Below are 54309 nucleotides of genomic sequence, written 5' to 3'. Positions count from 1 at the left end.
CTCCGGCGCCGACCACGGACGCGCCCCCACCCCCGCCGCCCACCGAACCAACCGCGTCGGAGCCTGCCGTCCCCGTCACCACTGAGCCGGCGGCCTAGGATGGCTGGCCATAACATGCGCGCAGAGGACCATGGCTTCCTGCCGCAGGAGTTGAACCACGGTCAATCGCCCCACGCCGCCGAGCAGATGGCCCGGCAGCTCAAGGGCGAAAACGCGGCAGTCCGCGAACTACTGTTGGCCCTGTCCGTTGGTTTTGTGCTGCCCGGTCCGTTGCCTGCCGATCTGCAGCGGAAGATCGACGGCGGTGATGTGGAAAGCCTGGACGTGCTGGTTGAGCGGGCCGAAACAGCCGGGTTGCTGGCCCAGGATGGAACCGTGGTGGGACCTGCCCAGCATGCGTTGCTGACGGTAGCCCCCACCACCCGGGTGCACGCCCTCCAGCGCGAACTGGTGTCCGCCTATGCCGCAGATCGCCAGCCACTGGGGGACCTTGCGCGCACTCTGGCCCGTGGCGGACTAGCGGACCCCCGCGTTGCGTTCGAGCTGGAACACGCAGGCGACAAGGCGCTGGAACATGATCCGGGGCTGGCCGCCCAGCTCTACGATGAGGCCCTGCTGGCAGGCGCCGACGAAATTGCAACCGCTGCACGCCGGGCGCAGGCGGCTGCCGCGGACGGGGACCTGGACACGGCCACCCTCATCATCGACACCCTCCTGGTGTCCGCCGACCCACCCGATGTGCGCCGCGGGGTGGACGTGGCCGCAGCGGTGTGGGCCCAGCGGGGCATGCTGGCCCGGGGTGCGGACGCCTACAGCTGGCTGGGTCCCACCAGGGTTGGCCCCTCAGCGCCGCTCGCAGCCGTTTCCATGATCGGCTGCGGCAACCTCGCGGCGGCCACAGCGCTGTTCAAGTCGGACGCACCGCCGGCAGCTCCGACGCTCCTGGCCGCCGCCCTTGCGGAGACGGGCAAGGGTGTTATGGAGTCGCTGGCCTCGGATCCGCACCAGGCGCTGCCGGTGCTGATCCACGCCTCGGACATGCTCAACGCAACACGTACGGCGCTTCCCCTCCCGGACACCCCGGCGGCCCTGGCCGCCCTCCTTGCCCTGCACAGCGGGGAGCCCCACCTGGCCGAAACTGTCTGCCGGGTCGCCGCCGCAGCCGGACAGGGCGGGAACGCGGCAAAGCCGAGGCTCTTCCTGCTGCAGGCGTGGTCGGCCATGCAGCAGGACAAACCGGAAGACGCCCGGCTGGCCATCAATGAGGCCTCGAAAGCGAACCACTGGCCGTTGGTCCCGCGCGATGAGTTCCTCCTTGCTGCGCTGGAGGTGGGGCTCGCACGGCGCAGCGGCGAGATCCCTGAACTGGTGATGGCTTGGGAGCGGGCGCATGAAGCCATGCTCCACACCTCGGTGGACCTCTACAGCCTGCTGCCGTGGGGCGAGCTGATGATCGCCGCAGCCCGGCTGCGGGAAACCCGCCGCGTGGCACATTACCTGGAGGAGGCGAACCAGCTGCTGGGGCGCCTGGGCGATCCGCTCCTGTGGGCCGTGCCCTTCCACTGGGCAGCCGTCCAGGCGGCACTGCTCCGTGAGAGCCCCGCCGACCTGGCTCCCCATGCCGCCGCCCTGGCGCGGGCCTCGGCACACAGCCACCTTGCCGCCGTGCTGGCCGCCGCCGGCAAGGCCTGGGTTTCGGTGCTGGCAGGGAAGTTCCGCAGGGTTGACGTGGAGTCGGCGGCGCGGGGCCTGGGCAGGATGGGAATGCCCTGGGAAGGCGCCAGGCTGGCTGGACACGCCGCGGCGCGCGCTGACGACCGCAAGGACATGGTGCGCCTGCTGTCCTGCGCGAGGGACCTTCACCCGCAGGCAAACCAGGGAGGCAACGGAACATCAGGGGTTCCCGAGTCCCGGCACACCCCGGCCGAAGGGGGCAATGGCATGCATCCGGACGGATCGGGCCTGAGCGAGCGGGAAAAGGAAGTGGCCAGGCTGGTGCTGGAAGGCAAGACATACCGGGAGATCGGGGAGGCCATCTACATCTCTCCGCGGACTGCGGAACATCACATCGCCCGCATGCGTCGCCGCCTGGGCGCGGAAAACCGCTCCGACCTGCTGGCCAGGCTGCGGTTGGCCCTGGCTTCGGAAGACCCCCAACAGGAATGAACCCCTAAAACCCCTAATGGGATGGCGCGCAGTTCCCGGCAGGGGGGACCGACGGTAGGGGGAAATGGCCCGATGTCCGGTCCCGAGGGGGAACCGTACGTTTGATTCAAGCCCGGCAAGGAAGCCAGGCGATCCGCAACCCAAGAAGATGAGGGACAATCAAATGACACTCGCAAACGATCTCGTCCAGTTCCTGATGCACCTCTTCGGCGACCGCCAGGCAGCACAGGAGTTCCTGGACGATCCGGAACGCGTCCTCGAGGACCACGGCCTGGGCGGTGTTTGCTCGGCTGATGTTGACGCAGCCATGCCGGTTGTCCTGGACTACGCTCCTGTCACGATCAACGCCTCCCGGTTCGACCGCGATTACAACACCGGCGGCAACAGCGCCAGCACCGGCCACAACGGCGGCGGCTACACCCCGCCTCCGTCCGGCGGCGGACACGGTGGCGGCCACCACGAGCACGAGGACCATGGACATGCCGTCCAGCAGCTCCACCACGTAGTGAACCACTACTCCTACACTTCGACGTACACCTCAACGGTGGATGACCGTGACACCATCACGGACCAGTCCGTCAACCAGAACATCTGGGCCGACGGCGATGTTGAGCAGTGGTTCGACAACGATTCTGTGGTTGCTTCCGGCGACCGTGCAATCGCCGCCGGTGACGATGCCGACGTTGATGATTCCAACAACATCAGCGACTCCTACAACGCGGACAACTCCACGGATAACTCCGAGGACAACTCGATCCGCGCCGGCCGCGACGCCAGCGTTGGCAACACGGAAACGGACATCGACGACTCCTTCAACACGGATCTGGATGTTGATGTTGACGACTCGTTCAACGACAACTCCGATAACTCCACCAATGATTCCAACAACAACAACTCGGACAACTCCGACAACTCGGACAACTCCGTCGACGTGAGGGACTCCGGCAACGACAATTCCACCAACACGGACGTGGACGTGGATGTTGTGGACTCCTTCCAGGACAACTCCGACAACTCCACCAACAACTCGCTGGAGATCGAGGACTCCTTCCAGGACAACTCGGACAATTCCACCAACACGGATGTGGATGTGGACGTCGAGGACTCCTTCCAGGACAACTCCACGGAAATCGAAGACAACGTTGTTGTCGCCGACAACAGCCTCGAGTTCACCGAGGACAACTCGGAGACCTTTACGGAGTCGTTCAACGACAACTCCGAAACCACCACCGACGTGAACGTCGAGGACAACCAGCTCGCAGTAGCCGGCGACGACGCCTTTGCCGGCTAAGCAGTCCCGGATGCACCAGAAGTGCCCGGCGGGAGGCAGCTTTCCTCCTGCCGGGCTCTTCGGCGGCTTATCCCATCACGAACTGAGGTAAAGGACACGCTGTGGCAGATGCAGGACCGGTAAAACCGTCAACACCCCTGGCGGAGGCCCAACTCGCAAAGCTCGTGGAGCAGGGCCTCGAACTGGTGGGCACCGGAGACCGCCTGGACCTTCGAAAACGCCTCGACCAGACGTTACGCAGGTTGAAGGACCCCAGCATCCGGGTCATCGTGGTTGGCGAATTCAAGCAGGGCAAGAGCAAACTCATTAACGCGCTGGTGAACGCTCCGGCCTGCCCGGTGGACGACGACATTGCCACCTCTGTCCCTACGGTGGTCCGCTACGGCGAGACCGCCTCGGCTGCCATCCTGGTCCCGAAGGAAGACTCCGAGTCCACCGACGAAGCCAATATTGAACGCCGGCCGGTTCCCATCGCTGACCTGCCGTCCTATGTTTCGGAGCGGGGCAACCCTGGCAACACCAAAAAGCTTGTGGCGGGCGAGGTGTACCTGCCCCGGAAACTCCTGACGGGCGGGCTGACCGTTATTGACTCCCCGGGCGTGGGCGGCCTGAACTCCTCGCATACCCTGACCACCCTGACGGCGCTTCCCACGGCTGATGCCATGCTGCTGGTCTCCGATGCCTCCCAGGAGTACACGGAACCGGAACTGCGATTCCTGCGGCAGGCCATGCGGATCACCCCCAGCGTTGTGGGTGTCCTCTCCAAGACTGACCTTTATCCGGAATGGCGGCGGGTGGAGGAAATTGACCGCGGGCACCTTGCCCAGGTGGCGCAGGACATTCCGCTGTTCAGTGTTTCCTCCGACCTGCGCCTGGAAGCCTCACGCCTCCAGGATGCCGAACTGAACGCGGAATCCGGCTTTCCCGGCCTGATCACGCACATCCGTGACGAGATCGTGGGCAAGGCGCAGCGCCTCCAGCGGCGTTCCGTCAGCCAGGACGTGCTGTCCGTGACCGAGAACCTCCGGCTCTCCCTGCAGTCCGAACTGGAGGCCTTCGAAAACCCGCAAAACACGCCGCAGATGATAGCCGGCCTGGAAATGGCCAAAGCCGAGGCTGACGAACTGCGCAAACGGTCCGCCCGCTGGCAGATCACCCTTAACGATGGCATCAGCGATCTCATCGCCGACATGGAGTACGACCTCCGGGACCGGCTGCGGCGGATCCAGCGTGAAGCCGAGACGGCCATCGACCTCGGGGACCCCGGCCCCACGTGGTCAGAGTTCTCGCAGTGGCTGGAAGAGTGCGCCGCCGCGGCCATCTCGGATACGTTCGTCTGGACCAGCGAGCGGGCCCAGTGGCTGGCCGCCCAGGTAGCTGAACATTTTGCCGAGGATGAGGTGACACTTCCGGTCCTCCACGTTTCGGACACGGGTGACGCCCTGGACCCGGTGGACGACATGCCCACCCTCGACAATGGCCGCGTCAACCCCATGCAAAAGGTGCTGATCGGCATGCGGGGGTCCTACGGCGGCGTGCTGATGTTCGGCCTGCTGACCGGGATCTTCGGCATGGCCCTGATCAACCCCCTCTCCGTGGGCGCCGGGCTGCTGCTGGGACGCAAGGCCTACCGGGAGGACAAGGAAGCCCGGCTGAAGCGGCGCCAGGCCGAGGCAAAGGCCCTGGTCCGGCGCCAGCTGGACGACGTCACGTTCCAGGTGGGCAAGCAGCTGAAGGACCGGCTGCGGCTGGTCCAGCGTTCCACCCGGGACCACTTCACCGAGATTGCGGAAGTGCACCACCGGTCGCTGGCCGATTCAGTGGCGGCAGCCCAGAAAGCCGCCACCATGTACGCCCTCGAGAAGGACGTGCGCATCCGCGAGATCAAGGCTGAACTCAAGAAGGTTGACACGCTGGCCCGTGCCGCCGGGGCGGTGGCCGCTGAAGTGGCCGCGGACGCCGGGCGGGCAAGCCGGGCAGCCGCCCCGCGCGGCCCGGAACCGCCGGCTGGTCCGGCCCGGATGGCGGGGTTGCCGAAGGCTGTGGCGGCGGTGGGATGACACCGTCAACCATTGTGGGGGTCGCGGACCTCGTCCGGGAGGCGCTGGACGCCTACCGGGACGATCCGGCGTCTGTGGCGGCCCTGCAAGGGTACGCCAGGAGGCTGGAAGAACCGTTGCGGATCGCCGTCGCAGGCATGGTGAAGGCCGGCAAGTCCACGCTCCTGAACGCCATCCTCGGCGAGGAGATAGCACCCACGGACACGGCAGAGTGCACCAGGATCGTCACCTGGTACCGCTACGGCCACACGCCGAAGATCACGCTGTACCCCGTGACGGGTGAACCGCGCAGTCTTCCCGTCAAGCGCGTGGACGGCCGCCTGGTGTTTGTCCTCGGGGACGCCACAGCGGACGACGTCGCCCGGCTGGATGTCGAGTGGCCGTCGCCGGGCCTGCGGGACATGACGTTGATCGACACGCCAGGCATTGCCTCCCTCTCTGAAGACGTGGCGGCACGGTCCACCAGCTTCCTGACCCCGGAGGACACGCCGTCGGAAGCGGACGCGATCATCTACCTGATGCGCCACATGCACGCATCCGACCTGAGGTTCCTCGAATCCTTCAAGGACACCGAGGCGGGGAGGTCCGGCACCGTGAACGCGCTGGCCGTGCTCTCCAGGGCAGACGAGGTGGGTGCCGGAAGGATCGATTCCCTCCTGTCTGCCGCGGATATCGCCGAAAGATACCGCCGGGACCACAGCCTGCAGAAGCTGGCGTTGGGGGTGGTCCCGGTGGCGGGGCTCCTGGCGCAGAGCGCCCGCACCATGCGCCAGTCCGATTTCGAGGCCCTGCAGCTCCTTGCAGGGATGGAACGGACCGAGCGGGAAAAGCTCCTGCTGTCCGCGGACCGGTTCGTGCGCGTTGCCGGTCCGGAAGGATTGACGACGGCGGCCCGCACCGCGCTGCTGGAGCGTTACGGCCTGTTCGGTATCCGCCTCTCCGTGGTGCTCATCCGCAACGGCTTCGGCGAACCCACACCGCTGGCGCACGAACTCGCCCGGCGGAGCGGCCTGCATCCGCTGCTGGACCTGCTGGGACGCCAGTTCCAGGCCCGCGCCGAAGCACTCAAGGCGAGGACGGCCCTGGTGGGGGTTGACACCCTTCTCCGCACCTCACCCCGGGAGGGGACCGGCGCGCTGGTGGCAGCCCTGGAACGGCTCCAGGTCAACGCCCACGAGTTCCGGGAACTGCGGCTGCTGGCAACCCTGCGGACCACGGGAACATCGCTGCCGCCAGAGCTGGCCAGCGAAGCCGAGGGCCTGATCGGCGGCTGGGGTGCGGCCTCCCATGTGCGGCTGGGACTGGACGCGGACGCCGGGCCGGAACAGCTGGCCGCCGAGGCGCGGCGTTACCTGGAGAAGTGGCGGGCCGTGTCGGAAAACCCGCTGACCGACCGCTCCGCCCTCGAGGTGTGCAGGGTGGTGGTCCGGAGCTGCGAGGGTGTGGTTGCCGAATGCAGCCACCTGGCGGCCCAGCCCGCCTGACGCCGGGACGTCAGCGGCCGGATTTGAGCCACGCGGTGGCCGAGGGCATAAAGAAGAACACCAGCCCCACCAGCGCCAGCAACAGGTTGAGGCCCCAGAACAGCACCACGTAGCTGCCGGCATCGCCGTCGGGCACCAGGAACGCTGACGCCACCAACAGGACAACGGCGTGTCCGGCCAGCAGGAGCAGCAGCGCCCACCGGGCCCAGCCCTGGCGGCCCATCACCACGCCCAGCATGGCGGCCTCCAGCACGATCACCAGGAGGATGGCCGCGATGCTTCCCCAGAAGACGATGCCCGTGGCAGTGGTGACGGCCCCGGCCTCACCACCGGGCGCCATTGACTCCACCACGGTCTTCAGCCGTTGCAGGTGGGAGTCGCGGGTCAGGAAAGAGCCCACGGGGACGGCCAGCCCTGCCACGAAGCTGACCAGCCACAGGGTCCTGGCATTCTTGACGCTCCGCGGTGCCGGCGGGATGGCAACGATGGGAGCCGGAGCAGCCCAGGACAACCCCGGCCTGGGTGGAGGCGCTGCCGGGCCCGGGGGCGAAGACGGGGCTGCAGCCCCTTGGGGTGTGGTTTGCAGCCGGTCTTCGCCACCAGGTTCCTGAGTCATCCGCCCCTACTTCAGTCCGTCGGTATCGTGTTCGTCGGTTTCGTGCTTGTCCTTGCCGCCGGCTTTGCCGTCGCCGTGGTTCTTCGCTTTGGCATCCAGTTCATCCTTGAGCCGCTTCAGGCGCTCCGCTTCCGCCTGGTTGCGCCGGCGGGCTTCGAGGTTGCGGAGGAAGTCCGGATCATCGTCCGGAGCTGTGGGATGGCGCTGGCTCGGTTGGGGGGAAGTGCCGCGCGGCCGGCCGATCAGGAGCCAGAGAATGGCGCCGATCACGGGCAGGACGATCATGACCACAATCCAGGCCGGTTTGGAGATCCCCCGCGTGAGTCGCCCATCAGTGCGGATCACGTCCACGAGGCCATACACAAAGATGACGAGGACTGCCACGGCCAAAGCCACACGGAAGAGCATGCCATCAAGTCTATCGTCCGCAGCCGCGGGGGCTTGGGCGGGAGGCGGCTAAACTTGAATAGTGGCCTTTTTGAAATATTCCCTGATCCGCCTGGCTCTCTTCGCGCCCCTGTTTGTTGTTTTCATGCTCCTGCAGCTCGGCGTCCTGATGTCCGTGGTCTGCGCCGGACTGATCGCGTTCGCCGTGAGCTACCTGTTCTTCCAGAAGCAGCGTGATGCGGCGGCAGCGGCCCTGCACCAGCGCTTCTCCGGCAAGGCCAAGCCGCTTCGCTCTGCGAATGAGGTCCAGGATGCGAACGCCGAGGACGCCCTCCTTGATGCCAACCCGGACATCGTCATCAGCAATGACGCCAAGGACCCCAAGAAGTCCTAGCACCGCCCGGTAAACCGCAAAGGGCCCTAGAAGCCGTGGCTGAGCACCAGGCCCAGTGAGAACAGCAAACTGTAGCCGAGGTTGATCATTCCGGTCTGCTTCAGGACCGGGATCAGGCTTTTGCGCTTGCGGCCGTTGATCATCAGCCATGCGGGCATGAGGCAGGCCGGAATCAGCAGCAGCACGATCAGCATCCACGGCCGTCCCGGGGCCAGGACCACCACCAGCATGATGGCCACGGCGAGCATCAGCACGTAGCTTTCGCGGGCGTGCTTGTCACCCAGCCGCACGGCGAGGGTCTTCTTGCCGGCCTGCATGTCGGTGGGGATGTCCCGGACGTTGTTGGCCATCAGCAGGGCCGTGGCAATCAGCCCGGTGCCGATGGCGCCGATGATGGCGGGCAGGTTGATCTGCCCCGCCTGCGTGTAGGTGGTTCCCAGCGTGGCCACCAGCCCGAAGAACACAAACACAAAAACATCACCCAGGCCCATGTAGCCGTAGGGGTTTTTGCCGCCGGTGTAGCCCCAGGCCGCCATCACGCAGCCGATCCCCACCAGGATCAGCCACCAGCTCTGGGTGATGACCACCAGGACCAGCCCAAAAACCATGGCGGCACCGAATGTGCCGAAAGCGGCATATTTGACATGTTCGGGCTTGGCAGCGCCTGACCCCACGAGCCGGAGCGGGCCCACCCGGTCATCGTCGGTGCCGCGGATGCCGTCGGAGTAGTCGTTGGCGTAGTTCACTCCCACCTGGAGCAGGAGTGCCACGAGCGCCGCGAGGATGGCGTTTAACAGGCGGAACGAATCCATCTCGTAGGCGGCGGCGGAGCCGATCAGCACGGGCGCAATCGCGGCGGGCAGCGTCCGGAGTCGGGCGCCTTGGATCCATTGTGCGGCTGTGGCCACGGTCAGTACCTCGCGTTGGTGTGGGGAAGGCGGCAGGAGGAGGATCCTGCCCGATGGTGCAGGTCTACTTTACTTTCCCTGGTGCAGGGCGTTGAGTTCGGCGGCCATGGCGAGTCTGTCAGGCTTGCCGTTGGGCAGCATCAGCAGTGACGGGGCGGCGAGCACGGTTTTGGGTGCCAGGATGCCCAGCGTCCGGTGCCATTCCTGTTCGAGGACGACGGCGTGGTCCCGGCTCCCAAGGGACCCGCCGGTTTCCGCCGGGTCCTGCTCGGGGCCTGACCCGGCCACTGCCACGTAGGCTGCCACTGCCTGGCCCCATTCGGCGGACGGGACGCCGGCCACAAAAGCCGCAGTGACGGCGTCGGACTTTTCCAGCTCTTCCTGTACGTGCGCGGCGGAAACTTTGATGCCGCCGCTGATAATGACGTCGTCGGCGCGGCCCAGGACGGTGAGCCGGCCGTCGTCGTTAATGCTGCCGAGGTCGCTGGTGCGGAACCAGCGCACGCCGTCCTCCTCGAAGAAGGTGGCGCTGCCCTCGTCCGGCGTCTCCAGGTAGCCGGCCGCGATGGTGTCGCCGCCCAGCAGGATGCGGCCGTCGGCCTCAACGCGGACGGACACGCCCTCCAGCGGGAAACCGTTGTAGACGCAGCCGCCGGACGATTCGGCGGAGCCATAGGTGGTGACCACGCGGACGCCGGCATCCGCGGCGGCAGCCAGCAGCGCAGCGGACGCGGGAGCGCCACCCAGCAGGATGGCGTTGAAGCGCCGCAGCACCGCCATGGTGTCGGGGGACGGCTCGTGGAGGAGCCGCTGCAGCTGGGTGGGGACCAGGGAGGTGAACCGGATCTTGTCCGTCAGCTCCAGGGCGGCGGCCGTGAAGGCTTCGGGGGTAAAGCCGCCGGACATGTCCATGACCCACGGGCGGGTGCCGGCGAACAGCGAACGGACCAGGACCTGGATGCCCGCCACGTACTGGACGGGCAGCGCCAGGAGCCACTGGCCCTCGCCCTTGAGCGCCAGGGCGGTGGACATCGAGGATGCTGCCAGGGATTCGACCGTCAGGATGGTGGCCTTAGGGGTCCCGGTGGACCCGGAGGTGCGGACCACGGCCACGGCGTCGTCGCAGCCTGGTGTCTCCACGTGGCCTACTACCAGCTGTCCGTCCCCGTCGACGGAAAGCTCGACGGCGGGCCCCTCGCCGTGGAGGGCCGCGGCCAAGGCCTTCAGTGCCGGTTCGATGTTGGGGGCGCCGGTCTGTGTGGTGTTGCCGGGGGCGCCTGTGGGTTCGGTGCTCATTGCCGGTCCTGCCTTAGAAGTAGTGCGGGAAGCTGGACCAGTCGGGGTCGCGTTTTTGCAGGAACGCCTCCTTGCCCTCCACCGCCTCGTCCGTCATGTAGGCCAGCCGGGTGGCTTCGCCGGCAAACACCTGCTGGCCGGCCAGGCCGTCGTCGGCCAGGTTGAACGCGAACTTGAGCATCCGGATGGCCTGCGGTGACTGCCGGGCGATATCAGCCGCATACTCCAGGGCGACTTCTTCGAGGCGCTGGTGGTCCACGGCCTCGTTCACGGCGCCCATGCGAACCATGTCCTCCGCGGAATATTCGCGGGCCAGGAAAAAGATTTCGCGCGCAGCTTTCTGCCCGATCTGGCGCGCCAGCAGCGCTGAGCCGTAGCCGGCGTCGAAGCTGCCCACGGTGGCGTCCGTCTGCTTGAACTTGCCATGCTGCCGGGAGGCGATGGTCAGGTCCGCCACCACATGCAGGGAGTGGCCGCCGCCGGCCGCCCAGCCGTTGACCACCGCGATGACCACCTTGGGCATGGTCCGCATCAGCCGCTGCACTTCCAGGATGTGCAGCCTGCCGGCCCGGGCCGGATCTATGCTCTCCTGCGTCTCGCCGTCGGCGTACCGGTAGCCGTCCCTTCCCCTGATCCGCTGGTCGCCGCCGGAGCAGAAGGAATGGCCGCCGTCCTTGGGGGAGGGACCGTTGCCGGTGAGCAGGACGGTGGCCACGTCCGGGGACATCCGCGCGTGGTCCATGGCCCGGTAGAGCTCATCAACGGTGCCGGGCCGGAAGGCGTTGCGGACCTCGGGCCGGTTGAAGGCGATCCGGACCGTGGGCAGGTCACGCAGCCAGCCGCCGTCGGAATCCCTTTCCACCTGGCGGTGGTACGTCATGTCCTGGAAGTCGTCAAAGCCGGACACCACACGCCAGCGGGTTGGATCGAAGACGTCGGACACCGAGGCGGGGATTTGGTTGCTCACCGTCCAAGTCTAGTAATCGGGGTCAGCTGATGCAGAACTCGTTGCCCTCGGGGTCCGCCATGGTGTGCCAGAAATGCGGTCCCTCGTTGGCTGTCCAGAGGAACGTTGCACCGCGGGACTCGAACTCCCGGCGCACCTCGTCCTTGTCCCGGCCTGCCAGGTGGACGTCCCAGTGCACGCGGTTCTTCACGGTTTTCCCTTCAGGCGCTGTCTGGAAGAGAATCCGCCGCTGCGGCGCTTTTGCGTCCAGTTCCTCGGGCGGACGGATGGCGCAGGCGGTGCGCCACACGAGCTTGCCGTTGTGGGTTGTTGTCTGGTCCTCCGTGGCGTAGCCCTGTTCGATCATGGACCGGATGAAGCCCTCGTCCTGTGGCTCCACCGCCCACTCGAGGGATTCCGCCCACCACTGCGCCAAGTCGTGGGGCACGCGGCAGTCAACAACAATCTGGATATTCAGTCCCATGCCAACAAGGTACGTGGACCCGGCCCCGGGCAACAGGTGCTGGGTGGGCCGGACAGGTTCTCCAACGTTGGAAAAGTATTCTTGACAGATTGTCATGACATGGCTCACAGTTGGGGAAGGAAAGGCTTTTCCGTGGCTGGCAGCCATAGGCTGGCAGCCACATCTTCCCCCAGCCGGGCCCGTCCAGGTGCAGGCCAGGAGCATAGCGAGAGACAGGAAAGAGCATTGTCAGAGAAGACAAGAATCTCCAGCATCACCCGTCGGCAGTTCGGACTGACGGCATTCGGACTCTCAGCGCTGGCAGCGGGACTTACCTCCTGCAGCAGCGGCGGCGGCTCGAGTGACGGCGGCTCCAAGACCCTCCAGCTGGTCCTGTCCGGCGACACCAATCAGGGCGGCGCGTTCGCGGCAGCTGCCAAGAAGTACCAGGAAGCCACCGGCATCACCATCGAAGTGGTGGACGTCCCCACGGCGGACATCACCACCAAGCTGAAGAACGCCGCCACCGCCAATGACCTGCCGGCACTTGCCCGCGTCACCGGCCTCGACCCGCTCTGGGTCAACCAGCTCCAGGACCTCTCGGACATCGCCAAGTCCCGCGGCATTGATGAGAACTTCCTGCAGGAATCCCCGGACGGCATCATCCCCGCCATCCCTTCCGACCTCACCGCCGTGGGCCTGTTCATCAACAAGAGCCTCTTCGAGAAAGCCGGCGTCACGTTCCCCACCGCCATCGAGCAGGCGTGGACGTGGGACGAATTCGTGGCGGCAGTTAGCCAGGTCCGGGAGAAGGCCGGCGCCAAGTACGGTGTGGTCATGGACCGGTCCGGGCACCGCCTGCGCGCCATGATGTACGAGTTTGGCAGCACCGCATTCGCCAAGGAAGGCGACAAGTACACCGGCGATGCCAAGGCCGTGGAAACCCTGGAATACTTCGCCAGGATCAATGACGACCAGACCATGCCCAAGTCGGTCTGGCTCAGCGGCGAGGACGGCAACGCCATGTTCAAGAGCGGCCAGGTGGCGGCGTACTACTCCGGCAGCTGGCAGGTGGCGGACTTCAACAAGAACATCAAGGACTTCGAATGGCTCTCCGTGCCGCTGCCCAAGAAGGAAGTCAACGCCACCAACCTCGGCGGCGGCTTTATGATCGCGTTCAAGGACACCGGCCAGGACGAGGAAGCCAAGAAGTTCATCGACTGGTTCTATGAGGATGCCAACTACACCGAGTTCGCCAAGCTGGGCGGCTACCTGCCCGTGAAGGACCTGAAGGTGGAGTACCCGTTCCAGCAGGCCTCCTTCGAGCTCTACCAGAAGCAGATTGCCGGCAACCAGGCCAAGGGCGACAACGCCATCAAGCGTGTGGTGGCCGAGGCCTACGCGGAGACCCCGTTCTCGGGAGACCCGCTGCGCGAGGAGACCGTCAAGATGCTCTCCGGCAGCCAGGACGCGAAAACCACGGTGGACAACATCGTGAAGCTCTACAACGGCGCCTGAGGCCGTGGCACACTCAACCATGACCACCACCGTGGCGCCGGGAGCGCCCGGTAAAGGGGCACTCGGGACCAAGTCGCAGCAGAAGCGCAGGAACCGGTATGTCATCGCACCGCTGATCCTCATCGGCGTCAACGTGGTGCTGTTCCTGGTCTTCTTCGTCTGGCCCGGCGCCCTGGGCCTGCTGTACTCCTTCACGGATTACCGCGGCGTGGGCAAGCTGAACTTCATCGGCCTCGCCAACTTCCAGAAGCTGTTCGCGGACGGGACGTTCTACGCGGCGCTGGGCAGGACCTTTGTCTATACGGTCCTGTCCGTGCCCCTGGTCTATGTCTGCTCCCTTGGCGTGGCCGCGCTGCTGGTCAGCAAGGCCGTCCGCGGCCGGACCGCCGCAAAAATCGTGATCTTCCTGCCCTGGCTGATCTCGCCCATTGTGGTGGGCGTCATCTGGAAGTGGCTGTTCGGGCAGGACTTCGGGTTCGTCAACTTCATCATTTCCACCCTCGGCGGCAGTCCCGTGCCGTGGTCCAGCAACGGCAACCTGGCCCTGACCGTGGTCATCTTCGCTTCGGCCTGGGGCGGGACGGCCTTCAACATGCTGCTGTTCATTGCGGCACTGAAGAACATCCCGGAGGCCCTGCTGGAGGCAGCCGAGCTGGACGGGGCGAACGCGTGGCAACGCTTCCTGAACGTCACGCTCCCAGGCATTGCGCCGACGTCGTTTATGGTCATTTTGCTCTCCACCATCCACGCAATGAAGGAATTCGCCATGATCCAGGCGCTGACCAACGGCGGACCGGGCACGGAGAACACCCTGATCGTCCAGTACATCTACAAGACCGGCTTCGAGCAGTCCAAGGTGGGCTACGCCAGTGCAGCCTCGATGGTGCTGATGGTGGTCCTGCTCGCGATCGCGCTCATCCAGCTGCGGTTCAACCGGAAGAAGGGCTGACCCATGGCAACAGCTGCCAACCTGCCTCCCGTCGTCGCGGCGGAAGCTGCGCCCGGTGCCGAAAAGGTGGAGTCCATCAGGGGCAAGAGGGGCAATCGGGAGGGCCGGGCCAAACTGTCTGTCCCCTTGACCGTGCTGATGTGGCTGATCGCGGCCGTCTACGCGCTGCCGCTGCTCTGGTTCCTGCTCAGCTCCTTCAAGCCGGGGAGCGAACTGTTCAGCTACCCGCTGTCCATGCTCCCCAGGGAATGGACGTTCCAGGGATTCGTGGACGCCTGGGAACGGGTGGACTTTGCCCAGTACTTCCTCAATACGGCTACGGTGGCGATAGTCACCACCCTGCTGACGGTGTTTTTCAGCGCCTGCACCGGGTATGCGCTGGCGAAGTACAACAACAAGGGAACCCGGCTGTTCTTTGTGTGCATCCTGGCCACCACGATGCTGCCCACCGAGGTCATCCTGAACCCCACGTTCTCGGTGATCCGGGACCTGGGCCTGTACAACTCCCTGGCCGGCATCATTGTGCCGTCCGTCCTCACCGCCACCGGTGTGTTTATGTTCCGGCAGTTCTTCCTGACGGTTCCGGATGACCTGCTGCACTCCGCCCGGATCGACGGCGCCAGCGAGCTGGCCATCTTCTTCCGCATCATGCTGCCGTTGTCCCGGCCCATCCTGTTCACCCTGGCCATCTTCTCCTTCCAGTGGCGCTGGAACGACTACATCTGGCCCCTGATCGTGCTCAACGACCCCAAGTGGTACACGCTGCAGTTGGCTCTCCGGAGCATCGTCGGTGCCGAGAACATTGACTGGCCGGTGCTCCTGGGCGCCTCGGTGATCTCCATCCTGCCGCTGGTGCTGGTGTTCTTTGTGTTCCAGAAGTACGTGTTGAACGCTGACGTCAGCGCCGGCCTGAAGGACTAGCCCGATCCGGTGGCCGCCGCTGCGGCGGGACCAATGAAAGGTAAGAAATTTGCAGACAGCCCCAGCCGAGGTCGTCTTCCTGGGCCGGGTGGTGAAGGCCGCGGACCAGTACGTGCACAGCATGCTGGAAACGCACGACGCCGAGGCCTCCGCGGCGCCCCATCTCACCGCCCAGCCGCAGGGCGTTGCCGTGCCGCAGGCCGCTGCCCTGCCGCACCGTGAGGCCATGGGACGGCTGCTGGCCCTGGTCACCGTATTCAGTGAGCCTGGTTCGGCCTATTGCGGGTCAGGCCGGCTGCGGGAGCCCATGGCCTGCCACCTGGACCGGCTCGAGCTGCTGCAGGGCCCCACCGGCTTGTTCGACGGAACCAACCTGTGCTCGCCGCCGGACTCCGCCTTCACCCTGAACGATGTGTGCCTTGCCCTGGGCCTGATCCGGGCGCTGGACACTCCGGGTCCTTTACTGGCAGAAGTGGACGCCCGTTTGTCCCTCATCGTTGCCCGGGCTACCGACGCGATGGTTTCGGGCGGCGTCCACACCCCGAACCACCGGTGGGAGCTGTCCGCGGCGCTGGCCCAGATGCATCAGTTGCAGCCGAGCCAGGACATCGCCGACCGGATCGAGGAATGGCTGGCCGAGGGCATCGACCAGCTGCCGGACGGTATGTACTCGGAGCGCAGCCCGCTCTACGCCACGGCCGTCACCAACCCGTCCCTGATCACCATCGCGGACAGCTTCGGCCGGCCCGGGCTGCTGGACCACGTGCGGCGGAACCTCACCGCGTTCCTGCCGTTCTTCAACGCGGACGGCAGCGTGGAATCGGTGTTTTCCCGGCGCCAGGACCAATGGCTGACCTTCCATGCGGCCCCGTTCCTCCGCCTGTACCGCCGCCTGGCCAACCAGGACGGCCGCCCCGACTTCGCCGCAGCAGCCACCTGGCTCGGAACCCTGCCCCTCCATGAACCGGCCAAGCTGCTGGCACTGACCCGGCTCGACCCCTGGCTGCGTGCGGCGCTGCCCGGTGACGCTGTTTTTGGTGACTCCGGCGCTGGTGACGCTGGCGGCCCTGCCTTCGGCGATGTTCTCTTCGGTGACGCTGTCCGCCTGGGCCAGCAGCCGCCGTCGGACGCTTCAATCTCCGGAGCCGCGCCTGGCCTGCCCGCGGCACTTGCGCCTGTCCGGGCCGCGCTGGACAGTTGCGGCCTGCACCGGTTCCGCGCGTCCGGCTCCGTCAGCACCGTTTTCGGGGGCTGCGACGAGCTGATCCCCGGCGTGGTGTCGGGCCTGTCCAGCAACCCCACATTCCTTCGGTTCGTGCACGGGGAAGCCATGCTCTCCGGTGTGCGGCTCTCCCGCAGCTTCTTTGACCTGGGCCCGTTCCGCAGCCAGCACACTGTCCGCAACGGCAACTCGGCGGCCCTGTCCGAGACCGTGGCTGCCAACTTCTACCTGCCCCTGCCACAGGGAAAGCGGCGGGAAGACGGGATTTATGAGCTGCAGCACGAGGGCAGGTTCAGCGCCAGCATGGACTTCAGCAGCCGGCCAACCGTTGAGCACAGACTGGGCACGGACATCCGCGTGGAGGTGGACGGGGACCAAGCGGTCCTGACGATCGACTTCGAAGGCGCGGACACTGCCTTTGCCCTGGAACTCACCTTCCGGCCCGGGGGAGTGCTCGACGGCGTGGCGCCATTGGGCGAACGGGGCGCCTTCCAGCTCGTTGACGGCATGGGCAGTTACCGCGTGGGATCAGACGTCATCGAGTTTGGTCCTGGCATCCCCGCCGATCCCGACACTCCGCCCGTCTACAACCCGGGTGAAAACTACCGCTACCTGGCCGGAACGAATGCCTCCGATGGCATCAAGGTGTTCATCACCGGCCGGACCAGGGGCAGGCACGTGTTCACGCTTCGGGGGATGCCCGGCCCGGCGTAGCCACTGCCACCGGGGTCACATCGAGCCCATGGCAGGGGGCCTCATGGGCCGTCCGGACCCCGCGTTGCGTTCAGGCCGGGACCTGCTGGAGCTGTTCGTAGACCTCGGGCGGGATGGCGTAGATGAACACCACGGCCAGCAGGTTCTTGGCAGCATGGACGAAGTAGGAGAACATCAGGTTCCGGCCGGTCCACACATACACGAACACCAGGGTTGCGCCCATGGCCAGGTACGGCAGCAGGACGGTGAGCGTCAGCGCTTCCTGGCCCACGATGTGCAGTGCCGCGAACAGGAGCACCGACAATACGCAGCAGACCCAGATGTTGATCCGCCGGCTCAGCTTGCCGATCAGCAGGTGCCGGAAGATGTACTCCTCGACGAATGGACCCACCACCACCAGCAGCGGAACCATCAGCCACGCCGGGACCTGCTGCATCAGCGCCTGGAGTCCCACCTGGTTCTCCGACGTCTCCACGTTTCCGCTTGCAGCCACCACCACGGCGGTCAGGATCATCATGGCAATCACCGCTGCCGGAACCATCATCAGGGTGAACCACGGCCGGGTTGCCAGCACCCGCAGGTCGCGGCCCACCACGCGCCGCGCAGCAAAGACCGCGAGAATTCCCACCGAGGCATAGAAGAGCAGGTTCGTGGCGTACGAAGCCGCGGCCGGACTCGGCGCGATCTGCCGCAGGAACGGCTCCAGCAGGTCCCCGGCCACAACGAAGAATCCGGCAATCGCCACGTACAGGCCCACCGTGGCGAAGTCGAGGGGCGAAAACCGGTACAGCTGTGGCTGCGGAGCGGGTGGTCGGCGGTGTGCGGTGGCCATGGTTTCAGCCTAGCTGGAGGGGGAAGTGACGACGTCCACGTTGCCGGGGGATCAGGCGCCCCCTAGAATATTCGGTATGCCTAAACTTTTGTTTCGGTGCGCCAAAGTAGCCGCCCGAACCCTCGCCCTCCGCCAGGCGCGCTTCCGCGCCGGGGCGGGAGCCGCCGTCGTGCTTTCCCTCCTGCTGACCGCCTGCGGAGGCGCCTCCGGCAACGGCGGAGACAAGAAAGTAGTCCTGACCACCTTCACGGTGCTGGCCGACGTCGCCAGGAATGTGGCGGGGGACAAGCTCACGGTTGAGTCGATCACCAAGGCCGGCGCCGAGATCCATGGCTACGAACCCACCCCCGGCGACATCCGGAAAGCCTCCAAAGCAGACCTGATCCTGGACAACGGGCTGAACCTCGAGGCCTGGTTTGGGCAGTTCGTGGAGGGACTGAACGTGCCGCACGCGGTGGTCAGTGACGGTGTGCAGGTGGTGTCCATCAACGAGGACTCCTACCAGGGCAAGCCAAACCCGCACGCCTGGATGTCCCCGGTGAACGTGCAGATCTACGTGGACAACATGGTGAAGGCCTTCAGCGACCTCGACCCGGACAACGCCGGCGTCTTCAAGGCCAACGGGGCCGCCTACAAGGCCGAGCTGCAGGCGGTGCAGGACCAGATGGTGTCCAGCCTGTCCGGCCTCCCCGAGAACCAGCGCGCCCTGGTGACTTGCGAAGGTGCGTTCTCCTACCTGGCCCGGGACGCCGGGCTCAAAGAGGTGTACATCTGGGCGGTCAACGCCGAACAGCAGGCCACCCCGCAGCAGATCACCCGCGCCATCGAATACGTCAGGGCCAACAAGGTCCCGGCGGTTTTCTGCGAATCCACGGTTTCCGATGCGCCCATGCAACAGGTGGTGGGGGCCACCGGGGCGAAGTTCGGCGGCACCCTTTACGTGGACTCCCTCTCCGAGACGGACGGGCCGGTGCCCACCTATCTTGACCTCATCCGGCACGACGCCGATCTGATCACCAAGTCCCTCGCCGGAGCACCCACAGGAGCGGCATCATGATCTCCCCGGCCATCCTCGTTGAGCATGTCACCGTTCATTACGGCGAGGTCCTGGCGCTCGACGCGGCGTCCGTTGCCCTCGAGCCCGCCCGTATCTGTGGGCTGGTGGGCATGAACGGCTCCGGCAAGTCAACGCTCTTCAAGGTGATTATGGGAATGATCAAGCCCGACGCCGGCACTGTCCGGATCAACGGACAGTCGCCTTCCAGGGCCCGCAAGCAGGGCGGGATCGGCTACGTGCCGCAGAGCGAGGACGTGGACTGGCAATTCCCGCTGTCCGTCCGGGACGTGGTGATGATGGGCCGCTACGGCCACCAGGGCTTCACCCGACGTGCCTCCAAAGCGGACCGCGCCGCCGTCGACGAAGCCTTGGACCGGGTGGAGCTGGGGCCGTATGCCGGCCGCCAGATCGGCCAGCTCTCCGGCGGCCAGAAGAAGCGTGCCTTCGTAGCCCGCGGGATCGCCCAGGGCGCCACCACCATGCTCCTGGACGAACCCTTCGCCGGCGTGGACAAACGGTCCGAGGCCACCATCACCCGGCTCCTGCGCGAACTCGCCTCCGACGGCTGCACCATCCTGGTGTCCACCCACGACCTGCATGCCCTGCCCCAACTCTGCGACGAGGCCATCCTCCTGATGCACAAGGTCCTGATGCACGGGCCGCCCGAGGTGGTGCTGCAGCCCGAGAACCTGGCGATGGCCTTTGGCCTGGACGTGCTGAACAGCGAACTGCCGGAAGGGAATGTGCCGGACCGGAACGTTCCGGCACCGGGCATCACAGCGCCGGACCTCACAGCCCCGGCCGCCGAGAGGGGGAACCACTGATGGAGCTGCTCCTGGAACCGCTGGGCTACGACTTTATGGTCCGTGCCTTGGTCACCACCGCCCTGGCCGCCGTGGTCTGCGCAGTGCTCAGTTGCTGGCTGGTATTGATTGGCTGGTCCCTGATGGGCGACGCCGTCTCCCATGCGGTCCTCCCGGGGGTGGTGCTGGCGTACATCGTCGGTGCCCCGTTTGCCCTCGGCGCGCTGGTGTTCGCCCTCGTCGCGGTCACCCTGATAGGGGTGGTCCGCAACACGAGCCGGGTGAAGGAAGACGCGGCGATCGGCATCGTGTTCTCGTCGCTGTTCGCCCTGGGCCTGGTGCTGATTTCGGTGACGCCCAGCCAGACCGACCTCAACCACATCATCTTCGGCAACCTCCTCGGCGTCAGCATCCCGGACCTGATCCAGGTTCTGGTGCTGGGCGTCGTGGCCTTCGCCATCCTGATCCTCAAAAGGCGCGACCTCACCCTGTATGCGTTCGACCCCATCCACGCGCACGCCATCGGACTCTCACCCAAACGCCTGGGCGCGCTGTTGCTGGGCCTGCTTGCGCTGACGTCCGTGGTGGCACTGCAGACTGTGGGCGTGGTGCTGGTGGTGGCCATGCTCATCATCCCCGGCGCCACCGCGTACCTGCTGACCGACCGCTTCTCGCGCATGCTGGTCATCGCCCCGGTGATCTCTGCCGTCTGTTCGCTGGCCGGTATCTACATCAGCTACTACCTGGACACCGCGTCCGGGGCAATGGTGGTGCTCACGCAGGGCGTGGTGTTCGCCGTCGTCTACCTGTTCAGCCCACGGCAGGGCCTGATCGGTACCCGGCTTGCGAAGGCCCGGCGCCGAAAAGCGGCAGCGCTCGCCGTCTGACCCGCCACGTGTGAGCGGACGACGGCGGCACCTGGCCCGGGCGCCGCCGTCGTCCGCTGGGTGCCGGGTGAGGCAGCCGCCCCGGCCCTGCCGCTTGACTCAATTCCCGCAGGCGGGCAGGCTGGAGCGATGAAGTCCTGACAGCAGCCCGGCCACGCCGGACTGTTCCCCTCAAATCCAAGGCCGTTGGTCGAGCCCCCGATGTTTCGGCCTGGCTCCCGCGGCCACACTTCGGAGCTTTGCGAGGACTTCCCTTGACTGAACACCTGAACCTTTCCGGCGTTTCCCACGGCTACGGCGACCGCCTGCTGCTGGACGATATCAACCTGGTCATCACGGCGCGCGAGCATGTGGCGGTGGTGGGCGAAAACGGTGCCGGCAAATCCACCCTGCTGCGCATCCTGTCCGGGCATGAGCAGCCGCAGGAAGGCGCCGTCACCATCCGGGGCCGGGTGGGCTACCTCGCCCAGACCCATGGGCTGCCGGAGTCATTCACCGTGGGCGGTGCCATCGACGCTTCCCTCGCCTCGCTGCGCGAACTTGAAGCTGAACTGGACCGGCTCGAGGCCGGGCTGGCAGACGCCGAGGACGCTGACCTGGAAACTTACGGCAGGCTGCAGACCGAGTACCAGCTGAGGGAAGGCTACGCGGCGGAATCCCGGGTGGAAGCGGCACTGGACCGGCTGGGCCTGGGCGGCCTGGACCGAAGCCGGACGCTCGGATCACTGTCCGGCGGGGAGCAGGAACGCGTGGCGCTCGCCTGCGTACTGGCCGACCCGCTGGACATCCTGCTCCTGGACGAACCCACCAACCACCTCGACGCCCGGGGTGTGAAGTGGCTCGAGGAGCGGCTGGCGACCCACCGCGGCATTGTGGTGGTGGTGTCGCACGACCGGATGCTGCTCCGGAAGGTGGCCGCCACGATCATCGAAGTGGATGCCGAACGGCGCACCGTAGCCCGCTACGGCAACGGTTATGACGGCTACCTCCGGGAGAAAGCCGCCGAACGCCAGCGCTGGGTGCAGCAGTACCACGGCTGGCTGGACGCCATGGCGGCGGAAAAGCGGCAGGCCGAAACGGTGGCCGGAACCATGGGGTACGGCCGCAAGCGGGACGCCGACAAGATGTCCTTCGGGTTCAAAACAGGCACCTGGGAACGGGCCGCGAGCAGCCAGGTCCGCAATGCCAAGGAACGGTTGCGGCGGCTCGAAGCCAGCCCGGTGGACCAGCCGCCCGTGCCATTGCGGCTTGCCCCGCCCGCGGATTTGGGAGCTTCAGCTGACGCCGCACAGCCGGTGCGCCTTGCAACCAACGGGGTCAGCGTTCCGGGACGGCTTCAACCCACGGATTTCCAGGCCGGTGTGGGCGAAAAGATCCTGATCGTGGGGCCGAACGGTGCGGGCAAATCCACGCTGCTGTCCGTGCTCGCCGGAACCCTGGAACCAGCCGGCGGGAGTGTCACCCGGCCGGAACGGGTGGGCTACCTGCAGCAGGAACTGGAACTTCCGCTGCGTCCGTCGCTCCGGCTGCTGCCCGCGTTCGCGGCGGGCCTCGGGGGCAACATCGACGAACATGCCGAGGCCCTGCTCGGACTGGGATTGTTCCGCACCAGCGAGTTCCACGTCCCTGTCGGCAGCCTCTCGGCAGGGCAACAGCGCCGGCTGGCCCTCGCCCGGCTGCTGCTGGGCGGCTACAACACCCTGATTGTGGACGAGCCCACCAACCACCTGGCGCCCGTCCTGGTGGAACAACTGGAGGCGGCGCTCGCCGGGTTCAGCGGAACCCTGGTGATGGTCAGCCACGACCGCGCCCTCCGGAAGTGGTTCGCCGCGTGCCAGCAGGCCGCCGGCAGTGCGGGCAACCCGCCAGGCGCTGCCGGGCGCTGGATCCGCTACTCGATGGACCGGGGCGTGCTCGCGCCGGCCTGAGCACGGGGCCGCGGAACCGATATGCGGAACTCTTAGCTGTGCTGCGGGGGTTCCCGGCAAAGGCGGCTGCCATCAGCCACGCGTACGGGTAAGGCCACGGGCCCGGAAAACCGTGAGTTTTGCGTTAAGGGATCGTTACCGGGGAACCGGCAGGCCGAAACATGGGTGGCGCAGGATGGGCTGTAACAGTTGCCGCCGGCCGAAAGGGAACGCCCATGCTGACCAAGAACCTTTTCCTGCAAGGCATTTTCCCCTTCCAGGGCGCGGGCATGGAAAAGCCCGTGCCCATCCACAGCGAGCTCTCCCACTACGTCCCTGACGGGTTCATCAACCAGACGCTCTATTTCCGCGGAGGCAATTCGAGTCCGGAACTGATTACGGTGGTCCTGCTGCGCAACGGCGTGCCCATGAGGTATTTTCCCATCGGCGCCAAGAGCGATGTCCACGTTCCACTGCGGGTGGTGGAGGACATCGAGGGCGGATCCGCCGTGGAGCTTTACCTTGCGGCTCCGGAGGGCGTCAAGGGGTCCGTGGTGATTGACCTGGGCATGGTGGAGCACTGATGACCAGCGTCCTGGACAGCCCGCGGGCCACGCCCTCCGGGCCGGCCACCCGCCGCCGGCTTGTGGTGATCGGCAACGGCATGGCCGGCGCCCGCGCGGTGGAGGAAATCCTGGCCCGCGGCGGCGCCGGACAGTTCACCATCACCATGTTCGGCGATGAACCGTACGGAAACTACAACCGGATCATGCTCAGCCACGTCCTCTCCGGCGAGGAAAGCGACGCCGACATCTTCCTCAACTCCTTGCCCTGGTACCAGGAGAACGGCATCACGCTTCATGCCGGGGTGAAGGCGGAAAGGATTGACCGCTTCACCAAGCACGTCTTCTCCAACGACGGCCGGGTGACACCGTACGACACCCTGATCATCGCCACCGGCAGCCGCTCCCACATGCCGCCGATGGATGGGCTGTACACCCCGGGAGGGTCCATCAAGCAGGGCATCTTCGGCTTCCGCACCATCGACGACACCCGCAAGATGGTGTCGCATGCGCGGCAGGAGCACCACCGCCGGGCCGTGGTGATCGGAGGGGGACTGCTGGGACTTGAGGCCGCGCATGGATTGCGGAGCATTGGGCTGGAGGTGGACGTGGTACATTCCGCCGGTCACCTGATGAGCGCGCAGATGGGGCCCGACGGCGGTGCGGTGCTGCGCCGCAGCGTCGAGGCACTGGGCATCAGGGTGCTGACCGGCAGCCGTACCACCGCGGTACTGGGAAACGACCGGGTCACGGGGGTCAGCCTCCGCGACGGCACCGACATCGCCTGCGACATGGTGGTGGTTGCCGCCGGAATCCGGCCCAACGTGGACCTTGCCGTCCTGAGCGGGCTGCCGGTGGAGCGGGCCATCGTGGTGGATGACCGGCTGAGGGTCCAGGACGAGGACCATATCTACGCCGTGGGGGAGTGCGTGCAGCACCGCGGCGAGGTGTACGGGCTGGTGGCCCCGCTCTGGGAACAGGCGGTGGTCCTGGCCAACCACGTCACAGGGACGGACACGTCCTCCCTGTACTTGGGCTCCCGTACCGCCACCAAACTGAAGGTGGCCGGCGTCGAGGTGGCCTCCATGGGCCTGCACGGACCCGAACTCGAGACGGATGAACACATCGTTTTCTCCGAGCCCAGCCGCGGCGTCTTCAAGTCCATCGTGGTCCGGAACAACAAGATGGTGGGCGCGACGCTCCTCGGCGACAGCCGCAAGGTGGCCTACCTGACCCAGGCCTATGACCGCGGGCTGCCCCTTCCCGAGGAACGGATCGGGCTGATGTTCGATCTTGGGACACCGGACGGGGACACCGGGGTGGCCGAGCTCAGCGACGACGCGCAGGTGTGCAACTGCAACGGCGTCAGCAAAAGGACCCTGGTGGATGCAGTGCAGGGCGGCTGTGCCACTGTTGCCGGCGCCATGGAGGCAACCCGGGCCGGCAAGGGCTGCGGCTCCTGCAAGCTGCTGGTGCGCCAGGTGGTGGAATGGGCCGCGGACGGAGCCGTGGAAGAGGACCCGGCGGCCGGCTACTACGTTCCCGCGATCCCGCTGGACAAGCCGGCACTGATGGCGGAGATCCGGAAGCGCGGGCTGCGTTCCGTCTCGGCGGTGTTCCAGGCTCTGGCCCCCGGCGGCGAGGACGCGAGGTCCAAGATGGGGCTGGCCTCGCTGCTGAAGATGATGCTGGCAGAGCGCTATATTGACGAACGCGACGCCCGGTTCATCAACGACCGCGTGCACGCCAACATCCAGCGCGACGGCACCTTCTCCGTGGTGCCCCAGATGAAGGGCGGCGTGACCTCGGTGGAGCAGCTGCGCCGCATCGCCGATGTGGCCGAAAAGCACAATGTCCCGCTGATCAAGCTCACCGGCGGGCAGCGGATCGACCTGCTGGGCATCCGCAAGGAGGACCTGCCGCAGGTGTGGGCGGACCTGGACATGCCCTCGGGCTACGCCTATGGCAAGAGCTTCCGCACCGTCAAGACCTGCGTGGGCAGGGACTTCTGCCGCTACGGAACCGGGGATTCCACGAAGCTCGGCATAGAGATCGAATCACGCTTCCAGGGGATCGAGGCGCCGGCCAAGCTCAAGCTGGCGGTGTCCGGGTGCCCGCGGAACTGCGCCGAATCGCTGGTGAAGGACGTGGGCGTGGTGGCGGTTGAAGGCGGCCGGTGGGAGATCTATGTGGGCGGAGCAGCCGGCGCCCACATCCGCAAGGGCGATCTCCTCGCCACCGTTGATGATCCCGAAGAGGTCAAGGTCCTGGCCGGCAGGTTCATGCAGTACTACCGGGAACGTGCCAACTGGCTTGAACGGACCTACTCGTTTGTCCCGCGGGTAGGCATCGAGCATCTGCGGGACGTTATTGTGTCCGACTCGGAAGGCATCGCATCCCGGCTGGACGCGGCCATGCAGGACTCAATCGACAGCTACGAGGACCCGTGGAAAGAACGTGCGGAACCGGTGACCCCGGGGCAGTTCCGCACCTCGCTGCCCCTGACTGTGTTGCCGCAGGTACCCGTCCAATGAGTGCCGAAGCCGCAACAGGAGCGCAGACGTTCGTCCTGGGTCCGGTGGAGCAGATTCCGCTGGGGGAGGGCAGGGCCTTCGCCGTGGACGGCGGCCAGGTGGCCGTGTTCCGGCTCCGCGACGGCTCGCTCCGGGCGCTCCCGGCAGTTTGTCCCCACAGGGGAGGCCCGCTGGCCGACGGCACTATTGACCTGGGCGTAGTGGTGTGCCCCCTCCACCAGCACGCGTTTGACCTGGCCACGGGCTGTTCCACAACCGGCGCAGACAACCTCAGCCCTTATGAAGTCTCCACGGACGAGCAGCGGAACCTGGTCCTGCAGGTACCGGTGTAGCGCGCGTCACGTAGCACCCCGTCACATCTTGTAGGATAGACGAGCCGCGCGAAGCTTCGGCGCCACGAGAGATTCCGATCACATTCGGATGCCCGACAAGGCATCTTGCCGAATTATGTGAGCGGAATCGTCCGTGTACCGGATGCGGCCAACCCCCAACCCACAAGGAATCGTTGTGCCTCAAAGTACCCCCACAGATCTCCAGAACCCCACGGCCCCATCCACCGCCGTCGACCCCACCCTCAGCGCCGAGGGCTATAGCAAGACCCTGGGCCGCCGCCACGTCACCATGATCGCCATGGGCGGCGCCATCGGCGTCGGCCTGTTCATGGGTGCCGGCGGGCGCCTGGCCTCCACCGGCCCGGCCCTGATTTTCTCCTACGCCATCGCCGGCGTCATCGCCTACCTGCTGATGCGGGCCCTGGGCGAACTCATCATGTACCGCCAGACCTCCGGCTCGTTCGTCAGCTACGCCGGCGAGATGTTCGGCAAAAAGGGCGCCTACCTCTCCGGTTGGATGTACTTCATCAACTGGGGCATGACCGGCATCGCCGAACTGATCGCGATCGGCCTGTACTTCCAGTTCTTCTTCCCCAACGTCCCCGTGGAAGCCTCGGCCATCGCCGCCCTGGCCCTGCTGGTGGCGGTCAACCTCCTGAGCGTCAAGGCCTTCGGCGAGTTTGAATTCTGGGCCTCCTGCCTCAAGGTGGGCGCCATCCTGATCTTCCTGGTGGTGGGCACCTTCATGGTGGTCACCAACGCCCAGGTGGGCGACGGCCACGCGTCGGTCGCGAACCTCTTCGCGGCTGAAGGCGGCATGTTCCCCAAGGGCGCCCTGGTGATGGTCCTGGTGCTCAACGCCGTGATCTTCGCGTACAACGGCATCGAACTGGTGGGTATCACCGCCGGCGAGATGCAGAACCCGGAACGCGAAGTGCCCAAGGCGATCCGCGCCGTCGTCCTCCGCATCGTGGTGTTCTACGTCGGTTCCGTGACCCTGCTGGCCATGCTGCTGCCCTCGGACCAGTACAAAGCCGGCACCTCCCCGTTCGTCACCGTCTTCGGCCAGATGGGCCTGGGCTGGGTGGGCGACGTGATGAACATGATCGTGATCACCGCCGCGCTGTCCTCCTGCAACTCGGGCCTGTACTCGATCGGCCGCGTGTTCCGGACCATGGCCAACAACGGCCACGCCCCGCAGTGGCTGACCCGGATGTCGAAGCGCCATGTCCCCTACGCGGCCATCCTGGCCATCGCGGCGTTCTACCTGGTGGGCATCATGCTCAACATCTGGCTGGGTGGCTCGCACGCGTTCGACCTCGCCCTGAACACCGCCTCCATCGGCGTGATCTTCTGCTGGGGCTCCATCTTCGCCAGCCAGATTGTGTTGCGCCGGCGCAAGGGCGTCACCTCCGAGCTGCCGATGCCCGGCTCCCCGTGGACCAGCTGGGCGGGCCTGGTTGGCCTGCTGGCCATCACGGTGCTGATCGGCTTCGACACCATGACCAGCAAGAGCGGCGAGGTCTTCTACCTGGGCCTCTGGACGCTGGCCACCATACCCTTCTTCGCTGTGGTCCTGTGGCTCGGCTGGCAGAAGGTCAAGAACAACCAGCCGAAGAATGAGCTGTACAGCTAGCACTTTTTGGGAAATAACGGTCGACGGCGGGACGCCCCTGGGGAGGGCGGGCCCGCCGTCGGCGTTTTCCCGCGTAAGCCGTGGTGCCGGATCCGCCGCCGGGTGCCCGTGCCTGTCTGAATCGCCGGAACGGTGCCGGATCGCCGGAACGCTTCAGCGTCCTGGCAGCGTTCCGGCGATCACGACGGCGGGAGGCGGGGATGGTGCGGGGCGCGCCGCCGGGGCAGACTGGGGCTTGTGAGCGAATCCTGGGTGCTGCATGTTGACCTTGACCAGTTCATCGCGGCCGTGGAAGTGCTCCGCCGGCCGGAGCTCGCGGGCAAAGCGGTGATAGTTGGCGGCCGTGGTGATCCCACCGAGCGGGCCGTGGTGTCCACGGCATCCTACGAAGCCAGGGCGTACGGCGTGGGCTCGGGAATGCCGCTGCGCATCGCGGCACGCAAGGTCCCCGATGCCGTCATCCTGCCGGTCGATCACGAAGCCTACCTCGAGGCCTCAGAAAAGGTCATGGCCGTGCTGCGCGCTCAACCGGGTGCCATCGTTCAGGTGCTGGGCTGGGATGAGGCGTTTGTTGGTGTGGGGACGGATGATCCGGACGCATACGCCAAGCAGATGCAGCACGACATCCTTGAGGAGACCCGGCTGCACTGCAGTGTGGGCATCGGTGACACGCTGGTCCGTGCCAAGGTGGCCACGACGTTCGGCAAGCCCGCCGGTATTTTCCGGCTCACGGCAGAGAACTGGCTCGAGGTGATGGGGAACCGCCCCACCATCGAACTGTGGGGCGTGGGAACCAAGGTGTCCCGCCGCCTTGCCGCCCTCGGCATCAAGACCGTTGCCGAGCTTGCGGCGTCCAACCCGGATGACCTGGTCCCCGAGTTCGGCCCGCGGATGGGACCCTGGTATGCCCAGCTCGGACGGGGCGACGGCTCGCGGGTTGTCGATGACACCCCGTGGGTGGCGCGCGGGCACAGCCGGGAGACCACGTTCCAGCGCGACCTGACGGAGCCCGGGCAAATTGACGACGCCGTCCGGGAGTTGGCGGCGCACGTGCTGAAGGATGTCGCGGCGGAGGGGCGGCCCGTCGTCGGGCTAACGCTCAAGGTCCGGTATGCCCCGTTTATCACCAAGACCTATGCCCGGAAAATCCCTGAGACCTCCGACCCGGAAGAGGTGCTGGCCCGCGCCCTCGACCTGAGGGGGAAGATCGAGCCGGACCGACCCATCCGGCTCCTGGGGCTTCGCGCCGAAATGGCGATGCCGGAGGATTCCCGGCAAGGGCACACGCCGACGCGCAGCGGATGGTGATGGTCCCGCGGGCATGTAGCTCCTACCGGGGCTGGGCGACCGGCAATTCCAGGCAAACAGAACGGCGGCGGTTCCGTGGGGATCCGCCGCCGTTTCGCTCTGTTACGGCCGGCCTGGTTGGGCCTGGTCGCCGCAGGAAGAGGCTAGTCGCGCTTGAACTCGTCCTTGACGCTTTCGCCGACCTTCTTGGCGTCAGCCTTGACCTGGTCGGTCTGGCCTTCCGCTTTCAGACGGTCATTGTCAGTGGCGTTGCCCGTTGCTTCCTTGGCCTTGCCGCCGAGGTCTTCCGCTGCGTTACTGATCTTGTCTCCGAGGCCCATGGTGGTGGCCTCCTTTCGTTTCCGTTGATCAAACAGTGCATTTTCACGATAACACGAAGCTTGCTTACTATTTTAAGCTGCCGGTGTTGGGGGCGCCTGTTGATTGCCGGTGCCCGCGGCTAGGCTCGGATCATGGACCACAGCATCAGCCTCACCCAGCACATCCAGGCGCCACCGGAAAAGGTCTGGTCCGTGATTACCGACATCCCGGGCTCGGCGGCCACCCTCTCCGGAGTTGATTCCGTCCAGCTCCTCACCGAAGGCCCCTATAAAGAGGGGACGCGGTGGAAGGAGACCCGGAAGATGTTCGGCAAGGCTGAGACAGTCGAGATGTGGGTGGCCGGGGCTGAGCCCCACCGCAACACCACCGTCAAGGCCCTCCAAGGCGGCGCGGACTACACTACGCGGTTCAACCTGGCCCCGCGCGATGGCGGCACGGACCTCACCCTTACCTTCGGCGCCGAGGTCATCAAGCCCACCCCCGCCAGCAAAATCATGATGCTGCTGTTCGGCAGGATGGGCATGGCCGCCACCCGCAAAGCCCTCACCAAAGATCTTGCGGAGATCGCGGCCAAAGCGGAGTCCCTCCCGTAGTGGCCGCCTCAACAGGCCGCAGCGGCTCCAGGACGGCCGTAAAAGTCACTGCCCCCAGGCTCTCGCCCGTTGTGCTCGCGGACCTGGACGGGGATTCCCCGCCTGCTTTGCGCCGGGGTGAAAGGCACGACGGCGGCCGGTACAGCCGCGTGCAGGCCGACGGACTGGAGCTGGCCGGCACCGACTTTGCCGAGTGTGAGTTCCAGGGCGTCTCCTTTAGTGACACCCAGCTGCGTGGTTCCTCCTTCCGGGACTGCATCCTGGCCGAGCTGTACGCGCCGGTTTTCCGGGCGGCCCGCACCACCTGGCGGGACGTTGAACTGCGGAACCCGCGGCTGGGTTCGGCGGAACTGTATGAAAGCGGCTGGCAGTCGGTCCGGATCGACGGCGGCAAGCTGGACTTCCTCAACCTGCGCGGCGCCAAGCTCGCGGACGTCCTCATCACCGACTGCATTATCAGTGAGCTGGACCTCGGCTCAGCCGCCGGTACGCGCGTGGCGCTGAAGAACTGCACCATCGGTTCCCTCGATGTCAGTGGGGCCAAGCTGAAGGACTTCGATCTCCGCGGCACCGAATTCCGCAGCATCAGCGGACTCGGCAGCCTCGCCGGCGCGGTGATCGATGACTACCAGCTGAGCCTGCTGGCACCCCTGCTGGCAGCGCATCTGGGCGTCACCGTCCTCTAGAACCCGGGAGGTACGCAACGGAAGCTCCCGCGTGTACTATTTACAGAACGAACGGTCGGTAAGTGAAGCGGGGGAGCCGGCCGCCGATGACAGTGCTGTTTATCGCGTGAAGGGTGTTTCCATGGCTGCAACCGCAGGTCCGCAGGCTTTCCTTGTTGGCGGGGTCCGAACGCCGGTGGGCAGATACGGCGGCGCGCTGTCGTCGATCCGCCCGGACGACCTGGCGGCACTCGTACTGCGGGAAGCGGTCAACCGGGCGGGTCTGGATCCGGACAGCATCGACGAAGTGATCCTGGGAAACGCCAACGGCGCTGGTGAGGAGAACCGGAACGTGGCGCGGATGGCGACGCTGTTGGCCGGGCTGCCCCTGCATATCCCGGGGATCACGGTGAACCGGCTTTGCGCCTCCGGCCTGAGCGCCATCATCCAGGCCAGCCACATGATCAAGGCCGGCGCCGCGGACGTCGTGATTGCCGGCGGTGTGGAATCGATGAGCCGGGCCCCGTGGGTCCAGGAGAAGCCAACAACCGCTTTTGCCAAGCCGGGCCAGATCTTCGACACCTCCATCGGCTGGCGTTTCGTTAACCCGCGGTTCCACAGGGGCGAGCTGTCGCGTGACGGGAAGATGACGTACTCCATGCCGGAAACCGCCGAGGAGGTGGCCCGGGTGGATAACATTTCCCGCGAGGATGCCGACGCCTTCGCTGTCCGCTCCCACCAGCGCGCCCTGGACGCCATCGCTGCCGGCCGGTTCAAGGACGAAATCGTCCCCGTCACCGTTAAAACCCGCAAGGCCGAGCACGTGGTGGACACGGACGAAGGTCCCCGCGAGGGCACCACCCTGGACGTCCTCGCCGGACTGAAGCCGGTCACGCATGGCGGCACCGTGGTGACTGCCGGCAACTCCTCGTCGCTGAACGACGGCGCTTCCGCGATCATCGTCGCCTCTGAGGCGGCCATTGAGCGGCTTGGCCTCACTCCCCGGGCGCGGATCATCGACGGCGCTTCTGCCGGCTGCGAGCCGGAAATCATGGGCATCGGCCCCGTGCCGGCCACCCAGAAAATCCTGAAGCGGACCGGTCTCAGCGTGGGCGACCTTGACGCCGTCGAGCTTAATGAGGCCTTTGCCACGCAGTCCCTGGCGTGTATCCGCCGGCTGGGCCTGGAGCCGGACATTGTGAACCTCGACGGCGGCGCCATCGCTTTGGGGCATCCGCTGGGTTCCAGCGGGGCCAGGATCGCCATCACGCTGCTGGGGCGGATGGAGCGTGAAGACGCCAAGGTGGGGCTGGCCACGATGTGCATCGGTGTGGGCCAGGGTACGGCGATGCTGCTGGAGAAGGTCTGATGGCCGGCGCTGTGGACCTGGCGGCGGAGAAGTTCCATGCGCTGCTGGTGGAGGAGCGCACCGACCGTGTAGTGGTGCTCCTCAACCGGCCCGAGGTGCGCAACGCCATCGACCAGCAGATGGTGGATGAACTCCATATAGTCTGCACGGCCCTGGAGCAGGACCCGAAGGTGTTGATCATCGCCGGCGTAGACGGCGTGTTTGCTTCCGGGGCGGACATCGCCCAGCTGCGCGAACGCCGCCGCGACGACGCCCTGCAGGGGATCAATTCCACGATTTTCGTCAGGATCGCGAAGCTGCCCATGCCGGTCATCGCGGCGCTGGACGGTTACTGCCTGGGCGGCGGCGCTGAGCTTGCCTACGCCGCGGACTTCCGGATCGGTACGCCCAATGTCAGGATCGGCAACCCCGAGACCGGGCTGGGCATCCTCGCCGCGGCAGGTGCCAGCTGGCGGCTCAAGGAACTCGTGGGGGAGCCCGTTGCCAAGCAGATCCTCCTCGCCGGGCGCGTGCTTGGCGCCGACGAAGCCCTGGCCGTGAACCTTATTACCGGGATCCATGAGCCCGCAGCACTTCTGGACGCGGCACACGACCTGGCGGACCGGATCGGCCGGCAGGACCCGCTGGCCGTGCGGATCACCAAGTCCGTGTTCCACGCCCCGGCTGAGGCACACCCGCTGATTGACCAGCTGGCCCAGGGGATCCTCTTTGAATCCGAGGCCAAGTTCCACCGGATGCAGAAGTTCCTCGACAAAAATGCCGACAAGAAGGCGGCTACGGCTGCCGGCCCGGGCACTGGAGATACAGCCAACACCGCGACCGGAGAGAAGAACTCATGAGCACACCGCAACTTTCCCCCGGCCTGCCGTCACGGGTGGGTGTCCTGGGCGGCGGCCGCATGGGAGCCGGTATCGCCCATGCCTTCCTGATCAACGGCGCGGACGTACTGGTCATCGAGCGCGACGAACCATCAGCGGAAGCTGCCCGGGAGCGGGTTGAATCCGCCGCGGCCAAGAGCATCGAACGTGGTGCAGTCGACTCCAGCCTGGACCAGCTCCTCTCCAGGCTGGCCGTGGGCGTGGATTACGACGCGTTCAAGGACCGGCAGCTGGTAGTTGAGGCCGTGCCGGAGGACTGGGACCTGAAAGTTACGGCGCTCCGCGGAATCGAGGAGCGGCTGGCAGATGACGCATACTTGGCGTCCAACACCTCGTCGCTGTCCGTCAATGGCCTGGCCGGTGAGTTGAAGCGGCCGGAAAACTTCCTGGGGCTGCACTTCTTCAACCCCGTTCCCGCGTCCACGCTCATCGAGGTGGTGCTGGGCAAGCAGACGTCTCCCGGACTCGCTGCGGCGGCGAAAGGGTGGGTGGAGGCGCTCGGCAAGACCGCCGTCGTCGTCAACGATGCCCCGGGGTTCGCGTCCTCGAGGCTGGGCGTGGCCATCGCCCTGGAGGCGATGCGGATGGTGGAGGAGGGCGTCGCCTCCGCGGAGGACATCGACGCCGCCATGGTCCTTGGCTATAAGCACCCCACCGGGCCGCTGAAAACCACCGACATCGTGGGGCTGGATGTGCGGCTCGGCATCGCCGAGTACCTGCATTCCACACTGGGGGAGCGCTTTGCGCCGCCGCAGATCCTCAAGGACAAGGTGGCGCGCGGCGAGCTGGGGCGGAAGGCCGGCAAGGGCTTCTTTGACTGGCCGAGCTAGCGGGACGGGCTAGTCGAAGAAGCCCACGATGTAGCCGATGAAAAAGAGGAGGAAGAGCAGCACCCCGGCTCCGATGGCGCCGATCCAGAAGACCTGCTGGCCCTTCCCCGTTCCCCGTTGCCTGGGCTCCTGCGTGCCTGCCACCGAACCCTCACCCGGCGGCGTTTCACCGGGCGGCACTCCGCCACCGGGCTCCAGGCCGGTCAGCTTGTCGTCCTCCGGGTCCGGGTTGTTTCCTGACACGTCAACTCCTCGCTCGAAACGTCCAGGGTCCGTTCCCCAGCGTAACGGGCTGCGGTGGTTGGACCTAGGCTGGTGCAGTGACTTTCGTTGAACCCCTTACCCTGACCGGCCGGCATGTAATCCTCGAGCCACTGTCCCAGGATCACCACGACGGCCTTGTTGAGGCGGCCAGGGACGGCGAGCTGTGGCGGCTCTGGTACACGTCGGTGCCCGCGCCGGAGGAAATGGCAGCGGAGATTGAGCGGCGGCTGGCCCTGCAGGAACAGGGCTCTATGGTGCCGTTCACCACCCGGTTGATCGACCCCGCAACCGGCAGTCCGGGCAGGATCATCGGGATGACCACCTACATGAATATCGACGCCGGGACTCCCCGTTTGGAGATCGGCTCCACCTGGAATGCCGCTTCCGTGCAGGGGACAGGCACGAATCCCGACTCGAAGCTGCTGCTCCTGCGCCACGCGTTCGAGGTCCTGGGCTGCCCGGCGGTGGAGTTCCGGACGCACTGGCTGAACCACCAGTCACGCGAAGCCATTGCGCGGCTTGGCGCCAAGCAGGACGGCGTGCTCCGCAACCACTCCAGGACCCGCGACGGGATCCTGCGTGACACCGTGGTGTTCTCCATCCTTGAGCACGAATGGCCCATGGTCCGCGCCGGGCTCGAATACCGCTTGGCCCGGCGGGGATAGGAAGCGGGCTTTAGGGGCGTGCCAGCTGCTTCAGGTTCACCGAAGCGAGCAGTGCTGTGGCGTAGGCCTGGTGCCCTGCATCATTCGGGTGGAAGTTGTAGTCAGCAGCAAAATTGGTCGGCGACAACTGCAGCCATGATCCTGTCACTGAGTTGACAGCGTGCCCCGTAAATGCCGCGGTCACGTCGATGTATTGGACGTCTGTTCGAGGCAACGCATCAGCGATCCGCACGGCCCTTGCGATCGTGGCGTTGAGCGTCACGGTGGCGCCATTCATGAGCCGCTGATTTGCCGATGAAATTGGAAGAGCGATTGGGCTGTCTGGGTCGAAGAGCAGAGGATAGCCCAGCACGGCCACCTTCGCATTGGGTGCTAACACTTGGATTGTCGTGTACGTCTGAACGAGGCTGGCGGTGAGGAAGGCCAACGCTGTGGGTGACTCGGCCTGCGCCAGGGCAGCACGGCAGGTGGCCTCATCCGAGAAGGCGCAAACACCCAATACCCGTGAGAAGCCAAGATCGTTCGCCCCGGCCGTCATTGAAATGAGGTCAGTTTTTTGCGAAAGGGCCCGCTCTTTTACTAACGACCGGATTTGCTCCTGGACAGTCGGAGTGTAAAGAACCTGATCGTATGTGGGGCTCCGCTTGGAGAGCACGGCTCCATGGCACGCAGCGTTGTCGAGAAGATTCGCCCGGAGGGTCGCCGCGACTATGTCGACATAGCCCGGATGACTTTGCCAGCAATCAACCCCTGGCGGTCGAACTGCATCCTTGGCGCCCGTCCCTGCTGTGTACGAGTCCCCCAAAGCGGCATAGTCAACTTCGGGCGGCGCCGCGCCCGCAGGAACAGACGTGAAACCAAGTGCCATAGCAAGAGTGGCGAGGCCTGCCGCAAAAGCCGAGTGACGCCGTCGTACTGATGCATTTCCCATGGGGTTCTCCTTGGAACGTCCGAAGACAGGTGGGTGTCACCGTACTCCTGTCCAGGGGCCGCGTCACCGGTTGCGACTACCCCATCTTCACGTAAAAGTGCCCTAACGCGACGTGCACCTCTGTGGCGCGTGTGATTAGCTGTGCCGATGAAGAGAGCTGACGGGTCCATGGATTGGGATGGTGCTGTCAATGCTTGGCACGTTGCCGGCGGCGTCTACCGGATGGGGCGCCGTGAGTGGCTGACCGGGACCGGGTGGAAGCAGGCGTTCGACGACGGCGTCCGAACCGTGGTGGATCTTCGCGGCCCCGCCGAGGGGCGGCGGCGGGACACTGATCCCGTAGTGCCCGCCGCTGCCTGGGCCGGCATCAATGTGGTGCAGGCGCCTACCGAGCAGCCGGGTGACCCCCGGTTCACGGCCCTCACGGGCGCGTACCTGAACGATCCGGCGCACTACGCCGAAAACGCCCGGCTCTTCCCCGAAAAGCTGGTGGGCGTCTTCCGCGCCATCGCCGGTGCCACACCAAAAGGTGACGTGCTGCTGCACTGCGCCGCCGGCCGTGACCGCAGCGGAATGGTGGCGGCCATGGTCCAGGACCTCGCGGGGGATTCCGACCAGGACATCGCCGAGGGTTACCGCCGTGCAGCCCGCGGCATCAACGAGCGGTACCGCACGCACGGTCCACCCCACGACCGCGAACGCTACGTCGAGGAGCACGAACTGGGGCCACTCCTCGAGCAGCATGGTGACGCCGTGGTGGAGTTCGTGCGGGGCCTCGACACCCCCAACTACCTTCTTGCCAACGGCCTCAGCCCTGCCGAGCTGGATGCCGTCCTGGCCATATCCCACGTGAGGGTAGATACAATGGGACCAGTGTGACGCATGTGACATGAGGTGCTGATGTTTCCTCAGTCACGTGGATCGGCAGAGAGACGGACATGAGCGGAACGACAGCACCAACGACCAGGACCTCCCCCAGGCCCTGGCAAAAATCGAACGTGGACAAACTGCGCCGTGTGCTCGCCCTGGGCGCCGCCGCAGGGATGCTGGCCTCCTCCGCCTATGCAGCCGTCCCCGCCTTCGGCGCCGGTGACGTGAACCCGAGCCCCACCTCGGCGGCCGGTACGGACGCGACGGCAGCAGCTGCGGAACCGGTTGGCCCGTCGCCGGCACCGGTCGCACCGCCCAGTCCAGCCAGTTCACCAAGTCCAGCCATTTCCCCCCACCACTCGGACGCAGCGCTCGCCGACGCAGTGCAACGGGACCTGAAGCTCACTCCGCAGCAGTTCGAGGCTGCAGGCGAGCTGGGTGCCCAGGCCGCGGCCGCAGCGGTGCGGCTGCGCCAGGTACCGGGTTACGTGGGGATCCGGATTGCGGGACGCTCGATTATTGTGACCGGCTCCGGCAGTGAGCTCCAGGCTGCGGTCACCGCGCTCGCCGGAACCATCCACGGGCTGTCCCTCGAAGCACCCCCTGCACACCCTTCCGCGGCCGCACCCGCAGCGGCGCCGCCGTCGTCCATTGCTCCTTCCGCCACCCCGCAGGCCGGTGCACCCGTGGCGGCCCGGTCTGAGCTGGCGGTGAGCACGGAACAGCTTTTCCAGGAGTATGTCCGTGAGGTGGGGATTGCAGGGCTGCAGGCGGTGGTCACCTCCGGCGGCAAATTCGTCATCCGGACAGGCGGCATTACGTCAGCGCAGTCGACGCAGGGCGGCGCCGGCGGAGCGTCCTCCAGTCCGGCGCCCGCGGCCGAAACCGCAGCCCCCGGTAAGATTTCCCCGTCGCAGTTCGTCTCGCGGTACGCCAACGTGGAGCTCGACGGCGGCGCGCCCCTTAAGCCGGAAGCGGATGTCCCTGGGGGCGTGGGGTACCAGACGGACCAGAACTGGACCTGCTCCACCGGGTTTTCTGCCTTTGATCCCAGCGGGCTTCCATCTGTCCTTACTGCTGGGCACTGCGGTGAGGACGGCGCCTCCACAACGGCCACGCTGCTTCCGCGTGCGTCCGACAGCCTGCTGGGCAACTTTCGGTTCAGCCAGTTCGGCGGCCCTGGAAACTCCCCGGTGGTCAATCCCAACGTCCCAACGGGCCCCGACTACACGGCCGTCACTGACCCCGGCAATGTTGGCACTGACATTGCTGTCATCGGCGCCATACGACCCGATTGGGATCCTGCGCCTGCCGCGGACACGTACGGATACAAGCCGTACGCGGACAAGATCGTCGGGATAAAGGCCCCGGTGGTTGGCGACACCGTCTGCCGTTCAGGATGGGCAACCCAGTGGTCCTGCGGGCACATCGACGCTGTCGGGATTATTCTCGTGGGTGGTCCAAACTATCCCGCCGACCCCAACGACATCCGGGCCTTCAACGGTTTCCTCTCCTACGACGTCCAGTCCAGCAGCGGTGACTCCGGGGGGCCCTGGATCAGCGGCAATTACGCCGTCGGCACGCACTCCGCAGGCGCCGTTGAGAGGGACAAATCGGGCAACGTCATTCGAACCGTTGCCGTGGCAGCCACCCTGGAGGACTCCCTCAACGTGCTGCCCGGCTACCAGCTGGAACTCTTCCTTAACAAGCCCGAGCTGACCGCCCCGGCGGACATGACCTTCCGGGCCGGCACCCCCATCACGGGCCGGGTTCCGGCCGCGCCCGCCTCCGCCGTGGCCGCCGGTTCCCAAGTCCGCATCACCTATGCCGGCCGCCAGCCGTTGGACGTGCCCGTGCAACCCGATGGCACCTGGTCCTTTACCGCCCCGGAAGCACCGGGCCCGTTCAGCTTCACGGCAGAGACCCTGAACGGGTTCAACCGCTCCGGTGCGGTGTCACTGGACGTCGTCATTTCGCCATCGTTCCTTCCCGCGCCCACCATTACTACGCCTGCCAACCAGCCCCCGTCCGGACTGACAACCGTCGACGGCACGGGAACGCCGGGTGCCACCATCACCCTGTCCGGTGACGTCGCCGGCTCGGCCCTGGTCGGGGATGACGGCCACTGGACCATCGCCCTGCCGGCCCCGGCCCCCGCGGGCAAGGTGAGCGCCACTGCCGTCCAGTCCTACCCGGGACTCACGGACAGCGCGGCCACCACCGTGGCCTTCTCGGTCATGCCCCCGCCACCGGCCATCACCAGCCTTTCCGCCGGACAACACGTCAAACAGGACGCCCTGCCGGCAGCCATCGTGGGAACCGGACTGAACGGCGCGGACGTGACCGTGGCCGTCGACGGGAAGCCCGTTTCCGCCGCCGCTGGATCGGCTGGGGCGGGCTCTACGGGATCCCGTGCCGTGGGAATGGGGCTCGCTCCCTTGGCCCTGGTGGCCAGTGGAACCTGGCAGGTTCCGTTCCCCGCCGGACTGGCAACCGGGACCCATACGGTGACGGCGGCCCAGTCGGTGGATGGAGTGGCTTCCACCACGGCGCAGCTCACATTCACCGTCGATGCCCCGCCACCGGTACTTCCCGCAGGGAACATCACGGCCGGGAGCCTCGCTGCCACGGGCGCCTCCGGGCTCCTTACCGCAGCGGTCGCCGCAGCGGTCGCACTCGCCGTCGGGGTCCTGCTGATGGTGCTGGTCCGCCGTCCGAAGGGGCGCCGGACCTAGGTTTCGACAGGCTCAACCGCCGGCCGGGCGGGCTCACCCCCGGCTATTTGTGGCGCTTCATCAGCAGGTTGGTGATGCGCAGGGTGCAGAGCCGCTGGCCGGCCTCGTTGGTGATGACTACCTCGTGTGTGGTGAGGGTGCCGCCCAGGTGGATGGGCGTGGCCGTGATGGTCACCTGGCCCTCGCGCGCGGAGCGGTGGTGGGTGGCCGAAACGTCCACGCCTACCGCGGTCTTGCCCATGGTGCTCGCATGGATCACCGCCGCCCAGGAGCCCACCGCCTCGCCCACGGCCAGCGACGCGCCGCCGTGCAGCAGCCCGAAGGACTGCCGGTTTCCCTCCACAGGCATGGTGGCCACCACCCGCTCCACCGACTCCTCCAGGATCTTCACGCCCATCTTCTCGTCGAGCTCACCGAGGGTGATCTTCCACAGCTCGTGCGCGTCTTCGGCGGCATCCTGCGGTGATGGGGCGCTCATACGTTCTCCTTTGAAGGTGGCCATTTCAGTCCCGGGCTTCTAGTGTGCAGCACAGCACTTCATGTATGGTGAATATATTACCGAACGGACGGTCAGTAATCATTGGCCGCCGAAGTATGTCCCCCTTGTTGGAAGGATCCGTCAACGATGACCACCACCGCCACAGCTCCCCAGGCCACGGTCGACACCGTGGAGACAGTGCCCAGCTACATTATGGATGCGTGGTGGACGCCCGACGACGGGTCGGCAGGTTCCGCTGTTCCCGTCCGGGACGCGAGCACGGGGGAGATCCTGGCCAAGGTGAGCACCGAAGGGCTGGACCTCAGCACGGTGGTGGAGTACGGCCGGACCACCGGGCAGGCCGAACTCGGCCGGCTGACTTTCCACCAGCGCGCCCTCAAACTTAAGGAACTGGCGCAGTACCTCAATGCCAGGCGCGAACACTTCTACACTTTCTCGGCCCAGACCGGCGCCACCAAGATCGACTCCATGATCGACATCGACGGCGGCATCGGCGTCCTCTTCACCTTCGGCTCCAAGGGTCGGCGGGAGCTCCCCAACTCCCAGGTGGTGGTGGACGGGCCCATGGAGATGCTGTCCAAGGACGGCTCCTTCGCCGGCGAGCACATCTACACCCGTATTCCGGGCGTTGCCGTGCAAATCAACGCGTTCAACTTCCCCGTATGGGGCATGCTCGAGAAGTTTGCGCCCGCCTTCATCGCCGGTGTCCCCACCATCGTCAAGCCCGCCACCCCCACAGGCTACGTGGCGGCGGCCGTGGTCAAGGCCATCGTCGAATCCAACATCCTCCCCAAGGGATCGCTGCAGCTCATCTCCGGATCGGTCCGCGGCCTCCTGGACGTCCTGGACTACCGCGACCTCGTGGCCTTCACCGGTTCCGCGTCCACGGCGCTGTCCCTGAAGTCCCACCCGAATGTGGTGCAGGGCGGTGTCCGGTTCACGTCCGAGACCGACTCGCTCAACGCCGCCATCCTCGGTCCCGACGCGGTGGAAGGCACGCCGGAGTTCGATGCCTTCGTAAAGTCCGTTGTCACCGAGATGACGGCCAAGGCGGGGCAGAAGTGCACCGCCATCCGCCGCGCCATTGTGCCGCAGGAACTGGTCCCGGCCGTGTCCGCCGCCATCGGCAAGCGGCTCGCCGAGCGTGTTGTCCTCGGCGACCCCCGCGCGGACGGTGTCACCATGGGAGCGCTCGCCTCCGTGGAACAGCTCAATGACGTGCGCGAGGCCGTGCAGTCCATGCTCGACGCCGGCGGTGAGCTTGCGTACGGAACTCTCGATTCGCCGTCGGTCACCTCGGCCGACGGGACCACCGGCGTGGTGGACGGCGGCGCATTCATGGCGCCCGTCCTGCTGAACTGGCAGGACCCCGAGGCGGAGGAAGTCCACTCGCTCGAGGCGTTCGGTCCCGTTTCGTCGGTGATTGGCTACAAGGACATTCCCGACGCCGTCCGCCTCGCCGCCCGTGGCAGCGGCTCCCTGGTTGCCTCGGTCTGCACGAACGATCCCGCCGTTGCCCGCGAACTCGTCACGGGAATCGCCGCCCACCACGGCCGCGTCCTGATGCTCAATCGCGAGGACGCCCGCAGCTCCACCGGGCACGGCTCACCGGTACCGCACCTGGTCCACGGCGGTCCCGGCCGCGCCGGCGGCGGCGAAGAACTGGGCGGCATCCGCTCGGTGATGCACCACATGCAGCGCACCGCCATCCAGGGCTCGCCCAACATGCTCACCGCCGTCACCGGCATCTGGCACACCGGCGCGGACCGCAACTTCACCGTGGAAACCGAGGGGACGCACCCGTTCCGGAAGTCGCTGGAGACACTGCGGGTTGGCGACGCCGTCCGGTCCGGCCTGCGCCAGGTCACCCTCGAGGACATCACCGCCTTCGCCAACTCCACCGGCGACACGTTCTACGCCCACACCAACCAGGAAGCCGCGGAGGCCAACCCGTTCTTTCCCGGCATCGTGGCCCACGGCTACCTGCTGCTCTCCTGGGGTGCCGGGCTGTTCGTGGAGCCTGCGCCGGGCCCGGTCCTGGCCAACTATGGACTGGAGAACCTGCGTTTCATCACCCCCGTGGCCGCCGGGGATTCCATCCGGGTGACCCTCACCGCCAAGAAGATCACCCCGCGTGAAACCGACGAGTACGGCGAGGTGGCCTGGGACGCCGTCCTCACCAACCAGGACGACGACATCGTTGCCACCTACGACGTCCTCACCCTCGTGGAGAAGTAACCCCACCTCCGACGCTCTCTCACATAATGCGCGTTTTCCCCTGGCGCTCTCTCACTCTCCTAAGGAAAGTGAGAGAGCGTTTCGGCTGGGGGCGCATTAAGTGAGAGAGCGTTTCCGGTGGGGCGCATTAAGTGAGAGAGCGTTTCGGGTGGGGGCGCATTAAGTGAGAGAGCGTCTGAAGCAGGGGGAACGATGGGGGCGTTTTGGAACGCAGAAGCGTAAAATTCTCCCCGTAGGAGGTGGCTAGATGAGCCTTAGATTGAACACAGTCACAACCGTCCTGCCAGTCGATGATCCGCAGCGCGCCCGCCGGTTCTACACCGAAAAGCTCGGACTCCCGCACCGCGGAATGACTGATGACGGAAGCGAACTCCTCGGCACCAACGGCGGTCCCATGCTGCAGTTGTTGCCCGTCTCGGATGGCAAACATTCCGAGCACACTGCACTGAGCTTCGAGGTGACGGACATCGAACGGACGGTCCGGGACATGGAAGCCAGGGGAGTGCAGTTCCAGGACTACGACCTGCCGAACCTCAGGACCGAGAACCATATCTGCACCACGGACTCGGAGAAATGCGCCTGGTTCATGGACACCGAGCACAATATCCTCTGCGTCCACGAATCGCGGGGCGTGCAGGCCGAGTACGAACTCTAAAAGACCCACTGAAAACGGTAGGCGCGCCCCGGAATCCGGGACGCGCCTACCGCTGTCTTGGCAGTGGGTCAGGACTCGGCGCCGGCGTGCAGGCCGTCGTCACTGCTGTCGTCCGACGGCGCTGCCCCGGTCTGGTCCGAGAGGTCCATGTTGCCGCGGGCCTCCTCCATGGTGGGACCGCCGGAGGGGACGCTGTACGTGTCCGGGCGGATGCCGTGGGACTGTTCCTCGATCAGGGCCTGTTCTTCGCTGAAGCGGATCGCGTTGGCTTCGTCTCCGGCATCGCCGGGCACGTCCTCGCGGAGCTTGGACGGGTCAGGGATGATGTATCCGCCGTCTGCTTCTTCCTTGGGGTGGCTCATGTTGCTTCCTTCCTCTCGGGTTTAATTACTGGGTTGGTCGGTCTATCAGGTCAGCTTTAAGGTCAAGGCTTTGACCGCCGCGCTTGACCTTGAAGCTGACGGTATCGCCGGGATTGCGGTTGCGGAGTTCGGCCAGGAGTTTCTCGGGGGCGTTCAGCGCCACGCCTTCCATGGACTCCAGGACGTCACCGGGGCGGATGCCTGCCCGTCCCGCCGGGCCGTCCCCGTCCACTGCCAGAACCACGACGCCGGTGCTTGCCTCAATGCCCAGCTGGTCGGCGATCTGCGGGGTCAGTTCGCCGGGGGTCAGGCCGAGGTAGGCGTGCTGGGCCGTGCCATCGGCCAGCAGTTCCTCGGCCACCTGCACGGCCGTGGCCGCCGGGATGGCGAAGCCCAGGGAAACGGCGCCGGCCGACGGCGGGATGTAGGCCTCGCTGATGCCGATGATTTCGCCGCGCATGTTAATCACGGCGCCGCCGGAGTTGCCGGGGCTGATGGGGGCGTCCGTCTGGATCAGGTCCACCAGGGACAGGCTGTTGGAGGCCGAACCCGGGATGGAGCGGTGCAGGCCGGAGATGATCCCGGCCGTGGCCGTATTCTCGAAGCCCAGCGGGGACCCCAGGACCACGGCGCCTTCCCCTACCTTGGGCAGGTTGCTTTGGTACGTGGGCTTGGGCAGGCCCTTCCGGTCAGCCTGCACCAGGGCAAGATCTGTGACGGCGTCGCTGGCCTTGACGGTCCCTTTGACCCGCTGCCCGTCAGCGAAGCCGACTTCCACCTCAGTGTTGCCTTTGATCACGTGCTCGTTGGTCAGGATCAGTCCGTCGGCTGAGTAGACAACACCGCTGCCGAGTCCGCCCTCGGTGAAGATTGTCACCACGGAGGGAGCCAGGTTTTCCACCAGCTCCGGGATGCCGCCAGTCTCACTGGAACCAGGGGAGGGGCCGGCCGACGGCGAGGTGCTGCCGCCCGTCGATGCGGTCGATGGGCTGGGCCCCGGCGGAGGCTGCGAACCGGTGCAGCTGGTGAGTGTCAGTGAGGCGGCGAGTACCCCTGCTCCGGCAACTGCGCCGAAGCGGGCGGTGCGGCGGGATCCCTGGCTGTTGCTGGTGCTCATGGACGGACCTCCTGCGAATGCTGGGTGTCCTACCACCGTAGCCGGGCAACGGCACAAATACCAAGCACGCTTATTATTCGGAGGGACCAAGGACCCGAGCGCATCAGCCCGCGCACCAGGGTTGGGACCGGGCCGCGGTTGGGAGGGTTCAGGGCTGGGAGTGGAGCCCGTCGAACGCCATGGTGATGACGTCGTCTGCAAGCCGTTGCGGGGAGAGGGAGCCGCCGGGTTTGTACCATTCCACGATCGAGTTGATCATGCCGAAGAGGAGCCGGGTGACCGTCCGGGGGTCGATGTCCTGGCGCAGGGAGCCCTCGTCGCGGGCGGCGGAGATCAGGCCGGCTACCTTGTGGTCGAAAGCGCGGCGGCGTTCCAGCGCATCGCGTTCAATCTCGGTGTTTCCGCGCAGGCGCAGGAGCAGCGTGACGAACGGCAGCCGGTCCACCAGCACCGCCACTGTCTGTCTCAGCACAAACTCCAGCCGGGCATCGGCCGCGCCGGACGTGGCCTGCGGCTCCGCCAGGATGGCTTCCAGGCCGCCAAGCGCGTGGTCCAGGGCGAGCTTGAGCAGGTCGCCCTTGGACGGCACGTGGTGGTAGATTGCCGACTTCGAAATGCCCAGGTTGTCCGCCAGGATACCCATGGACGTCGCGTCGTAGCCGTGCCGGTTGAAGACGTCGACGGCGATGCGCAGCACCGATTGCTGGTCGTATCCGGGACGGCCGCGCTTGGCGCCGTTGGCGCTGCCTGCTGTTTCAGTGGTGCTGGGCATAGTGGCTAGTTTCTCACGAACGGTCGGTCAGTCTCCGCAGGTCGGTCGGCACAGGCCTACCCCTTCGGGCGCAGGTCATAGATCCGGCGCAGCTTACCGTTGGACCGCTCAAGCGAGCCCGGCTCCACCACGTCCACCGCGCACGAGGAACCCACGTGGATCTTGATCTGCTCCTTCAAGGTGCGTGCCGCCGTCATACTCTGCTCGACGGTGACGGCGTCCCGGCGCTCGATCCGCACGGTCAGCTGGTCCATCCGCTGGCCCTCCGGCCGGGTGAGTTCGAGCTGGAAGTGCGGGCTGAGCTCCGGGATCCTGAGCGCGATTTCCTCGATCTGGGACGGAAAGAGGTTCACGCCGCGCAGGATGATCATGTCGTCGCTGCGGCCGGTGATGCGGCCCATCCGGCGGTGCGCGGGGCGGGCCGTGCCGGGCAGGAGCCGGGTGAGGTCCTTGGTGCGGTAGCGGATGATCGGCAGCGCTTCCTTGGTCAGGGAGGTGAAGACGAGTTCGCCGTGTTCGCCGTCGCGCAGGACGTTCTCCTTGCCCACCACCGGGTTGAAGGCATCGATGATTTCGGGGCGGAAGTGGTCCTCCCAGATGTGGCTGCCGTCCTGGGTCTCTACAGCCTCGCCGGCGACGCCGGGGCCCATTACCTCGGACAGCCCGTAGATGTCGCAGGCCTTGATGTTCATCATGACCTCGAGCTCGTGCCGCATTTCCTGCGTCCACGGCTCGGCGCCAAGCACTGCAAACTTCAGCGACGTGGAGGCCGGGTCGATGCCCATATGCGCCATGGCGTCGGCGATGGTCAGCAGGTACGTGGGGGTGGCCAGGATGGCGTCGGGCTTGAAGTCCTGAATCAGCTGGATCTGGCGTTCGGTCTGGCCGCCGGACATCGGGATGACCGTGCAGCCCAGCGCTTCGGCGCCGGCGTGGGCACCCAGGCCACCCGTGAACAGGCCGTACCCGTACGCGTTGTGGACCTTCATGCCGGGGCGGATGCCGGAGGCGCGGAAGCTGCGGGCCACGAGCTTGGCCCAGTCCGCGAGGTCCTGCTTGGTGTAGCCGACGACGGTGGGCCGGCCCGTGGTGCCCGAGCTGGCGTGGACGCGGGCCACTTCGCTCTGCGGCACCGCGAACATGCCGAAGGGGTATTCGGCGCGCAGGTCGTCCTTGGTGGTGAACGGGAAGTTGCCCAAGTCACTGAGTTCGCGCAGGTCGCTGGGATGGACGCCGGCGTCGTCGAACTTGCGCTTGTACAGGGGGACGCGATCGTAGGCGTAGGCCACGGTGTGCTGCAGGCGGCTGAGCTGGAGGGCTTCGAGCTCGTCGCGGGAGATGGTTTCCTCGCGGTCCAGGACGGCGTCTGTCTGCGCCGTGCCGGCGGACGTGGGGGTTTCAGGGGCGTGGAGGGTCATGGTTTCCTACTTCTTGGGGATGGTCCGGCTGCGGCCGCGGAACTCGGCGATGAGCTCACCTGGCATTTCGGAACCGGTTTGGGCGCCGGCGTCGGCAGCGAAGATCTGGATGTCGTACAGCCCGCTGCGGCCTGCGCTGGAGCGGCGGTCCGCGACGGCGGTGATCACCTGGCCGCGGTAGGCCGGCTTGAGGAAGTTGATGTCGACGCCGGCGGCCACGGTGATGTTGTTTTCCTCGCCGGGTGCCGGGCTGGCCGGGTTGCAGGCCAGGGCGAAGGCAGAGTCCGCAAAGGCGAAGATCATTCCGCCGTGCGCCATGCCGAAGCCGTTGAGCATTTCCTGGCGGAGGGTCATCCGGATGGTGGCGTGCCCGTCGCTGAGGGCGAGGACCTCGAGCCCCATCCATTCGGAGGCGTAGTCGTTTTCCAGGATGGGGTGGACAACCCCGGAAACTGTTGTTTCAGCCATGCGTCATTGCCTCCAGCTTTATTTACCGAATGTTCATTAGGTAATCCCATGAGGGGGTCCGGTGTCAAGGGGAGGCAGCGTTGGGACGTACCACTCCTGCCCAGTTGCTTGGCCGTTCCAGCTACCCGGACCGCAGGATGCCGCGTGGTGTACGGGGCGCCGGGCGTTGGCAGAAAGCAACTGGGCTGGAACGCACGCATGCAGCGCCCAGCTTCGCGGGAAGGTGCAAGGATGGAGTACCGGCAGCACCACACCAGCAAAGGGCGGACCATGGCCACAAGCATCTACGTCAGCGCAACCACCCCCGGATCGGGCAAGTCCCTCGTGGCCCTGGGCCTGGCGGACACCCTGCACCGCCACGCGGACCGGATCGGCTTCTTCAAGCCCGTGGTCCACGGCCCGGATCCTGCGGACGATCCCATGGTGGCCTTGATGAAGTCGAGGTTCGAGCTGGAGGACGAACGCTGCCGCGGCGGCCTCACCCATGAGGAGGTCCGGTCGCTGCTCGCCGAAGGCAAACGCGAGGAAATCGACTCCCGCTGCGTGGAGATCTTCGCCGGGATGTCCCGGCACTGCGACGTGGTGATCATCGAAGGGACCGATCTCACCGGCCAGGACGCCGCCGTCGAATTCGACCTGAACGCCCGGCTCGCCAACAACCTGGCCGCCCCCGTGGTTGCCGTGGTGGGTGCCAAGGGGCGCACCGTGGCGGAGGCGGCGGCCGCCGTCGAGGTTGCCCGCAAGGAGCTCGCCGCCGAGAAATGCGCCCTGCTGGCCATCATGGTGAACCGCGCGGACCCGGACGACGTCGAGGCTATCGCCGCCGCCGTGAAACCCGGCGCCTCCGGGCGGCCCGTGTATGTGCTGCCCGAGTTGGAGGAGATCGCGCGGCCCACAACCGGTGAAGTGGCCGCTGCGCTGGGTGTGCGGCAGATCGCCGGCCGGGCCGACATGGAACGCGACGTGCGCGACATCAAGGTGGCGGCCATGAACGTGGGCAACTTCCTGAACGTGCTGGACGAGGGCGCCCTGGTGATCGTTCCGGGGGACCGCGCCGACGTGATGGTGGCATGCCTGGCGTCGTCCTTCTCGCCCGAATTCCCGGTGGCGTCCGCGCTGATCCTCACCGGCGGCCTGGCACCGGACGCCAACATCTACCCGCTCCTGGCGCAGGCACCGTTTCCGGTCTTCGCCGCCACTGACGATACGTACACCACCGCCCGCCGCGTCTCCGAGGTCCGCAGCGAGATCTGGTCCGGGCATCGCCGCAAGGTGGCATCGGCACTCGGGCTCTGGTCCCGCACCGTGGATGAGGCTGAGCTGGTGGAGCGGCTGCACCTGCCGCGGGCCGAGCGCATGACCCCGCTGCGTTTCCTGCACGACCTCATCGAACGGGCCAGGGCGCAGCGCCGCCATGTTGTCCTGCCCGAGGGGACGGACGTGCGGATCCTGCGCGCCGCCGAAATCCTGCACCGGCGCGACGTCTGCGACCTCACCGTCCTCGGCCCGGAATCAGACGTCCGCGAGCTAGCCGCCGCCCGGGGCATCGACCTGTCCGGTATCAACATCGTGGACCCCGCCACCTCGGACCTGAGGCAGAAGTTCGCCGAGACATACTCGGAACTGCGCGCCCATAAGGGTGTGGACTTGCCCAAGGCCCTGGAGATCATGCAGGACGTGAGCTACTTCGGCACCATGATGGTCCAGCTCGGTGTGGTGGACGGGATGGTTTCCGGCGCGGCCCACACCACCGCGCACACCATCCGGCCGGCGCTGGAGTTCGTGAAGACCCGCGAGGGCGTGAAAATCGTGTCCTCGGTGTTCCTGATGCTGATGCCGGACCGGGTGCTGGTGTACGGCGACTGCGCGGTGAACCCGGATCCCAACGTGGAGCAGCTGGCGGACATTGCCCTGGCCTCCGCGGAAACGGCTGCCCAGTTCGGCGTGGAGCCGCGGGTGGCCATGCTCTCCTACTCCACGGGCGGCTCGGGCTCCGGGGGAGCCGTGGACAAGGTCCGGCAGGCCACCGAACTGGTGCGACGGCGCCGCCCGGACCTCGCTGTCGAAGGCCCCATCCAATACGACGCCGCGGTGGACGCGGCCATCGCCGAATCCAAAATGCCTGGCTCGTCAGTGGCCGGGCAGGCCACTGTGTTCATCTTTCCGGATCTGAACACCGGCAACAACACCTACAAGGCGGTGCAGCAGAGCTCGGGGGCGGTCGCCGTCGGGCCCGTCCTGCAGGGGCTGCGCAAGCCGGTCAACGACCTCTCCCGCGGCTGCACCGTGGAGGACATCGTGAACACGGTGGCCATCACGGCCATCCAGGCGCAGGCGCCGGCTTCCTAGCAACGAGGGCCCACGCCCGCGGGGTTACCTGGCCGAGCTTGCGAGGCCAGGGTGCGGGTGGAGGGCCCACGCCCGCGGGATTACCTGGCCGAGCTTGCGAGGCCAGGGTGCGGGTGGGGAGGTCACCTAAGCCCTTCCCGAGCGGAATTGGGCGTTGAGTGACCTTGCGTTGGCCCGTCTGCCCCCAATTTCCGCACACGCGGGCTCACTTCCGGCAAGTAGGCGGACAATAAAAGAACGGGCAGGGGGCTCCCTGCGGTGGTTTCCGGCAGCGAGGACGGTGCGGGATGAAACCGGTTGGGCGTACGGCGGCAGCACTGCTGATGACGGCGCTCCTGGTGGGCGGCTGCGCCCCAGGGGGCGGAAGCGGAACCGGTACGCCGCCACCCGGAGGAGCGAGCACCTCTGCAGTCCCCGCGGCAGCGGCCACCATCACCATCAAGGACTTCGACTACGGAGAGCCGGTCACGGTGGGGCCCGGCGCGGTGGTGGCGGTCATCAACATGGACTCCGCCCCGCATACGGTCACCGCTGAAAAGGACAAGGTTTTTGACGTCGACGTCGGCGGAAGCGGCGCGACAGGCACTTTCACGGCCCCCACCGAGCCGGGCACCTATCCATACTTCTGCGTTTATCATCCCAACATGAAAGGAACGCTGACGGTCAAATGAACATGACCCTGAGGGTGCTGACAGCCTTGGCGCTGTTCATCGACGCCGGGGTGCATATCCTGCTGGCTCCCGGTTACCAGGTGGCCAACCCCGGCGGCATCGGGCAGGGCAACCTGTTCCTGCTCGAATCGGCCGCGGCAGTGCTGGTGGCGGTCTATGTCCTGGTCCGGGGCAGCAAGCCCGCCTACGCCATGGCACTGGCCGTTTTGTTGAGTGCCCTTGCGGCCGTGGTGCTGTACCGGTACTTCGACATCCCGGCCTTTGGTCCGTTCCCTGCCATGTACGAACCCGTGTGGTTCTTTGAAAAGACCCTCAGCGCCGTGGCAGAAGGTGTGGGAGCGGTGCTGGCAGCCATCGGCCTCGTCCGCGCGCCCTCCATGCGGCGGGTACATGGCGCGCCGGGACCTGCCCGGGGGCATCCCGCCTGACGTCCCCTGACGTCCGGCAAGCAACGGACGACGGCGGCACCCGGGGGAGTGCCGCCGTCGCCCTTTGCTTGCCTAACTGTTGTCCGGCTTGGCCAGGCTGTCCGGGTCCTCTTCCTTTGCCGGTTCGTCGGAGAGGCCCTGCGGGGTGAGGTCCAGGTTCTCGGTGTTCTCCGGCGCTTCAGGGGCTTCGCCCGTCTCGGAGGCCTTCACGTTGCCGGTATCGTCCAGGGCCGGGTTGGCGCCCTCTACACCGGTGGGGTCCTTGGGCTTGTCACCGGGCTGCGCATTCAGCGGAGCGGTGCTGCTGGATCCCGTGTTTGTGGGGTCGTTCCCGTCGCTCTGGGTGGGCTCGTCTGTCATCGAAATGTCCTCTCGCCGTGGTCCAGCCTGTCCGCCGACTCTATGCACTGGCCGCTCCGATCCGCAAGGAAACGGCTCAGTCCGCCGCGCCACCTATAGTGGGGTTTGAACTGCAGAAGCCAGGCTCAGGAGGCCCCGCATGCTCGTGCTCGTCATCAATTCCGGCTCATCCTCCCTCAAGTACCAGGTGCGCGATGTCGCGGCCGGCAACGTACTGACCGAGGGACTGATCGAAAAGATCGGCCAGGGCAACGGCGGTGACGGCGACGGTGAAATCGTGGGCCCGCGGGACCACGCAGAGGCACTCGAACAGGTGGACGAGGCCATCCATCAGGAGCTGGGCGACCTCGAGCTGGCCGCCGTGGGACACCGCGTGGTGCACGGCGGCGAGCGGTTCGCCGAGCCGGTCCTGATAGACAACGAGATCACCCGCGCCATCGAACGGCTCAACCCGCTGGCGCCCCTGCACAACCCCGCCAACGTGCTGGGCATCCGCGCGATCAGCAAAAAGTGGCCAAAACTGCCGCAGGTGGCCGTGTTCGACACCGCCTTCCACCGCACCCTTCCTGAGCACGCCTGGCGCTACGCCGTACCGGACGAGCTCTACACCAACCACGGCATCCGCCGCTACGGCTTCCACGGGACTTCGCACGAATACGTCACCCGCCGGGCTGCTGAGCTGCTGGACCTGCCGGTCAGCGGGTTCGACGGCGTCATCGCCCACCTGGGGAACGGCGCCTCGGTCACGGCCATCCAAGGCGGCCAGTCGGTGGACACCTCCATGGGCTTCACGCCGCTGGAGGGCCTGGTGATGGGGACCCGCTCGGGCGATCTGGACCCGTCCATCCTGGTGTTCCTGGGCCGCGCCGGCTGGAGCCCCGAGGACATCGACACTATGCTCAACCGGGAATCCGGGCTGAAGGGCCTGGCCGGCAACAACGACATGCGCTCCGTGGTGGAAGCGGCGGAGGCCGGCAATGAGAAGGCGGCCACCGCGCTCGCGGTCGCTTCCTACCGGCTCGCCAAGTACATCGGCGGCTACCACGTGGCCGTGGGCGGGGCGAAGGCGCTGGTTTTCACTGCAGGCATCGGCGAGAACTCACACCAGTTCCGCGCGCTCGTCGCCGGGAAGCTGGGGGCGCTGGGTGTGGAGCTCGACGCCGGCCTGAATGCCCAGCGGTCCAAGGAACCGCGCGTCATTTCCACGCCGCAGTCCGCCCTGCCCGTCCTTGTAGTACCCACTGACGAGGAACGCGCCATCGCAGAGGCGACTGCCGCCGTCGTCTCTTCATCGAGGTGAGGTGCAGGGGTATGTCTTCGGTTCTCCTGCTGGGAGCGGTGGGACAGGAGCGGCCTGGTCATCCAGCCGTGCTGTCTCCGGGTTTCTCCGGGAGGCCGTCCCGGTACCGGACGGTGCTTCGCTTGAAGATCTCCGCGTAGATAGAGCCGCTCACTGAAAGGACATCGTCTCTGTCCAGCAGCCCGGCCAGGAGCAAGCGCAGGTCGGCAAGCGTGGAGGTGGCCACCTGCGCCACAACCTTTTCGCCGGACGCTGCGGCCCAGCGGGTCACAGGCAGGCTGGCCAGGTGCTCACTTACACCCGGGACCTGGGCATGCGTCCGGGTCAGGGTCAGGAGCGCCTCCACCGGGAAGCCAAGGACAGCCGGGTCCACTACCGCCCTAATGAACAGGACGCCGGCATTGATCATGGCCTCCAGCCGGCGGCTCACGGTTGCCTTGGAGACGGACAGCTCGCCGGCCAGCTCATCCACCGTTGCACGGCCATTTCGGTGCAACAGCTCAGCCAGCATCGCATTGGTTTCATCCAGCGGCGCCAAAGGGCTGCTGCTTGGCAGCCCTGCGAGGCGGCCGTCCTCGTCGGGGTGCAGGACGGCGTACTGTTCGTTGCCCAGGATGTCCGGCGTCCAGCCGCTGGGCGTGCGGAAATACTCAAGAAGCGGCGTCATCTCGAAGGACTGGACGCCCTCCACTTCTGCCAGGCGCCCGTACAGGAACCCACCGAGCTCGTCGGTGGAAAGGAACACCTCGGCCACGCTTTCGCTCGCTCCGGCCAGCGCACTGACCCATGACGTCTCGTTCTGGTCGGCCAGCCACGAGCACACACTGCGCAGTTCGCGGGGAGCTGCCGTGACACGGAGCAGAAAGCCCGCGCGTGGGCCGACGGACGCAGGGTTGATGAAGGAATTGGTGCGGACGACTCCGGATTCGAGGAGTTTGTTGCCGCGGCGGGCCACTGTCCGCTCCTGCTGGCCAAGAACCTCGGCGATAACCCGCCACGGCGCCCGGCCGTTCCGCACCAGGGCAGCGACAATCTGACGGTCGAGCCCATCAAGCTGGTCCATGCCGCACCCCCGTTCGCTGAAATCCCGCTGCCCGCGGGGCAGGCGCGACTGAACCGCGCGCAGCCCGTCCCGCATGCACTCCGGAAAGGGTGCGGGGTGGCGGCTTGGCCGCCACCCTGCATACATCAGTTCCGGCCCAGATAGGCTAGCACCCCGGAGAGCGCCGCCCCCGTTCCGCCAACCACGGCGGCACGGGCGTCCGGGGCAAAGAACGGCGAGTGGTTGCCGGCCGGGGACGCGCCGTCCTCAAAGAGACCCGGTTCGAAGGCGCCGAAGGCCCAGAACACACCCGGGACGCCAATCGCGTCGCTGAGCCATCCGGCATCTTCGGATCCCATCCCCAGCGGTGCTTCGACCAGGGCTTCCGCTCCGAAGTCAGCCCTGAAGGCTTGCGCCACCCGGGCGGCGGACGCCGGATCGTTGAAGCAGCGGGGGAAGTTGTTCAGTTCTTCGATGACCGGTTCGGGGGCGCGCGAGGCTGCAGCTTCGGCGGAAATGATGCGCCGGATTGCTTCCAGGACCGCGGCGCGGGTTTCCTCATCAGGGGTACGGACGTTAAGGGAGAACTCCGCGGACTCCGGAATGATGTTTTCCTTCAGCCCGGCGTGGAACGTCCCCACCGTAACCACCGCCGGGGTGGTGGGCGGGAGTTCGCGGGAGACGATGGTTTGCAGGCGCATGACCATCGCGGCGGCGGCAACAATGGGGTCGATGGACTTCTCCGGCTGGGAACCGTGCGCCTGCCGGCCGTGGACCGTAACTTTCCAGGAGTCAGCAAGGCTGGCCATGTGGCCGCCCCGGATAAGGAGCTTGCCCTCGCTGAGCGGCATAACGTGCTGGGCGAGTACAACCTCCGGTTTCGGTGCCCGGTCCCACAGCCCGTCGTCGATCATCGCCCTGGCACCGTAGGCGGTCTCTTCGCCGGGCTGGAAAATGATCACCAGCGTCCCCGCCCACAGCTCAACCCGTTCCGAGAGGAGGGCGGCAAGCGCAAGAGCTGCGGCGATGTGGGTGTCGTGTCCGCAACCGTGCATGACCGGGACGGTGGCGCCGTCGGGCAAGGCACCCGTCGCAGCGCTGGCGTAGTCCAGGCCTGTCTGCTCCGCTATCGGCAGGCCGTCGGTGTCGGCACGGAAACCGATGACCGGGCCTTCGCCGTTCCTGAGGATCCCGACGACGCCGGTCCGGCCGCATCGGAACGAGTCGATGCCGAGCCCGGCCAGATGGGCTTCGATGTACTCGGCGGTCTGGAATTCCTGGGCGGAAAGTTCGGGGTTGGCATGGAGGTGCTTGT

The 54309-nt window shown here is 66.4% G+C and carries 51 protein-coding genes (1 of these 51 only partly in view); 32 read left to right on the top strand and 19 right to left on the bottom strand.

What is annotated here, in order from left to right; genetic code table 11:
* Positions 1-114: 114 nt before the first annotated feature.
* The 4 genes from BACI348_RS16955 to BACI348_RS16940 all read left to right on the top strand — a co-directional run bounded on the left by BACI348_RS16955 (position 115) and on the right by BACI348_RS16940 (position 7001).
* Positions 115-2166: a LuxR C-terminal-related transcriptional regulator gene (locus tag BACI348_RS16955; RefSeq protein WP_236557611.1), complete on the top strand. Its 2052-nt coding sequence runs from the start codon at positions 115-117 to the stop codon at positions 2164-2166.
* A 163-nt stretch (positions 2167-2329) separates the two neighbouring features.
* Positions 2330-3457 (top strand): IniB N-terminal domain-containing protein, encoded by a 1128-nt coding sequence (locus BACI348_RS16950; protein WP_159828147.1) that lies wholly within the window; start codon positions 2330-2332, stop codon positions 3455-3457.
* Positions 3458-3558: 101 nt separating this feature from the next.
* Entirely contained in the window at positions 3559-5517 is a 1959-nt protein-coding gene (locus BACI348_RS16945) for a dynamin family protein (RefSeq protein ID WP_236557610.1), read from the top strand.
* Positions 5514-7001: a dynamin family protein gene (locus BACI348_RS16940; protein WP_159828144.1), complete on the top strand. Its 1488-nt coding sequence runs from the start codon at positions 5514-5516 to the stop codon at positions 6999-7001. The genes BACI348_RS16945 and BACI348_RS16940 overlap by 4 nt, the downstream gene beginning before the upstream one ends.
* Before the next feature lie 10 nt (positions 7002-7011).
* On the opposite strand, the gene BACI348_RS16935 is transcribed toward BACI348_RS16940, so the two are convergent.
* Together BACI348_RS16935 and BACI348_RS16930 are read right to left on the bottom strand one after the other, a co-directional pair.
* Positions 7012-7617, bottom strand: a complete 606-nt coding sequence (locus BACI348_RS16935) for a hypothetical protein (protein ID WP_236557609.1) — start codon at positions 7615-7617, stop codon at positions 7012-7014.
* 6 nt (positions 7618-7623) lie between these two features.
* Complete coding sequence (locus tag BACI348_RS16930; RefSeq protein ID WP_159828141.1) at positions 7624-8025, bottom strand: PLD nuclease N-terminal domain-containing protein; 402 nt, start codon at positions 8023-8025, stop codon at positions 7624-7626.
* A 61-nt stretch (positions 8026-8086) separates the two neighbouring features.
* Here BACI348_RS16930 and BACI348_RS16925 point away from each other — a divergent pair, with 61 nt between their 5' ends.
* Positions 8087-8398 carry a DUF4229 domain-containing protein gene (locus BACI348_RS16925; RefSeq protein WP_201298443.1) on the top strand — a complete coding sequence of 104 codons (312 nt, stop codon included), beginning with the start codon at positions 8087-8089 and terminating at the stop codon, positions 8396-8398.
* Between the two features lie 26 nt (positions 8399-8424).
* On the opposite strand, the gene BACI348_RS16920 is transcribed toward BACI348_RS16925, so the two are convergent.
* From BACI348_RS16920 to BACI348_RS16905, 4 genes are all read right to left on the bottom strand, one after another.
* Positions 8425-9306, bottom strand: coding sequence for a 1,4-dihydroxy-2-naphthoate polyprenyltransferase (locus BACI348_RS16920; RefSeq protein ID WP_159828138.1), 882 nt, complete (start codon positions 9304-9306; stop codon positions 8425-8427).
* A 69-nt stretch (positions 9307-9375) separates the two neighbouring features.
* A complete protein-coding gene (locus BACI348_RS16915) occupies positions 9376-10602 on the bottom strand; it encodes an AMP-binding protein (protein ID WP_159828135.1) in 1227 nt (408 codons plus the stop codon).
* 13 nt (positions 10603-10615) lie between these two features.
* Positions 10616-11569 carry a 1,4-dihydroxy-2-naphthoyl-CoA synthase gene (locus BACI348_RS16910; RefSeq protein WP_159828132.1) on the bottom strand — a complete coding sequence of 318 codons (954 nt, stop codon included), beginning with the start codon at positions 11567-11569 and terminating at the stop codon, positions 10616-10618.
* Between the two features lie 22 nt (positions 11570-11591).
* Positions 11592-12032, bottom strand: coding sequence for a VOC family protein (locus BACI348_RS16905; RefSeq protein ID WP_159828129.1), 441 nt, complete (start codon positions 12030-12032; stop codon positions 11592-11594).
* A 225-nt stretch (positions 12033-12257) separates the two neighbouring features.
* Between BACI348_RS16905 and BACI348_RS16900 the strand changes: the two genes are divergently transcribed.
* The 4 genes from BACI348_RS16900 to BACI348_RS16885 are packed head-to-tail and all read left to right on the top strand — an operon-like array spanning position 12258 to position 17335.
* A complete protein-coding gene (locus BACI348_RS16900; RefSeq protein WP_159828126.1) occupies positions 12258-13529 on the top strand; it encodes an ABC transporter substrate-binding protein in 1272 nt (423 codons plus the stop codon).
* A gap of 4 nt (positions 13530-13533) precedes the next feature.
* A complete protein-coding gene (locus BACI348_RS16895) occupies positions 13534-14478 on the top strand; it encodes a carbohydrate ABC transporter permease (RefSeq protein WP_201298442.1) in 945 nt (314 codons plus the stop codon).
* A 3-nt stretch (positions 14479-14481) separates the two neighbouring features.
* Positions 14482-15399, top strand: coding sequence for a carbohydrate ABC transporter permease (locus BACI348_RS16890; protein ID WP_201298441.1), 918 nt, complete (start codon positions 14482-14484; stop codon positions 15397-15399).
* 49 nt (positions 15400-15448) lie between these two features.
* Entirely contained in the window at positions 15449-17335 is a 1887-nt protein-coding gene (locus BACI348_RS16885; RefSeq protein ID WP_159828123.1) for a hypothetical protein, read from the top strand.
* 70 nt (positions 17336-17405) lie between these two features.
* On the opposite strand, the gene BACI348_RS16880 is transcribed toward BACI348_RS16885, so the two are convergent.
* On the bottom strand, positions 17406-18167 hold the full coding sequence (locus BACI348_RS16880) for a CPBP family intramembrane glutamic endopeptidase (RefSeq protein ID WP_159828120.1): 762 nt from the start codon (positions 18165-18167) through the stop codon (positions 17406-17408).
* 76 nt (positions 18168-18243) lie between these two features.
* Between BACI348_RS16880 and BACI348_RS16875 the strand changes: the two genes are divergently transcribed.
* The 9 genes from BACI348_RS16875 to BACI348_RS16835 all read left to right on the top strand — a co-directional run bounded on the left by BACI348_RS16875 (position 18244) and on the right by BACI348_RS16835 (position 29194).
* Positions 18244-19224, top strand: a complete 981-nt coding sequence (locus BACI348_RS16875; RefSeq protein WP_159828117.1) for a metal ABC transporter substrate-binding protein — start codon at positions 18244-18246, stop codon at positions 19222-19224.
* Positions 19221-20048, top strand: coding sequence for a metal ABC transporter ATP-binding protein (locus tag BACI348_RS16870; RefSeq protein WP_159828114.1), 828 nt, complete (start codon positions 19221-19223; stop codon positions 20046-20048). Before BACI348_RS16875 ends, BACI348_RS16870 begins: the two co-directional genes overlap by 4 nt.
* Entirely contained in the window at positions 20048-20914 is an 867-nt protein-coding gene (locus BACI348_RS16865) for a metal ABC transporter permease (RefSeq protein ID WP_159828111.1), read from the top strand. The genes BACI348_RS16870 and BACI348_RS16865 overlap by 1 nt, the downstream gene beginning before the upstream one ends.
* 254 nt (positions 20915-21168) lie before the next feature.
* The gene (abc-f, locus tag BACI348_RS16860) at positions 21169-22842 is read left to right on the top strand and encodes a ribosomal protection-like ABC-F family protein (RefSeq protein WP_159828108.1); all 1674 of its coding nucleotides are present in this window, start codon (positions 21169-21171) and stop codon (positions 22840-22842) included.
* A 215-nt stretch (positions 22843-23057) separates the two neighbouring features.
* Positions 23058-23405, top strand: a complete 348-nt coding sequence (locus BACI348_RS16855) for a molybdopterin oxidoreductase (RefSeq protein ID WP_159828105.1) — start codon at positions 23058-23060, stop codon at positions 23403-23405.
* Positions 23405-25918 (top strand): nitrite reductase large subunit NirB, encoded by a 2514-nt coding sequence (gene nirB / locus BACI348_RS16850; protein ID WP_159828102.1) that lies wholly within the window; start codon positions 23405-23407, stop codon positions 25916-25918. Before BACI348_RS16855 ends, nirB begins: the two co-directional genes overlap by 1 nt.
* Positions 25915-26250 (top strand): Rieske (2Fe-2S) protein, encoded by a 336-nt coding sequence (locus BACI348_RS16845; protein WP_159828099.1) that lies wholly within the window; start codon positions 25915-25917, stop codon positions 26248-26250. Before nirB ends, BACI348_RS16845 begins: the two co-directional genes overlap by 4 nt.
* A 175-nt stretch (positions 26251-26425) precedes the next feature.
* The gene (locus BACI348_RS16840; protein WP_159828096.1) at positions 26426-27886 is read left to right on the top strand and encodes an amino acid permease; all 1461 of its coding nucleotides are present in this window, start codon (positions 26426-26428) and stop codon (positions 27884-27886) included.
* Positions 27887-28123: 237 nt separating this feature from the next.
* On the top strand, positions 28124-29194 hold the full coding sequence (locus tag BACI348_RS16835; protein ID WP_442858509.1) for a DNA polymerase IV: 1071 nt from the start codon (positions 28124-28126) through the stop codon (positions 29192-29194).
* 143 nt (positions 29195-29337) lie between these two features.
* Here BACI348_RS16835 and BACI348_RS16830 read toward each other — a convergent pair whose 3' ends face one another.
* Positions 29338-29514, bottom strand: a complete 177-nt coding sequence (locus BACI348_RS16830; protein ID WP_050053911.1) for a CsbD family protein — start codon at positions 29512-29514, stop codon at positions 29338-29340.
* A gap of 132 nt (positions 29515-29646) precedes the next feature.
* Here BACI348_RS16830 and BACI348_RS16825 point away from each other — a divergent pair, with 132 nt between their 5' ends.
* From BACI348_RS16825 to BACI348_RS16805, 5 genes are all read left to right on the top strand, one after another.
* Positions 29647-30108, top strand: a complete 462-nt coding sequence (locus BACI348_RS16825) for an SRPBCC family protein (RefSeq protein ID WP_159828093.1) — start codon at positions 29647-29649, stop codon at positions 30106-30108.
* Positions 30108-30794, top strand: coding sequence for a pentapeptide repeat-containing protein (locus BACI348_RS16820; RefSeq protein WP_159828090.1), 687 nt, complete (start codon positions 30108-30110; stop codon positions 30792-30794). Before BACI348_RS16825 ends, BACI348_RS16820 begins: the two co-directional genes overlap by 1 nt.
* Before the next feature lie 121 nt (positions 30795-30915).
* Positions 30916-32142: a thiolase family protein gene (locus BACI348_RS16815; protein ID WP_159828087.1), complete on the top strand. Its 1227-nt coding sequence runs from the start codon at positions 30916-30918 to the stop codon at positions 32140-32142.
* Positions 32142-32981 carry an enoyl-CoA hydratase/isomerase family protein gene (locus tag BACI348_RS16810; protein ID WP_159828084.1) on the top strand — a complete coding sequence of 280 codons (840 nt, stop codon included), beginning with the start codon at positions 32142-32144 and terminating at the stop codon, positions 32979-32981. The genes BACI348_RS16815 and BACI348_RS16810 overlap by 1 nt, the downstream gene beginning before the upstream one ends.
* On the top strand, positions 32978-33850 hold the full coding sequence (locus BACI348_RS16805) for a 3-hydroxyacyl-CoA dehydrogenase family protein (RefSeq protein ID WP_159828081.1): 873 nt from the start codon (positions 32978-32980) through the stop codon (positions 33848-33850). The genes BACI348_RS16810 and BACI348_RS16805 overlap by 4 nt, the downstream gene beginning before the upstream one ends.
* A 9-nt stretch (positions 33851-33859) precedes the next feature.
* Here the strand turns inward: BACI348_RS16805 and BACI348_RS16800 are convergent, their stop codons facing one another.
* On the bottom strand, positions 33860-34093 hold the full coding sequence (locus BACI348_RS16800; RefSeq protein WP_159828078.1) for a DUF6480 family protein: 234 nt from the start codon (positions 34091-34093) through the stop codon (positions 33860-33862).
* 77 nt (positions 34094-34170) lie between these two features.
* Here BACI348_RS16800 and BACI348_RS16795 point away from each other — a divergent pair, with 77 nt between their 5' ends.
* Entirely contained in the window at positions 34171-34779 is a 609-nt protein-coding gene (locus tag BACI348_RS16795; RefSeq protein ID WP_159828075.1) for a GNAT family N-acetyltransferase, read from the top strand.
* Between the two features lie 10 nt (positions 34780-34789).
* Here BACI348_RS16795 and BACI348_RS16790 read toward each other — a convergent pair whose 3' ends face one another.
* Complete coding sequence (locus tag BACI348_RS16790) at positions 34790-35710, bottom strand: SGNH/GDSL hydrolase family protein (RefSeq protein WP_159828072.1); 921 nt, start codon at positions 35708-35710, stop codon at positions 34790-34792.
* 147 nt (positions 35711-35857) lie between these two features.
* Between BACI348_RS16790 and BACI348_RS16785 the strand changes: the two genes are divergently transcribed.
* On the top strand, positions 35858-36589 hold the full coding sequence (locus BACI348_RS16785; RefSeq protein WP_236557608.1) for a tyrosine-protein phosphatase: 732 nt from the start codon (positions 35858-35860) through the stop codon (positions 36587-36589).
* Positions 36590-36708: 119 nt separating this feature from the next.
* Positions 36709-39315, top strand: a complete 2607-nt coding sequence (locus BACI348_RS16780; RefSeq protein ID WP_268892360.1) for a trypsin-like serine protease — start codon at positions 36709-36711, stop codon at positions 39313-39315.
* Between the two features lie 43 nt (positions 39316-39358).
* On the opposite strand, the gene BACI348_RS16775 is transcribed toward BACI348_RS16780, so the two are convergent.
* Entirely contained in the window at positions 39359-39793 is a 435-nt protein-coding gene (locus tag BACI348_RS16775; protein ID WP_159828066.1) for a PaaI family thioesterase, read from the bottom strand.
* A gap of 147 nt (positions 39794-39940) precedes the next feature.
* Here BACI348_RS16775 and paaZ point away from each other — a divergent pair, with 147 nt between their 5' ends.
* Positions 39941-42052 carry a phenylacetic acid degradation bifunctional protein PaaZ gene (gene paaZ, locus BACI348_RS16770; protein ID WP_159828063.1) on the top strand — a complete coding sequence of 704 codons (2112 nt, stop codon included), beginning with the start codon at positions 39941-39943 and terminating at the stop codon, positions 42050-42052.
* Between the two features lie 247 nt (positions 42053-42299).
* Positions 42300-42707 (top strand): VOC family protein, encoded by a 408-nt coding sequence (locus tag BACI348_RS16765; protein ID WP_159828060.1) that lies wholly within the window; start codon positions 42300-42302, stop codon positions 42705-42707.
* A 68-nt stretch (positions 42708-42775) separates the two neighbouring features.
* Here BACI348_RS16765 and BACI348_RS16760 read toward each other — a convergent pair whose 3' ends face one another.
* From BACI348_RS16760 to BACI348_RS16740, 5 genes are all read right to left on the bottom strand, one after another.
* A complete protein-coding gene (locus tag BACI348_RS16760) occupies positions 42776-43069 on the bottom strand; it encodes a hypothetical protein (protein ID WP_159828057.1) in 294 nt (97 codons plus the stop codon).
* A 25-nt stretch (positions 43070-43094) separates the two neighbouring features.
* The gene (locus tag BACI348_RS16755; protein ID WP_159828054.1) at positions 43095-44186 is read right to left on the bottom strand and encodes a S1C family serine protease; all 1092 of its coding nucleotides are present in this window, start codon (positions 44184-44186) and stop codon (positions 43095-43097) included.
* 148 nt (positions 44187-44334) lie between these two features.
* Positions 44335-44958, bottom strand: a complete 624-nt coding sequence (locus BACI348_RS16750) for a TetR/AcrR family transcriptional regulator (protein WP_159828051.1) — start codon at positions 44956-44958, stop codon at positions 44335-44337.
* A gap of 56 nt (positions 44959-45014) precedes the next feature.
* Positions 45015-46376 (bottom strand): phenylacetate--CoA ligase PaaK, encoded by a 1362-nt coding sequence (gene paaK / locus BACI348_RS16745; RefSeq protein ID WP_159828048.1) that lies wholly within the window; start codon positions 46374-46376, stop codon positions 45015-45017.
* A 6-nt stretch (positions 46377-46382) separates the two neighbouring features.
* Entirely contained in the window at positions 46383-46844 is a 462-nt protein-coding gene (locus BACI348_RS16740; RefSeq protein WP_159828045.1) for a hotdog fold thioesterase, read from the bottom strand.
* Positions 46845-47114: 270 nt separating this feature from the next.
* Between BACI348_RS16740 and pta the strand changes: the two genes are divergently transcribed.
* The 3 genes from pta to BACI348_RS16725 all read left to right on the top strand — a co-directional run bounded on the left by pta (position 47115) and on the right by BACI348_RS16725 (position 50292).
* On the top strand, positions 47115-49193 hold the full coding sequence (gene pta, locus BACI348_RS16735) for a phosphate acetyltransferase (RefSeq protein ID WP_159830251.1): 2079 nt from the start codon (positions 47115-47117) through the stop codon (positions 49191-49193).
* A 287-nt stretch (positions 49194-49480) separates the two neighbouring features.
* Complete coding sequence (locus tag BACI348_RS16730; protein WP_159828042.1) at positions 49481-49864, top strand: cupredoxin domain-containing protein; 384 nt, start codon at positions 49481-49483, stop codon at positions 49862-49864.
* Positions 49861-50292, top strand: a complete 432-nt coding sequence (locus tag BACI348_RS16725) for a hypothetical protein (RefSeq protein WP_236557607.1) — start codon at positions 49861-49863, stop codon at positions 50290-50292. Before BACI348_RS16730 ends, BACI348_RS16725 begins: the two co-directional genes overlap by 4 nt.
* A 72-nt stretch (positions 50293-50364) precedes the next feature.
* On the opposite strand, the gene BACI348_RS16720 is transcribed toward BACI348_RS16725, so the two are convergent.
* Positions 50365-50652, bottom strand: coding sequence for a hypothetical protein (locus BACI348_RS16720; RefSeq protein ID WP_159828039.1), 288 nt, complete (start codon positions 50650-50652; stop codon positions 50365-50367).
* A 139-nt stretch (positions 50653-50791) separates the two neighbouring features.
* Here BACI348_RS16720 and BACI348_RS16715 point away from each other — a divergent pair, with 139 nt between their 5' ends.
* Entirely contained in the window at positions 50792-51952 is a 1161-nt protein-coding gene (locus tag BACI348_RS16715; RefSeq protein WP_159828036.1) for an acetate kinase, read from the top strand.
* 58 nt (positions 51953-52010) lie between these two features.
* Here the strand turns inward: BACI348_RS16715 and BACI348_RS16710 are convergent, their stop codons facing one another.
* Positions 52011-53015 carry an Lrp/AsnC family transcriptional regulator gene (locus BACI348_RS16710; protein ID WP_159828033.1) on the bottom strand — a complete coding sequence of 335 codons (1005 nt, stop codon included), beginning with the start codon at positions 53013-53015 and terminating at the stop codon, positions 52011-52013.
* A 125-nt stretch (positions 53016-53140) separates the two neighbouring features.
* Positions 53141-54309 carry the 3' portion of an amidohydrolase gene (locus BACI348_RS16705; protein WP_159828030.1) on the bottom strand. Its footprint extends 79 nt past the window's final position, so 1169 of the gene's 1248 nt are visible here — the last part of the coding sequence; its start codon lies beyond the right edge, outside the window; it ends in the stop codon at positions 53141-53143.

The organism is Arthrobacter sp. 9AX (assembly GCF_902506095.1).
In the GTDB taxonomy this organism is placed as follows: Bacteria; Actinomycetota; Actinomycetes; order Actinomycetales; family Micrococcaceae; genus Arthrobacter.
Note: the sequence above shows the minus strand (reverse complement) of the source record. Positions and strands in the feature narration are given on the sequence as shown.

What these genes read in the sequence shown, in the direction of transcription:
- BACI348_RS16955 (WP_236557611.1), top strand. Translation starts at nt 115, where the DNA reads ATGCGCGCAGAGGACCATGGCTTCCTGCCGCAGGAGTTGAACCACGGT.
- BACI348_RS16950 (WP_159828147.1), top strand. Translation starts at nt 2,330, where the DNA reads ATGACACTCGCAAACGATCTCGTCCAGTTCCTGATGCACCTCTTCGGC.
- BACI348_RS16940 (WP_159828144.1), top strand. Translation starts at nt 5,514, where the DNA reads ATGACACCGTCAACCATTGTGGGGGTCGCGGACCTCGTCCGGGAGGCG.
- BACI348_RS16935 (WP_236557609.1), bottom strand. Translation starts at nt 7,617, where the DNA reads ATGACTCAGGAACCTGGTGGCGAAGACCGGCTGCAAACCACACCCCAA.
- BACI348_RS16930 (WP_159828141.1), bottom strand. Translation starts at nt 8,025, where the DNA reads ATGCTCTTCCGTGTGGCTTTGGCCGTGGCAGTCCTCGTCATCTTTGTG.
- BACI348_RS16915 (WP_159828135.1), bottom strand. Translation starts at nt 10,602, where the DNA reads ATGAGCACCGAACCCACAGGCGCCCCCGGCAACACCACACAGACCGGC.
- BACI348_RS16905 (WP_159828129.1), bottom strand. Translation starts at nt 12,032, where the DNA reads ATGGGACTGAATATCCAGATTGTTGTTGACTGCCGCGTGCCCCACGAC.
- BACI348_RS16890 (WP_201298441.1), top strand. Translation starts at nt 14,482, where the DNA reads ATGGCAACAGCTGCCAACCTGCCTCCCGTCGTCGCGGCGGAAGCTGCG.
- BACI348_RS16880 (WP_159828120.1), bottom strand. Translation starts at nt 18,167, where the DNA reads ATGGCCACCGCACACCGCCGACCACCCGCTCCGCAGCCACAGCTGTAC.
- BACI348_RS16875 (WP_159828117.1), top strand. Translation starts at nt 18,244, where the DNA reads ATGCCTAAACTTTTGTTTCGGTGCGCCAAAGTAGCCGCCCGAACCCTC.
- BACI348_RS16870 (WP_159828114.1), top strand. Translation starts at nt 19,221, where the DNA reads ATGATCTCCCCGGCCATCCTCGTTGAGCATGTCACCGTTCATTACGGC.
- BACI348_RS16865 (WP_159828111.1), top strand. Translation starts at nt 20,048, where the DNA reads ATGGAGCTGCTCCTGGAACCGCTGGGCTACGACTTTATGGTCCGTGCC.
- BACI348_RS16855 (WP_159828105.1), top strand. Translation starts at nt 23,058, where the DNA reads ATGCTGACCAAGAACCTTTTCCTGCAAGGCATTTTCCCCTTCCAGGGC.
- nirB (WP_159828102.1), top strand. Translation starts at nt 23,405, where the DNA reads ATGACCAGCGTCCTGGACAGCCCGCGGGCCACGCCCTCCGGGCCGGCC.
- BACI348_RS16845 (WP_159828099.1), top strand. Translation starts at nt 25,915, where the DNA reads ATGAGTGCCGAAGCCGCAACAGGAGCGCAGACGTTCGTCCTGGGTCCG.
- BACI348_RS16830 (WP_050053911.1), bottom strand. Translation starts at nt 29,514, where the DNA reads ATGGGCCTCGGAGACAAGATCAGTAACGCAGCGGAAGACCTCGGCGGC.
- BACI348_RS16825 (WP_159828093.1), top strand. Translation starts at nt 29,647, where the DNA reads ATGGACCACAGCATCAGCCTCACCCAGCACATCCAGGCGCCACCGGAA.
- BACI348_RS16815 (WP_159828087.1), top strand. Translation starts at nt 30,916, where the DNA reads ATGGCTGCAACCGCAGGTCCGCAGGCTTTCCTTGTTGGCGGGGTCCGA.
- BACI348_RS16810 (WP_159828084.1), top strand. Translation starts at nt 32,142, where the DNA reads ATGGCCGGCGCTGTGGACCTGGCGGCGGAGAAGTTCCATGCGCTGCTG.
- BACI348_RS16805 (WP_159828081.1), top strand. Translation starts at nt 32,978, where the DNA reads ATGAGCACACCGCAACTTTCCCCCGGCCTGCCGTCACGGGTGGGTGTC.
- BACI348_RS16790 (WP_159828072.1), bottom strand. Translation starts at nt 35,710, where the DNA reads ATGGGAAATGCATCAGTACGACGGCGTCACTCGGCTTTTGCGGCAGGC.
- BACI348_RS16785 (WP_236557608.1), top strand. Translation starts at nt 35,858, where the DNA reads ATGAAGAGAGCTGACGGGTCCATGGATTGGGATGGTGCTGTCAATGCT.
- BACI348_RS16775 (WP_159828066.1), bottom strand. Translation starts at nt 39,793, where the DNA reads ATGAGCGCCCCATCACCGCAGGATGCCGCCGAAGACGCGCACGAGCTG.
- paaZ (WP_159828063.1), top strand. Translation starts at nt 39,941, where the DNA reads ATGACCACCACCGCCACAGCTCCCCAGGCCACGGTCGACACCGTGGAG.
- BACI348_RS16765 (WP_159828060.1), top strand. Translation starts at nt 42,300, where the DNA reads ATGAGCCTTAGATTGAACACAGTCACAACCGTCCTGCCAGTCGATGAT.
- BACI348_RS16760 (WP_159828057.1), bottom strand. Translation starts at nt 43,069, where the DNA reads ATGAGCCACCCCAAGGAAGAAGCAGACGGCGGATACATCATCCCTGAC.
- BACI348_RS16755 (WP_159828054.1), bottom strand. Translation starts at nt 44,186, where the DNA reads ATGAGCACCAGCAACAGCCAGGGATCCCGCCGCACCGCCCGCTTCGGC.
- BACI348_RS16750 (WP_159828051.1), bottom strand. Translation starts at nt 44,958, where the DNA reads ATGCCCAGCACCACTGAAACAGCAGGCAGCGCCAACGGCGCCAAGCGC.
- paaK (WP_159828048.1), bottom strand. Translation starts at nt 46,376, where the DNA reads ATGACCCTCCACGCCCCTGAAACCCCCACGTCCGCCGGCACGGCGCAG.
- BACI348_RS16740 (WP_159828045.1), bottom strand. Translation starts at nt 46,844, where the DNA reads ATGGCTGAAACAACAGTTTCCGGGGTTGTCCACCCCATCCTGGAAAAC.
- pta (WP_159830251.1), top strand. Translation starts at nt 47,115, where the DNA reads ATGGCCACAAGCATCTACGTCAGCGCAACCACCCCCGGATCGGGCAAG.
- BACI348_RS16730 (WP_159828042.1), top strand. Translation starts at nt 49,481, where the DNA reads ATGAAACCGGTTGGGCGTACGGCGGCAGCACTGCTGATGACGGCGCTC.
- BACI348_RS16725 (WP_236557607.1), top strand. Translation starts at nt 49,861, where the DNA reads ATGAACATGACCCTGAGGGTGCTGACAGCCTTGGCGCTGTTCATCGAC.
- BACI348_RS16720 (WP_159828039.1), bottom strand. Translation starts at nt 50,652, where the DNA reads ATGACAGACGAGCCCACCCAGAGCGACGGGAACGACCCCACAAACACG.
- BACI348_RS16715 (WP_159828036.1), top strand. Translation starts at nt 50,792, where the DNA reads ATGCTCGTGCTCGTCATCAATTCCGGCTCATCCTCCCTCAAGTACCAG.
- BACI348_RS16710 (WP_159828033.1), bottom strand. Translation starts at nt 53,015, where the DNA reads ATGGACCAGCTTGATGGGCTCGACCGTCAGATTGTCGCTGCCCTGGTG.